The organism is Loktanella sp. 3ANDIMAR09 (assembly GCF_001420005.1).
In the GTDB taxonomy this organism is placed as follows: Bacteria; Pseudomonadota; Alphaproteobacteria; order Rhodobacterales; family Rhodobacteraceae; genus Loktanella.
In genome coordinates, this window is sequence record NZ_LJAK01000002.1 from 336,253 (window position 1) to 391,629 (window position 55,377).

The 55,377-nt window shown below is 62.7% G+C and carries 58 protein-coding genes and 1 pseudogene (1 of these 59 only partly in view); 34 read left to right on the plus strand and 25 right to left on the minus strand.

The genetic code is table 11. The features are described 5' to 3' along the window. Nucleotides 1-84 precede the first annotated feature (84 nt). The 3 genes from AN189_RS04525 to pgk form a co-directional block, all read right to left on the minus strand. Complete coding sequence (locus AN189_RS04525; RefSeq protein ID WP_056032145.1) at nucleotides 85-384, minus strand: septum formation initiator family protein; 300 nt, start codon at nucleotides 382-384, stop codon at nucleotides 85-87. Between the two features lie 108 nt (nucleotides 385-492). Next, nucleotides 493-1,383, minus strand: a complete 891-nt coding sequence (locus AN189_RS04530) for a fructose bisphosphate aldolase (protein ID WP_056031683.1) — start codon at nucleotides 1,381-1,383, stop codon at nucleotides 493-495. A gap of 94 nt (nucleotides 1,384-1,477) precedes the next feature. Beyond that, the gene (gene pgk / locus AN189_RS04535; RefSeq protein WP_056031686.1) at nucleotides 1,478-2,656 is read right to left on the minus strand and encodes a phosphoglycerate kinase; all 1,179 of its coding nucleotides are present in this window, start codon (nucleotides 2,654-2,656) and stop codon (nucleotides 1,478-1,480) included. Between the two features lie 125 nt (nucleotides 2,657-2,781). Between pgk and AN189_RS04540 the strand changes: the two genes are divergently transcribed. Then, a complete protein-coding gene (locus tag AN189_RS04540; RefSeq protein WP_056031689.1) occupies nucleotides 2,782-3,288 on the plus strand; it encodes a peptidylprolyl isomerase in 507 nt (168 codons plus the stop codon). After that, on the plus strand, nucleotides 3,281-3,829 hold the full coding sequence (locus AN189_RS04545) for a peptidylprolyl isomerase (RefSeq protein ID WP_056031692.1): 549 nt from the start codon (nucleotides 3,281-3,283) through the stop codon (nucleotides 3,827-3,829). The genes AN189_RS04540 and AN189_RS04545 overlap by 8 nt, the downstream gene beginning before the upstream one ends. 117 nt (nucleotides 3,830-3,946) lie before the next feature. Here AN189_RS04545 and AN189_RS04550 read toward each other — a convergent pair whose 3' ends face one another. From AN189_RS04550 to AN189_RS04560, 3 genes are read right to left on the minus strand one after another with little or no spacing between them, the layout of a single operon-like run. Beyond that, on the minus strand, nucleotides 3,947-5,353 hold the full coding sequence (locus AN189_RS04550; RefSeq protein ID WP_056031696.1) for a YdiU family protein: 1,407 nt from the start codon (nucleotides 5,351-5,353) through the stop codon (nucleotides 3,947-3,949). Beyond that, entirely contained in the window at nucleotides 5,350-5,799 is a 450-nt protein-coding gene (locus tag AN189_RS04555) for a GNAT family N-acetyltransferase (RefSeq protein WP_056031700.1), read from the minus strand. The genes AN189_RS04550 and AN189_RS04555 overlap by 4 nt, the downstream gene beginning before the upstream one ends. After that, a complete protein-coding gene (locus tag AN189_RS04560) occupies nucleotides 5,796-6,731 on the minus strand; it encodes a nucleoside hydrolase (RefSeq protein ID WP_056031703.1) in 936 nt (311 codons plus the stop codon). The genes AN189_RS04555 and AN189_RS04560 overlap by 4 nt, the downstream gene beginning before the upstream one ends. Before the next feature lie 148 nt (nucleotides 6,732-6,879). Between AN189_RS04560 and AN189_RS04565 the strand changes: the two genes are divergently transcribed. Continuing rightward, nucleotides 6,880-7,146 (plus strand): hypothetical protein, encoded by a 267-nt coding sequence (locus tag AN189_RS04565; protein ID WP_056031706.1) that lies wholly within the window; start codon nucleotides 6,880-6,882, stop codon nucleotides 7,144-7,146. A 41-nt stretch (nucleotides 7,147-7,187) separates the two neighbouring features. Here the strand turns inward: AN189_RS04565 and ilvN are convergent, their stop codons facing one another. From ilvN to AN189_RS04605, 8 genes are all read right to left on the minus strand, one after another. Beyond that, nucleotides 7,188-7,760, minus strand: coding sequence for an acetolactate synthase small subunit (gene ilvN / locus AN189_RS04570; protein WP_056031709.1), 573 nt, complete (start codon nucleotides 7,758-7,760; stop codon nucleotides 7,188-7,190). Between the two features lie 33 nt (nucleotides 7,761-7,793). Further along, complete coding sequence (locus tag AN189_RS04575) at nucleotides 7,794-9,545, minus strand: acetolactate synthase 3 large subunit (protein ID WP_056031712.1); 1,752 nt, start codon at nucleotides 9,543-9,545, stop codon at nucleotides 7,794-7,796. Nucleotides 9,546-9,802: 257 nt separating this feature from the next. Continuing rightward, nucleotides 9,803-10,735 carry a YihY/virulence factor BrkB family protein gene (locus tag AN189_RS04580; protein WP_083484259.1) on the minus strand — a complete coding sequence of 311 codons (933 nt, stop codon included), beginning with the start codon at nucleotides 10,733-10,735 and terminating at the stop codon, nucleotides 9,803-9,805. Nucleotides 10,736-10,786: 51 nt separating this feature from the next. After that, nucleotides 10,787-11,641: a glutathione-dependent disulfide-bond oxidoreductase gene (gene yghU / locus AN189_RS04585; protein ID WP_056032147.1), complete on the minus strand. Its 855-nt coding sequence runs from the start codon at nucleotides 11,639-11,641 to the stop codon at nucleotides 10,787-10,789. Between the two features lie 63 nt (nucleotides 11,642-11,704). Next, complete coding sequence (locus AN189_RS04590) at nucleotides 11,705-12,532, minus strand: arginyltransferase (protein WP_056031715.1); 828 nt, start codon at nucleotides 12,530-12,532, stop codon at nucleotides 11,705-11,707. Nucleotides 12,533-12,603: 71 nt separating this feature from the next. Beyond that, entirely contained in the window at nucleotides 12,604-13,044 is a 441-nt protein-coding gene (locus AN189_RS04595; RefSeq protein ID WP_367379429.1) for an RDD family protein, read from the minus strand. A 63-nt stretch (nucleotides 13,045-13,107) separates the two neighbouring features. Beyond that, the gene (locus AN189_RS04600; RefSeq protein ID WP_056031719.1) at nucleotides 13,108-13,524 is read right to left on the minus strand and encodes a DUF2852 domain-containing protein; all 417 of its coding nucleotides are present in this window, start codon (nucleotides 13,522-13,524) and stop codon (nucleotides 13,108-13,110) included. A 120-nt stretch (nucleotides 13,525-13,644) separates the two neighbouring features. After that, nucleotides 13,645-14,133: a YbaK/EbsC family protein gene (locus AN189_RS04605; RefSeq protein ID WP_056031721.1), complete on the minus strand. Its 489-nt coding sequence runs from the start codon at nucleotides 14,131-14,133 to the stop codon at nucleotides 13,645-13,647. A 52-nt stretch (nucleotides 14,134-14,185) separates the two neighbouring features. On the opposite strand from AN189_RS04605, the gene AN189_RS04610 reads away from it, so the two are divergent. Both AN189_RS04610 and AN189_RS04615 read left to right on the plus strand, forming a co-directional pair. After that, the gene (locus tag AN189_RS04610; protein WP_056031723.1) at nucleotides 14,186-16,978 is read left to right on the plus strand and encodes a [glutamate--ammonia-ligase] adenylyltransferase; all 2,793 of its coding nucleotides are present in this window, start codon (nucleotides 14,186-14,188) and stop codon (nucleotides 16,976-16,978) included. Then, nucleotides 16,975-17,241: a hypothetical protein gene (locus AN189_RS04615; protein ID WP_056031727.1), complete on the plus strand. Its 267-nt coding sequence runs from the start codon at nucleotides 16,975-16,977 to the stop codon at nucleotides 17,239-17,241. The genes AN189_RS04610 and AN189_RS04615 overlap by 4 nt, the downstream gene beginning before the upstream one ends. On the opposite strand, the gene eda is transcribed toward AN189_RS04615, so the two are convergent. Together eda and edd are read right to left on the minus strand one after the other, a co-directional pair. Then, entirely contained in the window at nucleotides 17,238-17,879 is a 642-nt protein-coding gene (gene eda / locus AN189_RS04620) for a bifunctional 4-hydroxy-2-oxoglutarate aldolase/2-dehydro-3-deoxy-phosphogluconate aldolase (RefSeq protein WP_056031730.1), read from the minus strand. The genes AN189_RS04615 and eda overlap by 4 nt on opposite strands. Nucleotides 17,880-17,906: 27 nt before the next feature. Next, the gene (gene edd / locus AN189_RS04625; protein WP_056031733.1) at nucleotides 17,907-19,712 is read right to left on the minus strand and encodes a phosphogluconate dehydratase; all 1,806 of its coding nucleotides are present in this window, start codon (nucleotides 19,710-19,712) and stop codon (nucleotides 17,907-17,909) included. Between the two features lie 218 nt (nucleotides 19,713-19,930). Here edd and AN189_RS04630 point away from each other — a divergent pair, with 218 nt between their 5' ends. Genes AN189_RS04630 through AN189_RS04640 form a run of 3 tightly spaced genes read left to right on the plus strand, consistent with a single transcriptional unit; the run spans nucleotide 19,931 to nucleotide 22,325 of the window. After that, on the plus strand, nucleotides 19,931-20,548 hold the full coding sequence (locus tag AN189_RS04630) for a DUF6778 family protein (protein WP_056031736.1): 618 nt from the start codon (nucleotides 19,931-19,933) through the stop codon (nucleotides 20,546-20,548). A 41-nt stretch (nucleotides 20,549-20,589) separates the two neighbouring features. Continuing rightward, nucleotides 20,590-21,786 carry an RSP_2647 family RNA methyltransferase gene (locus AN189_RS04635; RefSeq protein WP_172794855.1) on the plus strand — a complete coding sequence of 399 codons (1,197 nt, stop codon included), beginning with the start codon at nucleotides 20,590-20,592 and terminating at the stop codon, nucleotides 21,784-21,786. Further along, on the plus strand, nucleotides 21,783-22,325 hold the full coding sequence (locus AN189_RS04640) for an RSP_2648 family PIN domain-containing protein (protein WP_056031742.1): 543 nt from the start codon (nucleotides 21,783-21,785) through the stop codon (nucleotides 22,323-22,325). Before AN189_RS04635 ends, AN189_RS04640 begins: the two co-directional genes overlap by 4 nt. On the opposite strand, the gene AN189_RS04645 is transcribed toward AN189_RS04640, so the two are convergent. The 3 genes from AN189_RS04645 to ccmI are packed head-to-tail and all read right to left on the minus strand — an operon-like array spanning nucleotide 22,322 to nucleotide 24,212. Then, nucleotides 22,322-22,549, minus strand: a complete 228-nt coding sequence (locus AN189_RS04645) for a DUF1289 domain-containing protein (protein ID WP_056031744.1) — start codon at nucleotides 22,547-22,549, stop codon at nucleotides 22,322-22,324. The genes AN189_RS04640 and AN189_RS04645 overlap by 4 nt on opposite strands. Next, a complete protein-coding gene (ruvX, locus tag AN189_RS04650; RefSeq protein ID WP_056031747.1) occupies nucleotides 22,546-23,022 on the minus strand; it encodes a Holliday junction resolvase RuvX in 477 nt (158 codons plus the stop codon). Before ruvX ends, AN189_RS04645 begins: the two co-directional genes overlap by 4 nt. Further along, nucleotides 23,019-24,212, minus strand: a complete 1,194-nt coding sequence (gene ccmI, locus AN189_RS04655; protein WP_056031749.1) for a c-type cytochrome biogenesis protein CcmI — start codon at nucleotides 24,210-24,212, stop codon at nucleotides 23,019-23,021. Before ccmI ends, ruvX begins: the two co-directional genes overlap by 4 nt. Nucleotides 24,213-24,380: 168 nt before the next feature. Between ccmI and AN189_RS04660 the strand changes: the two genes are divergently transcribed. From AN189_RS04660 to rarD, 9 genes and pseudogenes are all read left to right on the plus strand, one after another. Beyond that, nucleotides 24,381-25,625 carry a sarcosine oxidase subunit beta family protein gene (locus AN189_RS04660; RefSeq protein WP_056032150.1) on the plus strand — a complete coding sequence of 415 codons (1,245 nt, stop codon included), beginning with the start codon at nucleotides 24,381-24,383 and terminating at the stop codon, nucleotides 25,623-25,625. Nucleotides 25,626-25,639: 14 nt separating this feature from the next. Next, nucleotides 25,640-25,945 carry a sarcosine oxidase subunit delta gene (locus AN189_RS04665; protein WP_056031752.1) on the plus strand — a complete coding sequence of 102 codons (306 nt, stop codon included), beginning with the start codon at nucleotides 25,640-25,642 and terminating at the stop codon, nucleotides 25,943-25,945. Beyond that, the gene (locus AN189_RS04670; protein WP_056031755.1) at nucleotides 25,942-28,947 is read left to right on the plus strand and encodes a sarcosine oxidase subunit alpha family protein; all 3,006 of its coding nucleotides are present in this window, start codon (nucleotides 25,942-25,944) and stop codon (nucleotides 28,945-28,947) included. The genes AN189_RS04665 and AN189_RS04670 overlap by 4 nt, the downstream gene beginning before the upstream one ends. Then, nucleotides 28,940-29,515, plus strand: coding sequence for a sarcosine oxidase subunit gamma (locus AN189_RS04675; RefSeq protein WP_056031758.1), 576 nt, complete (start codon nucleotides 28,940-28,942; stop codon nucleotides 29,513-29,515). The genes AN189_RS04670 and AN189_RS04675 overlap by 8 nt, the downstream gene beginning before the upstream one ends. Before the next feature lie 81 nt (nucleotides 29,516-29,596). Further along, nucleotides 29,597-30,196, plus strand: coding sequence for a superoxide dismutase (locus AN189_RS04680; RefSeq protein WP_056031762.1), 600 nt, complete (start codon nucleotides 29,597-29,599; stop codon nucleotides 30,194-30,196). 56 nt (nucleotides 30,197-30,252) lie between these two features. Beyond that, the gene (locus AN189_RS04685) at nucleotides 30,253-31,233 is read left to right on the plus strand and encodes a threonine/serine dehydratase (protein WP_253279548.1); all 981 of its coding nucleotides are present in this window, start codon (nucleotides 30,253-30,255) and stop codon (nucleotides 31,231-31,233) included. 63 nt (nucleotides 31,234-31,296) lie between these two features. Beyond that, nucleotides 31,297-31,518, plus strand: a complete 222-nt coding sequence (locus tag AN189_RS04690) for a hypothetical protein (RefSeq protein ID WP_056031765.1) — start codon at nucleotides 31,297-31,299, stop codon at nucleotides 31,516-31,518. Beyond that, on the plus strand, nucleotides 31,511-31,963 hold the full coding sequence (locus AN189_RS04695; RefSeq protein ID WP_056031768.1) for a host attachment family protein: 453 nt from the start codon (nucleotides 31,511-31,513) through the stop codon (nucleotides 31,961-31,963). Before AN189_RS04690 ends, AN189_RS04695 begins: the two co-directional genes overlap by 8 nt. A gap of 107 nt (nucleotides 31,964-32,070) precedes the next feature. Next, nucleotides 32,071-32,769 (plus strand): annotated as a pseudogene (gene rarD, locus AN189_RS04700) (EamA family transporter RarD); the annotation flags it as partial. Between the two features lie 73 nt (nucleotides 32,770-32,842). On the opposite strand, the gene AN189_RS18700 reads toward rarD, so the two are convergent. Then, nucleotides 32,843-33,472 (minus strand): TIGR00730 family Rossman fold protein, encoded by a 630-nt coding sequence (locus AN189_RS18700; protein WP_083484260.1) that lies wholly within the window; start codon nucleotides 33,470-33,472, stop codon nucleotides 32,843-32,845. Nucleotides 33,473-33,568: 96 nt separating this feature from the next. Between AN189_RS18700 and AN189_RS04705 the strand changes: the two genes are divergently transcribed. The 7 genes from AN189_RS04705 to der all read left to right on the plus strand — a co-directional run bounded on the left by AN189_RS04705 (nucleotide 33,569) and on the right by der (nucleotide 41,879). Next, the gene (locus tag AN189_RS04705) at nucleotides 33,569-34,666 is read left to right on the plus strand and encodes a LysM peptidoglycan-binding domain-containing protein (RefSeq protein ID WP_157057377.1); all 1,098 of its coding nucleotides are present in this window, start codon (nucleotides 33,569-33,571) and stop codon (nucleotides 34,664-34,666) included. A gap of 57 nt (nucleotides 34,667-34,723) precedes the next feature. After that, a complete protein-coding gene (locus tag AN189_RS04710) occupies nucleotides 34,724-36,550 on the plus strand; it encodes an ABC transporter ATP-binding protein/permease (protein ID WP_056031774.1) in 1,827 nt (608 codons plus the stop codon). Next, the gene (locus tag AN189_RS04715) at nucleotides 36,547-36,885 is read left to right on the plus strand and encodes a hypothetical protein (protein ID WP_056031776.1); all 339 of its coding nucleotides are present in this window, start codon (nucleotides 36,547-36,549) and stop codon (nucleotides 36,883-36,885) included. The genes AN189_RS04710 and AN189_RS04715 overlap by 4 nt, the downstream gene beginning before the upstream one ends. Before the next feature lie 100 nt (nucleotides 36,886-36,985). Then, a complete protein-coding gene (locus AN189_RS04720; RefSeq protein ID WP_056031779.1) occupies nucleotides 36,986-38,191 on the plus strand; it encodes a multidrug effflux MFS transporter in 1,206 nt (401 codons plus the stop codon). Between the two features lie 187 nt (nucleotides 38,192-38,378). Then, nucleotides 38,379-39,041: a hypothetical protein gene (locus AN189_RS04725; RefSeq protein WP_056032157.1), complete on the plus strand. Its 663-nt coding sequence runs from the start codon at nucleotides 38,379-38,381 to the stop codon at nucleotides 39,039-39,041. Between the two features lie 20 nt (nucleotides 39,042-39,061). Further along, nucleotides 39,062-40,363, plus strand: coding sequence for a PQQ-like beta-propeller repeat protein (locus tag AN189_RS04730; RefSeq protein ID WP_253279550.1), 1,302 nt, complete (start codon nucleotides 39,062-39,064; stop codon nucleotides 40,361-40,363). A 49-nt stretch (nucleotides 40,364-40,412) separates the two neighbouring features. Then, a complete protein-coding gene (gene der / locus AN189_RS04735) occupies nucleotides 40,413-41,879 on the plus strand; it encodes a ribosome biogenesis GTPase Der (RefSeq protein WP_056031785.1) in 1,467 nt (488 codons plus the stop codon). A gap of 3 nt (nucleotides 41,880-41,882) precedes the next feature. Here der and AN189_RS04740 read toward each other — a convergent pair whose 3' ends face one another. Both AN189_RS04740 and serS read right to left on the minus strand, forming a co-directional pair. Then, a complete protein-coding gene (locus AN189_RS04740; protein ID WP_056032160.1) occupies nucleotides 41,883-42,593 on the minus strand; it encodes a hypothetical protein in 711 nt (236 codons plus the stop codon). A 40-nt stretch (nucleotides 42,594-42,633) separates the two neighbouring features. After that, on the minus strand, nucleotides 42,634-43,926 hold the full coding sequence (gene serS, locus AN189_RS04745; RefSeq protein WP_056031788.1) for a serine--tRNA ligase: 1,293 nt from the start codon (nucleotides 43,924-43,926) through the stop codon (nucleotides 42,634-42,636). 258 nt (nucleotides 43,927-44,184) lie between these two features. On the opposite strand from serS, the gene yajC reads away from it, so the two are divergent. Genes yajC through AN189_RS04790 form a run of 9 tightly spaced genes read left to right on the plus strand, consistent with a single transcriptional unit; the run spans nucleotide 44,185 to nucleotide 50,166 of the window. Further along, a complete protein-coding gene (gene yajC, locus AN189_RS04750) occupies nucleotides 44,185-44,466 on the plus strand; it encodes a preprotein translocase subunit YajC (RefSeq protein WP_056031791.1) in 282 nt (93 codons plus the stop codon). 33 nt (nucleotides 44,467-44,499) lie between these two features. Then, nucleotides 44,500-46,128: a protein translocase subunit SecD gene (gene secD, locus AN189_RS04755; RefSeq protein ID WP_056031794.1), complete on the plus strand. Its 1,629-nt coding sequence runs from the start codon at nucleotides 44,500-44,502 to the stop codon at nucleotides 46,126-46,128. 4 nt (nucleotides 46,129-46,132) lie between these two features. Beyond that, entirely contained in the window at nucleotides 46,133-47,104 is a 972-nt protein-coding gene (gene secF, locus AN189_RS04760) for a protein translocase subunit SecF (protein ID WP_056031798.1), read from the plus strand. Further along, on the plus strand, nucleotides 47,104-47,457 hold the full coding sequence (locus AN189_RS04765; RefSeq protein WP_056031800.1) for an Mth938-like domain-containing protein: 354 nt from the start codon (nucleotides 47,104-47,106) through the stop codon (nucleotides 47,455-47,457). Before secF ends, AN189_RS04765 begins: the two co-directional genes overlap by 1 nt. 5 nt (nucleotides 47,458-47,462) lie before the next feature. After that, on the plus strand, nucleotides 47,463-48,077 hold the full coding sequence (ccmA, locus tag AN189_RS04770) for a heme ABC exporter ATP-binding protein CcmA (RefSeq protein ID WP_056031803.1): 615 nt from the start codon (nucleotides 47,463-47,465) through the stop codon (nucleotides 48,075-48,077). Then, the gene (gene ccmB / locus AN189_RS04775) at nucleotides 48,074-48,730 is read left to right on the plus strand and encodes a heme exporter protein CcmB (RefSeq protein WP_056031806.1); all 657 of its coding nucleotides are present in this window, start codon (nucleotides 48,074-48,076) and stop codon (nucleotides 48,728-48,730) included. The genes ccmA and ccmB overlap by 4 nt, the downstream gene beginning before the upstream one ends. A 42-nt stretch (nucleotides 48,731-48,772) precedes the next feature. Further along, the gene (locus AN189_RS04780) at nucleotides 48,773-49,504 is read left to right on the plus strand and encodes a heme ABC transporter permease (RefSeq protein WP_056031810.1); all 732 of its coding nucleotides are present in this window, start codon (nucleotides 48,773-48,775) and stop codon (nucleotides 49,502-49,504) included. After that, a complete protein-coding gene (ccmD, locus tag AN189_RS04785; RefSeq protein WP_056031813.1) occupies nucleotides 49,497-49,637 on the plus strand; it encodes a heme exporter protein CcmD in 141 nt (46 codons plus the stop codon). The genes AN189_RS04780 and ccmD overlap by 8 nt, the downstream gene beginning before the upstream one ends. After that, entirely contained in the window at nucleotides 49,630-50,166 is a 537-nt protein-coding gene (locus tag AN189_RS04790) for a DsbE family thiol:disulfide interchange protein (protein ID WP_056031816.1), read from the plus strand. Before ccmD ends, AN189_RS04790 begins: the two co-directional genes overlap by 8 nt. A 152-nt stretch (nucleotides 50,167-50,318) precedes the next feature. Here AN189_RS04790 and acnA read toward each other — a convergent pair whose 3' ends face one another. Beyond that, nucleotides 50,319-53,096: an aconitate hydratase AcnA gene (gene acnA / locus AN189_RS04795; RefSeq protein WP_056031819.1), complete on the minus strand. Its 2,778-nt coding sequence runs from the start codon at nucleotides 53,094-53,096 to the stop codon at nucleotides 50,319-50,321. Between the two features lie 225 nt (nucleotides 53,097-53,321). Between acnA and AN189_RS04800 the strand changes: the two genes are divergently transcribed. Beyond that, on the plus strand, nucleotides 53,322-54,017 hold the full coding sequence (locus AN189_RS04800; protein ID WP_056031822.1) for a thioredoxin family protein: 696 nt from the start codon (nucleotides 53,322-53,324) through the stop codon (nucleotides 54,015-54,017). On the opposite strand, the gene AN189_RS04805 is transcribed toward AN189_RS04800, so the two are convergent. Further along, entirely contained in the window at nucleotides 54,014-54,868 is an 855-nt protein-coding gene (locus AN189_RS04805) for a lysophospholipid acyltransferase family protein (RefSeq protein ID WP_253279551.1), read from the minus strand. The two genes, AN189_RS04800 and AN189_RS04805, sit on opposite strands and share 4 nt — an antisense overlap. A gap of 66 nt (nucleotides 54,869-54,934) precedes the next feature. Next, on the minus strand, nucleotides 54,935-55,377 hold the 3' portion of the coding sequence (locus AN189_RS04810) for a FliG C-terminal domain-containing protein (RefSeq protein WP_056031827.1). Its footprint extends 607 nt past the window's final position; only the last 443 of its 1,050 coding nucleotides appear in the window; the start codon falls outside the window, past its right edge — the gene reads right to left on this strand; the stop codon is at nucleotides 54,935-54,937.

Genomic DNA, 55,377 nt, shown 5'->3' on the forward strand with positions numbered 1-55,377 from the left:
GAGAATTGTTTAGTGTTAAACTATTCCCCGAACATAGAACGGGACGCAGGGTAACGCAACGCGATCGCCGCAAAAAGCTGTGGGTCAGCGGATCACCATCTCGTCCGTGCGGATCAGGCCCAGCACGTCGCGGGCCTGTTCGTCCAGCAGATCAAGGTCGAGGTATTTGTCCGACAGCCGCATGGTCAGGTTTTCCATGCGGGCGACCTCGGCGCGCAGCTGTTGCAGCTCGACCTCCAGCGCACGGCCTTCGGCGGCGATGCCACTGCGTTTCAGAACGCCGTAGTCGCCCTGGATCGCGGCAAAGGTGAAATAGAACCCCAAGGCCAAAGCGCCCAGAAAATAGATCAAGGTCCCGATTGCGGGTCTTTTTTGTCGTGTCATGCTCGCCTCTTGGGTCGCGTTGTTGACCGCGATTGACATGACATTAACACGGCAGCCGGGAATGTGAATCCCCGGCGTGGAAAAACCCTGCTGCGTGGCGTGTTGGACTCAGCCCGTGACGGATGCTGCGTAAATCGACGCGATGTTGCGTCCGATGACGGCGTTGAATGCCGTGTCCTCCTGGCGGGCAGACAAACCTTCGGTCAGGGCACGCGAAAAACTGGCGATGATCCCGGGATTGCGCGCCAGACGGGCGGTTGCCTCGTTCAGGTCATAGCCGCCTGACAGGGCAACGACGCGCATCACCTTGGGGTGGTTGACCAGCGCATCGTATTGTCCGGGTGTTTCGGGCAAGGTCAGTTTGATCATGACCTCGGTGCCATCGGGCAGCATGTCCAGATGACGCAGAATCGCATCCAGCAGCAATGCTTCGGCCGCTGCCTTGTCCGGGATCGAAATGGTGATTTCAGGTTCCAGGATCGGCATCATCTTGTGCGACAGGACCTGCCGGCCAATGTCGAATTGCTGTGCGACGATCGCCTCGATCCCCGCAGGACTTGCGGCATGGATGACCGACCGTTCCTTGGTCCCGAACACGCCCAGCATGTAGGCGCGTTGCAGCGTGTGATCCAACCCGCCAATTGGTTTCATCAGCTGCACGCCGTCTGCCGTTTCCTCCAGCCCGTGGTCGATTTTCAGGAATGGCACGACCTGCTGGTCTTCCCACAGGTGACGGGGCGCGGGCTTGCCTTCGAATGCGCGGTCCATCGTCTGCTCGAACAGGATCGCACCCAGCACCTTGCTGCCGCTGAAATCCGGGGCTGCGACGATGCGGGCCCGCATGGCGTGGATCAGGTCGAACATCTCGTCGTCATTCGACCAGTCCTTTTCGGACAGGCCGTAGGCGGCCAAGGCCTTGGGGGTTGACCCTCCACTTTGATCCAGCGCGGCAATGAATCCCTTTGCCGTGCGCATCTGGTTTGCCATGTCCTGATTCATCGTCGGGGCCTCCTGTGATCCATTGCCCTACGGTTAGGCAAGACCCCGACGATAGACAATTCTGATAGCGCAAACCGTAATTTAGTTAACGCTATCAGTCGCTCAGTGCGGCCACACCGGGCAGGGTCTTGCCTTCCATCCATTCCAGAAACGCGCCGCCCGCGGTCGAAACATAGGAAAAGTCATCGGCCACACCTGCCTTGTTCAGCGCCGCGACGGTGTCGCCACCACCGGCCACCGAAATCAACGTGCCTGCCTTTGTCAGACGTGCCGCGGATTGCGCTGCGGCGTTTGTCGCCGCATCAAAGGGCGCAATTTCAAACGCACCCAGCGGGCCGTTCCAGACCAGCGTTTTCGACCGTTCCAGCACCTGTTCGATATGGGCCACCGAATCCGGGCCTGCGTCCAGAATCATCGCATCCGCTGGACAATCTTCGGTCTTGACGGTTTCGTTGTCGGCACCCGCCTTGAATTCGCGGGCGACGACGACGTCACGGGGCAGCAGGATTTCACAGCCCCTGTCGGCGGCCTTTTGCGCGATGGCGCGGGCGGTGTCGGCCAGATCGTGTTCACACAGCGATTTGCCCACGTCGATTCCCGACGCCGCAAGAAAGGTGTTCGCCATGCCGCCGCCGATGATCAGCGTGTCGACCTTTTCCACGAGGTTCGACAGCAGGTCCAGTTTGGTCGATACCTTGGCACCGCCGACGACGGCGACCACGGGGCGGTCGGGCTGGCCTAGGGCACGGTCCAGCGCGCCCAGTTCCTCGGCCATCAGGCGACCTGCGCAGGCCGGCAATTTGCGGGCCAGCGCCTCGGTGCTGGCATGGGCACGATGGGCTGCGGAAAACGCATCGTTGACAAAGACGTCGCCCAGGCTGGCCAGACGGGTCGCGAAACCGTCGTCATTGGATTCCTCGCCGGGGTTGAACCGCAGGTTTTCCAGCAGCGCCACGTCGCCCTGACCCAGCGCCGCGACACCCGCGCCGTAATTGCCGTCCAGGAATGTCACCTTGCACCCCAGTGCTTTTTCCAGTGCCGGGACAATCTGGCCCAGCGACATTTCCGGGACGACCTTGCCCTTGGGCCTGTCGAAATGTGCCAGCAGGATGGGGGTGCCGCCCGCGGCCCTGATGTCGCGCACCGTCGGCACGATCCGGTCGATCCGCGTGGTATCCGTGACCTGTCCATCGGCCACGGGGACATTGATATCCACCCGCACCAGCACGCGTTTGCCGTCCAGATCCATATCGTCGAGTGTTTTCCAGCCCATCGTGGCCTCCTGTCATTGGTTTCGTCATACCTGTGCCAACCGCCGCCTAGCGTCAACGGTGCCCGGTTGGCAATCACGCCGCTGCACCATATGTCAGTGCCAGAAATAAACAGGAGTGCGCCCACATGGCCGATTACGACGATCCCGAAAACACGATCATCATGACACTCAAGGACGGCGATGTCGTCATCAAGCTGTTGCCCGACGTGGCACCCAAGCATGTCGAGCGGATGAAGGAACTGGCCCGCGCCGGCAAATACGACAATGTCGCATTCCACCGCGTGATCGACGGCTTCATGGCGCAGACAGGCGACGTGCAGCACGCCAACATGGAAAACAACTATGCCCCCGGCCGCGCTGGCACGGGTGGATCCGATCTGCCCGATCTGCCTGCGGAATTTTCCAAGGTTCCCCATGCGCGTGGCAGCCTGGGTGCCGCACGGTCCGCGAACCCGAACTCGGCCAACAGCCAGTTTTTCATCAACTTCAAGGACAACGATTTCCTGAACGGTCAATACACCGTCTACGGTCAGGTGATTTCGGGCATGGCCCATGTCGACAACATCGCCAAGGGCGAGCCGCCCGCGAACCCCGACCGCATGATCAAGGTCGTGGTGGCTGCCGATGCTTAAATTCGCCATTCCCCTCGCTCTGATGGCCAGCCCCGCGCTGGCCACCGGTCTGGACATCGAAATTGCAGGCCAGGCAAACGGCACCGTCAGCATCAACCTGTTCGAGGACGTGGCCCCGCTGCATGTCGCACAGATCACGTCCATTGCGGCCGCCGGCGGCTATGACGGCGTGGTGTTTCACCGTGTGATCGACGAATTCATGGCGCAGACCGGCGACGTGCAATTCGGCGTGGCCGGGTCCGATCTGTCCCGTGCCGGCACCGGTGGGTCCGATCTGCCCGACATTCCTGCCGAATTCAGCGACAGCCTGTCGTTCGAACGCGGCGTTGTCGGCATGGCGCGCAGCCAGAACCCGAACTCGGCCAACAGCCAGTTTTTCATCATGTTCGAACCGGGCCCGTTTCTGGACGGGCAATACACCATCGTGGGCGAGGTCACATCCGGCATGGATGTCGTCGACCAGATCAAACGCGGTGATGGTCCCAACGGGTCGGTCACCTCTGATCCCGACGTGATGACGACTGTCACGGTCACCGAATAAACCAACGGCCCCTTCATCGCAGGGTGAGGGGGCCATTCAGTATCCCCTGCAGCGGACCAGAGGTCGTGCGGCTAGGCGGATCGCATGGCGCAAGGCGCCAGATGCCAGTTCAACCCGTCAGGTGCCGCAGAACGTGGCACGGACCTCCTCGGACGGTTCAGGCGGCAGCGCATAGGGGGCGCGCGCCGCGTCCAGTGGCGCATAGGGGGCTGTGACGACCTTCAACATGCGGTGGAACGGCGCGAAATCACCGTCGGTTGCGGCTGTAATGACCTCTTCGACGCGGTGATTGCGCGGAATGACCAACGGATTGGCCTGCGCCATGATCGCACGGTGGTCCTCTGCGCGCCTTCCTGTCCAGCGGGTGACCCAATCCTGCCAGCCGGGCATATCGTCCGGATCATCCCCCTGCGTCATCCGCGCAAAGGTTGCAGTGAAATCGGCACCCGATTGCGCCATCAGCGTCAGCAGATCCTGAATCAGTGCTGCATCCTCGGCGACGGGGTTGTCCAACCCCAGCTTGGCCCCGAATACCCGCACCCAGCCCTGTTGATAGATGTCCGAGAACCGATTGATCCGCGTGGTAAAATCTGCGACCGCTGCATCCTGATCCGGCATCAGCGGGATCAGCGCGGTTGCCAGCTGTGCGAGGTTCCAGACCGCGATTCCGGGCTGATTGGCATAGGCATAGCGCCCCATCCGGTCGATGCTGGAAAACACCTTTTGCGGATCATAGGCATCCATGAAGGCGCAGGGACCATAGTCGATGGTTTCCCCCGCAAGGCTGCAATTGTCGGTGTTCATCACTCCGTGGATGAACCCCAGTCCCATCCATTTGGCGACCAGTTCCGCCTGTGCTGCAACCACGGCATCCAGCAGGCCCGCCGGGCCATCCGCATCCCGGTAGTGGCGCTGGATCGTATAGTCGGTCAGCTGTCGCAGTGCATCCGTGTCCTGCCGTGCAGCGTGGATCTGGAATGTGCCGACGCGGATATGGCTGCTTGCGACGCGGGTCAGGACAGCACCGGGCAGCATCGTCTGACGGTAGACCTGTTCCCCGGTCGTGACGGCCGCCAGCGCGCGGGTGGTCGGCACGCCCATGGCGTGCATCGCCTCTGAAACCAGATATTCGCGTAGAACCGGACCCAGCCACGACCGGCCATCGCCGCCCCGAGAATACGGCGTAGGGCCTGACCCCTTGAGCTGGATATCGCGCCGGATGCCGTCGGTGCCGATCACCTCGCCCAGCAGGATCGCGCGACCATCGCCCAATTGTCCCGACCAATTGCCGAACTGATGCCCACCATAGAGCTGCGCCAGAGGGGACGCCGCGTCCGGCAGTGTATTGCCTGCGAACACAGCCGTCGCGTCGGTCGTATGCAGCCATGCGCGGTCAATTCTCAGCAGCTCCGCCAGATCGTCATTCACGGCAATGGCACCCGGTGCCACGACCGGCGTGGGTGCGATCGTTGTATAGAACGTACCCGGCAGGGCCGCGAAACTGTTGTCGAACGGTATCGTCATAGCGGGTCAGTCATCATCCTGGGGCTGGGAACGGGCCGAAACCCGGTGCGTGTGCAGAACCGGGCCAGTCCTGCATCATCGTTAGGCAGGATGACATGCATCGCCTGCAATTGCGCCCGTTGCAGGTTGACGGTCACCGCGTGCAGCACCTCTGTCCCGATCCCGCGCCCCCGGACCGAGGGGCGGATGAACACCTCTTCCAGCCAGCCGACCAGACCGCCATGCGGGACAGACCAGCCGAATGTCACCGTGACATAGCCCAGCGGCGCACGCGCGGGGCCGATCAGCCAGATCGCGCCAAGCGGCGAGCCGTCCAGCAGGGGACCCGCAACCATCGCGCGATGCGCATCATCGAAGGGCAGGCCGGATTCTTCGTGGTAGCGGGCCATCAACGCCAGAACGCGGTCTGCCGCGTCAGGTCCGGCCAGGGTGATGGCGGTGCTCATAGCCGGGCCAGACGGTCGGTCAGCAACGCAAAAAACCCGTCGGCATCCACATCGCCGATAAACAACGCGTTGGGGATCCGGTCGGTGACGCGCCACCAATCCGCGACCGTCATGCCCAGCGTCAGGTCCGATGCAGTTTCGATTTCAACGTTGATGTGGCGTCCGCTGAACAGGTCGGGTTGCAAGAGGTAGGCAATGACACAAGGGTCATGCAGCGGCGCACCGGCCGATCCGTATTTTTCCTTGTCGAACCGTTCAAAGAACCCCGTCCAGTCCGCGACCGCCTGACCCACGGGCGTGCCGAGGTTGCGGAACGCATCCACGCGGGGCTGTGTCGTCAGCGCCTTGTGGGTGACGTCGAGTGGCAGAACGACCAGCGGCACACCGGCGGCAAAGACCGCCTTGGCGGCCTCTGGGTCGACATAGATGTTGAATTCGGCTGCGGGTGTGATGTTGCCGACCTCGAAATAGGCGCCACCCATCAGCACGATTTCCTGCACGCGGTCCACGATATCCGGCGCGCGGTCAAAGGCTGTCGCGATATTCGTCAGGGGTCCCAGCGGGCACAGCGTCACGGTGCCGGCAGGTTCGGTGCGCAGGGTGTCGATAATGAAATCAACCGCATGTTGGTCCTGCACCGGCATGACGGGGTCGGGCAGGGTCGGGCCGTCCAATCCCGTCTTGCCGTGGACATGTTCCGCCGTGACCAGTTTGCGGGCGATGGGCGCATCGCAGCCTGCGTAGACGGGCACGTCGGTCCGGTTGGCGAGTTCGCAGATGATGCGCGCGTTTTTCGCCGTCAGCGCCAGTGGCACGTTGCCCGCGACACAGGTCAGGCCCAACAGGTCCAATTCGGGCGATGCCAGCGCCAGCAGGATGGCGACGGCGTCGTCCTGACCGGGGTCTGTGTCGATGATGATCTTGCGTGCCATGGTCTGTCCTTTTCTTTGTCCCTATGTGGCCCGCCAGTGCCAGCGGGGCAAGGAGGGACCGCCGGGACGGCGGACCTTTGCAAGGTGTGGAACACTTGCGCGGCTCTGGCGGTTGGGATGGCAACATCACACCTTGAAAGGACATGCCATGAAATTTGCCCTATTGATCCCCGCCGCGGTTCTGACGCTGGCCGGATGCGATGCCGCCCAGCAAAACGGCGGGCCGGGTCTGACCGAAACATACGAGTCGATTCAGGACCAATACCCCGACATCACGCCAGAGCTGTTTGCACGGTTCGATCGTGATGGCGACGGCCTGCTGAGTGGTTTCGAACAGCAGCAATTGTTCAGTCAGGCCCAGAACCCCAACGGGATTACCGGCACATTAGGACGTCTCGACGACGACGAGATCTGAAACGACAATGGCCCGCCCTGATCGGACGGGCCACCCATGGCTCACACGATGCTGTCGCCACCCCGTGCTAGTGCGGCCACACCCGTGCGTGCGACCTCTTGCAGGCCAAGAGGGCGCATCAGCTCGGCAAAGGCGTCGATCTTTTCCGGGGTTCCGGTGATCTCGAACACAAAGCTTTCGAGCGTGCTGTCCACGACGCTGGCGCGAAAGATATCGGCCAGACGCAGTGCCTCGACGCGGGCATCGCCCTTGCCACGGACCTTGAGCAGGGCCAGTTCGCGTTCCACGCTTGGACCTTCGACGGTCAGGTCGTGCACCTCGTGGACCGGAATGATCCGGCCCAGCTGCGCCTTGATCTGGACGATCACCTGCGGCGTCCCGGAGGTGACGACGGTGATGCGGCTGCGGTGACCCGTATGGTCGATTTCCGCGACTGTCAGGCTTTCTATGTTGTAGCCGCGACCGGAAAACAGGCCGATGACCCGCGCCAGAACGCCCGGTTCGTTTTCCACGATGACCGCCAGCGTGTGCCGTTCGATCACGTCGGAAAAATGCGACCGCAGGTCATAGGCGGAATGGCTGGAAGAGCCTTTTTTGATCTTGAGTGCTGACATTTTGTAATCTTTCCAAGTCCTTGGGCTGCGGTCCTAGACCATCACCGCGCCAGTGGCCGTGATCGCGCCTTGCGTTTTCGCGTTCCGCAGCAACATTTCGTTGTGACCCTTGCCCGACGGGATCATGGGGAAACAGTTTTCGTGTTTCTCGACCAGACAATCCAGAATCACCGGACCGTCGTAATCGATCATTTCCTGAATGGCGTCGTCCAGATCGGCCGCATCATCGACCTTGATGCCCTTGGCACCAAATGCTTCGGCCAGTTTGACGAAATCGGGCAGGGCCTCTGACCAGCTGGACGAATACCGTTCGCCGTGCAGCAGCTCTTGCCACTGACGCACCATGCCAAGGCGTTCGTTGTTCAGGATGAATTGTTTGACCGGCAGGCGATACTGCATGGCCGTGCCCATTTCCTGCATGTTCATCAGCCACGATGCCTCGCCTGCGACGTTGATGACCAGCGCGTCGCGGTGCGCCATCTGCACACCGATGGACGCGGGCGTGCCATACCCCATGGTGCCAAGGCCACCGGACGTCATCCAGCGGTTCGGATCCTCGAACCCCATGTATTGCGCGGCCCACATCTGATGCTGGCCGACCTCGGTCGTGATGTAGCGGTCATAGCCCTTTGTCAGCGCCTCGAGGCGGGAAATGGCGTGCTGCGGGCGGATGATCGTCCCGGTCTGTTCATACCCAAGGCAGTCAATCGCGCGCCACTCGTCGATCTGTTTCCACCACTTGGCAAGGCCCTCGGTATTGGTCTTGCGCCCGTTGGCCTTCCAGACTTTCAAAAGGTCCTCCAGCACATGGGCCACGTCGCCCAGGATCGGCATGTCGACGCGGATGACCTTGTTGATGGAGGATGCATCAATGTCGATATGCGCCTTTTTCGATTTCGGGCTGAAGGCATCGACGCGCCCCGTGATCCGGTCGTCGAACCGTGCGCCGATGTTGATCATCAGGTCGCAGTCGTGCATCGTCATGTTGGCTTCATAGGTGCCGTGCATGCCCAGCATACCCAGCCATTTGTCACCTGATGCGGGATAGCAGCCCAGGCCCATCAGCGTGGATGTGATCGGAAAGCCGGTCGCCTCGACCAGTTCGCGCAACAATTGGCTGGCCGCGGGACCAGAATTGATGACGCCGCCACCGGTATAGAAGACCGGGCGTTTCGCCGTTTCCATCGCACGCGCCAGTTCGGTGATCGTGTCGATGTCGCCCTTCATCTGCGGGTTGTAGTGAGAGGTGCGTTTCGATTTTTCGGTATATTGGCCAGTGGCGAACTGCACGTCCTTGGGGATGTCGATCAGCACGGGGCCGGGACGACCGGCGGTCGCGATGTGAAACGCCTCGTGAAGGGTGCCCGCCAGCTTGTCCGTTTCCTTGACCAGCCAGTTGTGTTTCGTGCAGGGGCGCGTGATGCCGACGGTGTCGGCCTCCTGGAACGCGTCAGAGCCGATCATGAATGTCGGCACCTGCCCGGTCAGGACGATGATCGGGATACTGTCCATCAGCGCATCCGTCAGGCCGGTGACCGCGTTTGTGGCACCCGGGCCCGATGTGACCAGCGCCACACCGGGTTTGCCGGTGGACCGTGCATAGCCTTCGGCGGCGTGAACGGCACCTTGTTCATGGCGTACCAGCACGTGCTGGATCTTGTTTTGCTGAAAAATCTCGTCGTAGATCGGCAGCACGGCCCCGCCGGGGTAGCCGAACACGACCTCGACCCCCTGATCGATCAGGGCCTGAACCACAATTTTTGCGCCGGTCATCGTTTTTGTCATTGTCTCGTCCGTTCAATGCTGTCGTCTGGCATAAAAAAACCCCCGGCGTGACACGAGGGCGCATGGGAACCTGATGGGTCAACCGTTACCGGCCCATGCGCGTCTTTCCTACAATTAGTACGACAGTGTTCATGCGAATTTCCTTGGTATGTGGGGACACTATGCGCAGGGTTTCACAGGGTCAACAGGCCTGCTGGATAAAATGTCGCCAAACGGGTGGTTTTGGTAACTTTCTTTCAGTGGGCGATGTGGCGGGATCATTCCGCACGGGTTGCATCGGGCAGATCGTCGCTGTCAGCCGTGCTGCGACCGCCCTTGGTGGGTGCAGGATTCTGTTTTGCCTGCGCCTCGAGCTCGGCATCGATTTCGGCGCCAAACAACACGATGAACGACGACAGCCACAGCCACATCAGCAGGATAATCACGCCACCCAGCGCCCCAAAGGTTTCGTTGTAGCTGGCGAAATTCTGCACGTAAAAGGCAAACCCGGCCGATCCGGCCAACCACAGCACACAAGCCACCAGCGCACCGGGGGTGATCCAGCGCCACTTGCGCGGTTTGCGGGCAGGACCGTAGCGATACAGGATTGCCAGGCCCGCCGCGACCAATAGCAGCACGATCGGCCAGCGCACCAGAATGATGATCCATTCCGCATTCGGATCAAGCCGGATGAAATTCAACACCACCGGCAGCAGCACGAGTGCTGCCACGATGACGAAAAACCCGATCACCATGGCAAGCGTCAGCACGATACGCGCGATCAGGTTGCGCAGGAAACTGCGCGCCTCCTCGACACGAAAGGCCACGTTCAGTCCCTCGATCAGCGCCGACATGCCGGCGGATGCCGAATAGAATGCCGTCAGCACACCGATGATCGCGGCCAGCCCCAAGCCACCGCTGTCAGAGCCTGCCACCGATTTGGCCTGATCCAGCACAATCTGCGCCGCCTCTTGCGGCATGAATGCCGATAGCGTCTGCATCTGGTTCACCAGCATCGACGGGTCGGTGAAATACCCGGCCAGCGCCATTGCTGCGACGATCCCCGGAAAAACAGCAAGCAGGCCGTAAAACGCGCAACCCGCCGCGATCAACGTCAGATGATCGCGGCCGATGTTTGCAAAGATGCGTTTGACGACCGCGATCCAGCCTTTGGCCGTCAGCGATCCGGGGTGCGCGGTGCTATCTGTCATCCTGTCCCTTTCGGATTGCGTGCGGGCCACGCGGTGCCGAACGGAGATCGGTCATTTCCGACCGATCTTGTCCTGCGTTTTGGTGTCAAAGTCCGACGCGCTGTGACGTTCGTGCAGCTGTTCGGACGGATCACCAAAGGGACGGTTCACCATGCGGCCGCGTTTGTATGCGGGGCGGTCCATGATTTCCGCGCTCCAGCGCTGGACGTTCTTGTAGCTGTCGGCCTGCAGAAATTCCTTGGCGTCGTAGACCGACCCGTTTGCCACGGCACCATACCAGGGCGCGATGGCGATATCTGCAATGGTATAGCTGTCGCCGGCGATGAAGGGACGATCAGCAAGGGTGCGGTCCAGCACGTCCAGCTGACGCTTGGCCTCCATCGTGAAACGGTTGATGGGGTATTCCATCGGCTCTGGCGCATAGGCATAGAAATGGCCAAAGCCACCGCCCAGATAGGGCGCGCTGCCCATTTGCCAGAACAGCCAGTTCAGTGTTTCAGACCGCATCGCCGGATCGTGCGGCAAAAAGGCGTCGTATTCCTGTGCCAGTTGCAGCAGGATTGACCCGCTTTCGAACAGGCGGATGCCGGTTTTCGTGTCCAGCAGGGCCGGGATCTTGGAATTGGGGTTCACGGCGACAAAACCGCTGCCGAACTGGTCGCCCTTGCCGATGTCGATCAGCCAGGCGTCGTATTCCGCGTCATGCCCGGCCTCGAGCAGTTCTTCGAACATCACGGTGACCTTGACCCCGTTCGGCGTGGCAAGGCTGTGCAACTGCCAGCGGTGTTCACCCTGAGGCAGCGGTGCATCATGCGTGGGGCCTGCAATGGGGCGGTTCGTGCTGGCAAATTTGCCGCCGTTCTCGGCGTCCCATTCCCAGACCTTGGGGGGGGTGTAATCGGACATGGTCAGACCTTTGATCAATGCGTTTCCACCGACCATTTAGCCCTACGGGCTACGGATCAAGGGTCAGCGTCCGACGGGGCGCCCGCCGGGTAACGAAATCCGCGCGACCTGTTCGGCAATCGGGTCGGTGGACAGTGGATGCAGCGCACTGTCATAGCCATTCGGATCGCCAATCGGCTGCCATGACCCGTCGCGAAAAATCTCGAGCGCGTCGAAATTCGCCTTGTAGCCCATCTTGGGGCTGCCGGGCACCCAATAGCCCAGATAGACATAGGGCAGGTTCAATTCGCGGGCCACGTTGACGTGGTCAAGGATCAGGAACGTGCCGGGGCTGTTGCGCGTCAGCGAAGGCGCAAAGAACGAATAGACCATCGACAAACCATCATCGAGGATATCGGTCAGGCAGGCCGCCACGGGACCATCATCGGGGGCGTTGCGGTCGGAATATTCGATCAGGCGGGATCTGACGGGCGTTTCCTCGATCATGGCGGCGAATTCGAACATGTCCATGTCCGCCATTCCGCCGTCGGCATGCCGTGTATCAAGGTATTCGCGGAACAGATCGTACTGTGCCTCGGTCGCCCAGGGCGAGGTCGGGCGGCGTTCCAGATGCGCGTTGCGTTTGAGCACCCGTTTCTGGCTGCGCGTCGGTTCGAAATCCGCAACCCGGATACGCGCCGACATGCAGGCGGCACATTCCGAACAGGACGGACGATACAACACGTTCTGCGACCGGCGGAACCCCTGCTTGGACAGGGCATCATTCAGTTCGGCCGCCTGTTCACCCTGTAGTGCGGTGAACAGCTTGCGTTCCATCCGCCCCTCCAGATAGGGGCAGGGCTGTGGCGCAGTCACATAGAACTGCGGGGCGATTTGTAGATCGTGGCGCATGATCAAAGATTGGTGCGCATCGGCGTGTCTGACAACCCCCGCCGATGCAACTTGTGCCGGGTCACGCGTATTTATGCCGGACGATTGATGGCGGTCGTGCCCATGAACATGTCGGTCAATCCCTGCCTTTTGGCTGTGACGGCCATCATGGCCACCGAAATCAGTTGCAGCGGGAATGTCACGACACTGATGGCGTAGCCTGCGGTATGCACCAGCGCCCCTGCCGATGTCAGCGCCGCGCCCTGTGTATCGCGCAACGCGATGTTGAACAGGCGCATCCCCCAGGTGGCCGACTGGTTGGCGATGGTGAACCACCGGTACAGAAAACCAACGACCATCATCAGCACCGGAAAAAAGAACAGCGCGATGAACAACGTCAGCGGCAGCAGGATCAGTGACATCAGGAAAACCACGGTCACATCCACCAGCCAGGCCAACAGCCTGCGGCTGCGGACACCGTCGTAGAATTCCGGCATCAGGTCCGGATCGGGCAGGGCGGTCAGCGTCGTCATGGTCATCCTATCATGTCATTCAGATTGGGGCCGACCCCCGTTGTCGGGGGCCGGAGGTTTGGTTCAGGCGGTCTTGTCGGACGGCTCTTCGTCCTTGGTCTGACCACGGTCGGCCATGAACTGGTCGAATTCCGCCTTGTCCTTGGCTTCGCGCAGGCGGCCCAGGAATGCTGTGAATTCGTCCTGTTCCTCTTGCAGGCGGCGCAGCGTATCTGCCTTGTAGGCGTCGAATGCCTGGTTCCCAGAGGACGCCATGACATTGACGCGGCGCGGGGCGCATGTCTTGGCACCGCGTGCGAATTTACCGGCAAAGACCATGTAGGCCAGCAGTGCCAGACCAACCGGCCAGACAAAGATAAAGGCCGCGACGGTCGCAGCGATCCATGCGCCGCGTCCGCGGGCGTCAAGCCAGGATTCCGCGCGTTGCAGCCAGGCGATGGGACCGGTCGTGGTGACGGGGTAGGTATTGGTTGCAGTCATGATGTCTCTCCGTTCGGGTTTATGTAAATGCCTTTCACATTACCCATATCGGTGTGGGACCTTTCCTGTGCAAGTCTTGATGTGAATGTTTTTTACATAAATCGAAAGCGGGCTTCAGGATCAGTGGCTTAGGTCGTTCTTCGCGGTGAATGGCGCGGGGTGTGCGCCGGATATCCGCAACAGGTCGGCGGGAGCCACCGCAAAGATATGGTGGGGTGTTCCGGCCGCCGCATAGACGACATCGAACGTCATCAGGCGCGGGTCCATGAAGGCCCGTGGCGGTGTCAGATGCCCCACGGGTGACACGCCACCGATTGCAAACCCCGTCACCTTGCGCACCACGACCGGATCGGCGCGGGTCAGCGGCTCGCCTGTCAGGGCGGCGGCTGCCGCGGGATCGACGGTCTGACCGCCTGCTGTGATGAACAGCACCAGATTACCTGTATCGCTTCCCTGAAAGATGATGGATTTCGCGATCTGATCGACCGCGCAGCCCTGCGCATCGGCTGCTGCCTGTGCGGTCCTTGTCCCTTCGGCCAGCGCGACAGGCGTGATATCCAGCCCCGCCTGTGTCAGGGCCTGTGTGACGCGTTTCAGACTCTTGCTCATCGGGGTGGCTCCTGACACGGTTGGGCTGCAATCGACAAAGGGTATCTGCGCCATGACAGCTGATCCAGTCCCGTCAACAGGCCGTCTGGGGGATCGTATCATCCGGGTGCCACGCGCCCATGATGCGGCACGCGGCGCCGATGCGCTGGAACGCCTGCCGGACGCAACGGGTCCGTTTCGCGACCTGATCGCGGGCACTGCGGGATGCAGCCCGTATCTTGCGGGCCTGATCGCGCGCGAGGCCGACTGGTTGCCAGGGGCAGAGGCGGCCCCCGAACAGGCGTTGGCCGATACCCTGACTGCGGTGGCGTCGCTGTCGCTGTCCGATCTGCCCGACGGTCTGCGACAGGCCAAGCGGCGTGTGGCGCTGTTGACGGCGCTGGCCGATCTGGGTGGCGTCTGGTCATTGGGGCAGGTCACGCAGGCGCTGACCGATCTGGCCGCCACCGCCACACATGCGGCACTTGTTGCGCTGACCGAGGCCGAGATCGCGCGCGGCAAGCTGCCGGGGCTGACGGCGGATGATGCGGCCACGGCAGGCGGAATGACCGCGCTGGCCATGGGCAAGATGGGTGCCGGAGAGCTGAACTATTCCTCCGATATCGACCTGATCTGCCTGTTTGACGAAACCCGGTTCGCCCCCGAGGATGTGGCCGAGGCGCGTGCCGGTTTCGTGCGGGTCACGCGGCGCATGTGCGCGATGATGTCGGATGTGACCGCGGGCGGCTATGTGTTCCGCACCGACCTGCGCCTGCGGCCCGATGCCAGTGTCACACCTGTCTGCATCGCGATGGATACCGCCGAGCGGTATTACGAAAGCGTCGGACGCACCTGGGAACGTGCGGCCTATATCAAGGCGCACCCCTGCGCCGGGGACATCGCAGCGGGCCACCGGTTCCTGCAAACGCTGCGCCCGTTTGTCTGGCGGCGGCACCTTGATTTCGCGGCGATCCAGGATGCTCATGACATGCGTCTGCGCATCCGCGACCACAAGGGTTTGCACGGGCCGCTGACCCTGCCGGGGCACAACATGAAACTGGGGCGCGGCGGCATCCGCGAGATCGAGTTCTTTACCCAGACACGGCAGTTGATCGCGGGCGGGCGGGATCCCGGCCTGCGGGTGCGTGGCACGCTGGCGGGGCTTGCAGCCCTCGCGGATGCCGGATGGATTCCCGACGACGTGCGTGACCAGCTGTCCGATCATTACACGTTCCACCGCACGGTCGAACATCGTCTGCAAATGGTGCAGGACGCCCAGACCCATGCGTTGCCCAACGATGGCGACGGCTTTGCCCGGCTGGCCGCCATGATGGACCGGGACGTGGACGACCTGCGACGCGACCTGACGGAACGACTGGAATCCGTGCATGATCTGACCGAAGGATTCTTTGCCCCCGACACCCCCGAACCGGCCCCGGAATGGGGGGATCAGCTGACAGCGCGCTGGCTGGATTATCCCGCCTTGCGGTCCGCACGCGCGGTCGAGATTTTCCGCCGGGTGCGTCCTGTCATCCTCAGACGGCTTCAGGATGCGGCACGCCCCGAAGAGGCGCTGGCGCAGTTCGATACCTTTCTGGCGGGGCTGCCGGCGGGCGTGCAGCTGTTTTCGCTGTTCGATGCCAATCCCCAGCTGACCCAGCTGATCGTTGATATCTGCGCGACGGCACCGGCGCTTGCGCAATATCTGTCGCGCAACGCAGGCGTGCTGGATGCGGTGATCGGCGGCGATTTCTTTGCGCCCTGGCCCGGTCAGGACGCGTTGACGCAGGGCCTGAGCGATGATCTGGCGCAGGCGCAGGATTATGAGGCGGCCTTGTCCCGCGCGCGCCTGTGGACGCGGGAACGTCATTTCCGCATCGGTGTGCATCATCTGCGCGGATTGATCGACGCCCCCACCAGCGGGGCGCAATATGCCGACCTTGCAGGCGCTGTCGTGACAGCACTCTGGCCGGTGGTTTGTGCCGAATTCGCGCGCAAACACGGCACGGTTGCGGGGCGCGGTGCTGTGGTCGTGGCGATGGGATCACTCGGGGCGGGGCGGCTGAACGCGCAGTCCGACCTGGACCTGATCGTGATCTACGATGCGGACGGCGATGCGATGTCAGACGGCAAACGGCCTTTGCCCGCGCGGACCTATTATGCCCGGCTGACACAGGCGCTGGTCACGGCCTTGTCCGCACCGATGGGCGACGGTCGGCTGTACGAGGTTGACATGCGCCTGCGGCCCTCGGGCCGCAAGGGGCCGGTGGCCACATCCTGGACCGCTTTTCAGGCCTATCAGACGCAAGATGCCTGGACATGGGAACATCTTGCCCTGACGCGCGCGCGGGTCATCGCGGGACCGGCGGATCTGGCCCATGGGGTCGAGACCTTTCGCCGTGATCTGTTGCGGACCAAGGGGCAGGGCAAAACCGTTCTGGTGGACGTGGCAGACATGCGGCGCAGACTGGAAGAGGCCAAGCCGACGGGGGCTGTCTGGGATGCCAAGAACGGTGCGGGTCGCCTGATGGACAGCGATCTGGCGGCGCAGACCATCGCGCTCTTGGCGGGGGCACCGGCGCGCGCGGCACCTGACCAGATTGATGCAGGACGGTCGCTGGCTGGCGTTTCGGATGCGACCATCACCGATCTGTGTGCGGCGCAGGATCTGTTCTGGTCGTTGCAGGCGGCGGCCCGGCTGTTGACTGGCGCGATTCTGGACCCAGATGCACTGGGTGAGGGCGGCCGCCGGTTCGTTCTGCGCGAGGTGGGATGTGACGACCTTGACGCGCTGGCCGATCGCATCGCAACGGTATCGCGGGCCGCGGATGCGGCATTCGCTAGATTATTGGAGGGTCCCCGATGAAGGGCGACACACGCGACCCCAGCGGCCTGATCGCCGAATCCTTTCGGATCGAAGGCATCACGCAGGCGGAATGTCGGAATATCTTTCTGGACTGGGCCCTGAAACTGCCCGTGCAGCAGGACAGTCAGTCGGTCATCCCCGAACTGCTGGAACGCCACGCGGATCAGCCGGACAACCACCCGATGATCCAGACCCTGCGTGAGGGGCTGGCCCGCGCGCCCCGGCCCGGCAGGCGGGGCGGACGCGCGGGCCGCATGTCCTAGCGGGCCAGTTGGGCTGCCTCGCGGGCCAAGGCCTCAATCCCGGCCCAGTCGCCGCTGGCGACCATATCCGCCGGTGCGACCCAGCTGCCGCCGACACACAGCGTGTTCGACAGCGCCAGATAGTCAGGCGCGTTTTTCAGGCTGACGCCGCCGGTGGGGCAGAATTTGACCTGCGGGATCGGCGCGCCGATCGCCTTGAGAGCAGGCACGCCGCCGTTTGCCTCTGCCGGAAAGAATTTCTGCACGGTGTAGCCGCGTTCGAGCAGGGCCATCGCCTCTGATGCCGTGGCAGCACCGGGCAGCAGTGGCAGTTCGTTTGCCTCGCAGGCGTCCAGCAGCAGGTCCGTCGCACCCGGCGACACACCGAATTGCGCGCCTGCCGCCTTGGCGTTTTCCACGTCCTTGGGGGTCAGCAGCGTGCCTGCACCGACCACACCACCCGGCACGGTTGCCATTTCGCGGATGGCGTCCAGTGCCGCGGGGGTGCGCAATGTCACCTCCAGCGCGGGCAGGCCACCTGCGATCAGCGCGCGGGCCAGATCGGCGGCCTTGGCCGCGTCATGCAGCACCAGCACGGGGACGACGGGTGCCAGTTCGCACAGTTTGCGATTCAGCTCAGAGGCTTGTTCAGGGGTCATGTCTTTTGTTCCTATTCTAGAGCCGGATCAGAGGATGGCAGCAGCGCCGTCAGTGGCAAGGCCGACGTTCCTGCGAAAGGTTTCAAACAGCTCTCGTCCCACACCCGTGCCGTTGCCGGACAGATCGGCCACCGCCAGATCGCGTGTGTCGAGGTCCACGCCAACGGCGTCGATGGTGCCGTTTACGGCGTCCAACCGCACCACGTCGCCGTCGCGCAGTCGCGCAATCGGGCCACCGGCCGCCGCCTCTGGACACACATGAATGGCGGACGGCACCTTGCCCGATGCACCCGACATGCGCCCGTCGGTGACCAGTGCCACCTTTAGCCCGCGATCCTGCAACACCGCCAGCACAGGTGTCAGGCCATGCAGTTCCGGCATGCCGTTGGATTTCGGTCCCTGAAACCGGACGACGATGATCGTGTCGGATGTGAATTCACCCGCCTTGAACGCCGCCTTGACGCTGTCCTGATCGTGAAAGATGCGGCAAGGGGCCTCGACGATGTGACGCTCCCTGGCCACGGCCGAGGTTTTCATCACACCACGGCCCAGATTGCCGGCCAGCTGTTGCAGGCCGCCTGTGGGCTGGAATGGATCGCTGGCGGGGCGCAGGATCTTGTCGTTCTGCGTCTTGCCCTCGCCCTTGACGTAGGTGATGCGGCCATTGTCCAGCTTGGGTTCCTGCGTGTACAAATCCAGCCCGTCGCCTGCCACGGTGCGCACGTCGTCGTGCAGCAGACCTGCGTTCAGCAACTCTCCGATCATGTAGCCCAGACCGCCCGCCGCGTGGAAATGGTTCACATCGGCCAGACCGTTGGGATAGACCTTGGCCATCAGCGGCGTCACGTCCGAGAGATCCGAAAAATCCTCAAGATCAAGGATCACGCCAGCCGCACGCGCCATGGCCGGCAGATGCAGCACAAGGTTGGTCGATCCCCCCGTGGCCATCAGACCCACCAGACCGTTTACAAAGGCGCGTTCGTCCAGAATGTCGCTGACCGGCGTGAAATCATTGCCAAGCGCCGTGATCTGGGCCGCCCGTTCGGTGCCTGCAACCGTCAAGGCATCGCGCAATGGTGTGTTGGGGTTCACGAATGACGCACCCGGCAGATGCAGACCCATGAATTCCATCAGCATCTGGTTGGAATTGGCCGTCCCGTAAAAGGTGCAGGTGCCTGGCCCGTGATAGCTGGCCATTTCGGCCTTCATCAGTTCCTCGCGGCCGACTTCGCCCGTGGCGAATTGCTGGCGGACCTTGGCCTTTTCATCGTTCGGCAGACCGCTGACCATCGGGCCTGCGGGCAGGAAAATCGACGGGATGTAGCCAAAGGTCGCGGCGGCCATCACGAGGCCGGGCACGATCTTGTCGCAGACACCCAGATAGATCGCGCTGTCAAAGGTGTTGTGCGAGAGGCCGACGGCGGCCGCCAGCGCGATCACATCGCGGCTGAACAACGACAGTTCCATGCCGGTCTGGCCCTGCGTGACACCATCGCACATGGCAGGCACACCGCCCGCCACCTGTGCTGTCGCACCGACCGCATTGGCCGCCTGCTTGATAAAGTTCGGATAGGTTTCAAAGGGCTGATGCGCCGACAACATGTCGTTGTAGGCCGTGATGATACCGATGTTGGGGGCCACATCACCGACCAGCGCGTCCTTTTGCCCGGCCATCGCGGCATAGGCATGGGCCTGGTTGCCGCAGGTCAGGTGCGACCGGCGCGGACCTTCGGCGGCGGCGCGTGCCATTGTGTCGAGGTATGTCTTGCGCGGTCCTTCGGATCGGGCGCGGATACGGTCGGTTACTTCTGCGATTTTGGGATGCAGGGCCATTGGAACCTCTGGTTTTACGAGTTACCGGTCTTCTAGCATGTCTAGTTAGCGCTAACAACTCATCCAGTGTGAAATCGGCAACAGAGACGCAAGTGTTCGTTGACGTGGCGTCGCAACCATCAGGCGACCACATTCTGACCCCATTTCATGATTAATCATCCCGTCAGACGAAATCGACGACAGTGGCCAGGTGTCACGCAAGCGTTTGGAGTAAGACGATGGGATTTGTAAAGTTTATTGCGCTCGGTGCGGTTTGCGCCATTCTGACGGCCTGCGGCACCCCTGATCAGGTGGCGATGCGGAACGCACCGCTGGACCTGGGCCCGGGCATCGAGGCCGGGCAGACGATCCAGCAGCGTGACTACCAGATCGTGGACCTGAATTTCGTGGCCCCTGCGGAATTGTCGGTGTCCGAACGCAACGGTTACTACCCGATGGCTGACATTGTCTGGCGCGGCGACCGGATCGGTGATCGCAAGGCGCAGATCGCAGAGCTGTTCCGCACCGCGGCGACGCGGAACATGGATGCAGACGGGTTGGGCCGTCCGGTGGTCGTCGATGTGCAGTTGCGCCGGTTCCACGGCGTGACCGAACGGGTGCGCTATTCGGTCGGTGGTGTTTACAACATCGTGTTTGACATGACGGTGCGTGATGCAACAACCGGCGCGGTGATCGAACCCGCCCGCAAGGTCGTGGCCAATCTGCCGGCCCCCGGTGGCACCGCCGCGATCATTGCCGAACAATCGGGGCAAACCGAAAAGGTGCGCGTGACCGATTTCCTGACGCTGGTTCTGTCTGACGAATTGTCCGGTTCGGTTCAGACCGCAAGCCGCTAAACCCACTGGCGGCGGACCCGCCGCCGGGGTAGGGGATGTGCATGACAGATGCACCATACCCCACCGTGAGAATGCTGCCCAAGGGCGATGCCCGTGCCGTCCGGCACGGGTTTCCTTGGGTTTACGCCAATGAACTGGTCACCGACCGTCGCACCCGCGGGCTGGCCCCCGGATCGCTGGCCGTGCTCGAGGATGCGAACCGCGTGCCGCTGGGCCTTGTTGCGGTCAATCCCAATTCCAAGATCATCTGCCGGATGCTGGACCGCGACCCGGACGCCGTGATCGACGTTGACTGGTTTGCCGCCCGCCTGACCCGCGCATTGGCCCACCGTGCGCGGCTGTTCGATCAGCCGTTCTACCGGCTGATCCACGCCGAGGCGGATGGCCTGCCCGGTGTCGTCATCGATCGCTTTGGTGATCATGCGGTGATCCAGCCAAACGCCGCCTGGGCCGACACGCTGATCGCCCCGCTGGCAGAGGCCCTGGCGCGCGTGACGGGCGTGACCACGATCCTGATGAACGCATCCGGCCGCGCCCGCACGCTGGAGGGTCTGGAGGACCGGTCAGGCACCCTGCTGGGCGAAACCCCGACTGCTGCCGTGCCGGTGCAGATGAACGGGGCTACCTATATGGCCGACCTGACAGGCGGTCAGAAAACCGGGTTGTTCTACGATCAGCGCCCGAACCACGCCTTTGTCGCCGGATTGGCGCGGGATGCGCGCGTGCTGGATGTGTTTGCGCATGTGGGTGGTTTCGGGCTGGCGGCGTTGGCGCAGGGTGCAGCATCGGCACTGGCGGTGGACGGGTCCGATCCTGCGTTGAGCCTCGCACGGCAGGGCGCTGACGCGATGGGCGTGGCTGACAGGTTTGAAACCCGCAAGGGGGATGCCTTTGACGTGATGGCTGCCCTGGCCGAAGAGGGCGCGCAGTTCGATGTGGTCATCTGCGACCCGCCCGCCTTTGCGCCGTCGAAATCCGCATTGGAACCGGGCTTGCGCGCCTATGAACGTGTGGCAAAGCTGGCCGCGCCACTGGTCGCTGATGGCGGGTATTTGACGCTGTGTTCGTGCAGTCACGCAGCCGATCTGACAAAATTCCGCAACGCATCCGCGCGCGGCATTGGCCGGGCCGGACGGCGCGGGCAGATCGTGCACACGGGCTTTGCCGGGCCGGATCATCCGTTGCTGCCGCATCTGGCAGAAAGCGGCTACCTCAAGGCTGTCACGTTTCGTTTATGAGGCTGCTGCTGGACGCCTGCGTTCTGTATCCGACCGTCATGCGCGCCATGCTGATGGGCTGTGCGGACGCGGGCCTGTTCCAGCCGCGCTGGTCCGACCGCATCCTCGAGGAATGGGCGCGCGCCACGCTGAAACTGGGGCCAGAGGCCGAGGTCTTTGCCCGGAGCGAGATCGCCATGCTGCGCGCGCGCCATCCAGCGGCAGAGGTCCGTTACCCGGCCGAGATGCTGCGACAGCTGTGGCTGCCGGACCCTGACGATATCCATGTCCTTGCCGCGGCCGTGGCGGGCCATTGCGACGGAATCGTGACGGTCAACGCCAAGGATTTTCCCGGCAACCTCTTGGCCGAAGAAGGGCTGTTCCGGTCAGACCCCGACGGGCTGCTGTTGCGTCTGCACGATGAACATCCTGACATTGTCGCAGGCGTCGGGGGCAGGGTGCTGACAGAGGCGAACCGCCTGTCGCCCGACCCGTGGACCATCCGCGCCCTGATGAAAAAGGCGCGTCTGCCACGCATTGGCAAACGACTGATGGGTTAGCGCAGACGTCCAGCGCGCCCGCCACGGCGCTGGGTCAATTGCCCACGGCGGCCGGGCAATTCATCCATGATGACGCGGCGCACCTCTGGCGTCATCGACGACCAGCTGCCGATTTCGTCGATGCTGCGCAGACACCCCGTGCACAGGCGGCTCTTGGGTTCGATCACACAGACCTTGGTGCAGGGGCTGTCGATCTCGTCGCGTTTCCAGATGCGATCACTCATGCTTGGTGCCTCACATGGGTCATACGGTCCAGCACGCCTTGCAGGATATAGGCTGCCGCCACGTGGTCGATGACCTGCGCGCGTTTTGCCCGCGATGTGTCCGCCTCGATCAGCGCGCGTTCGGCGGCAACCGTGGACAGACGTTCGTCCCAGAACGTGATTGGCAGATCGGTCAGACGTTCCAGATTGCGGGCAAAGGCGCGGGTGGCCTGACAGCGCGGCCCCTCGCTGCCGTCCATGTTCAGCGGCAGGCCCAGCACCATCCCGCCGATCTGGCGTTTTTCACAAAATTCCAACAGCTTGGCGGCATCCAGTCCGAATTTCTTGCGCCTGATCGTCTCGACCGGGGTGGCCACGCCGCGCAGCACGTCAGAGGCCGCAAGCCCGATTGTCACGGTCCCCAGATCCAGACCCGCAAGCGCCCCCATCGGCGGCACCGCAGCGGTGAAATCAGCGATATCGGCGCAGATCATTCCGCGACACCCGCGCCTTGTGCGGCGGCGCGCAGCGTTTCGATCGCCTCGGGGTTATTTGCGAATGCACGCTGTGCTTCGGCCCAGACTTCTGCGGCGGCGGTGGTTTCACCCAACACACCATAGGCTGAAATCAGGCGCGCCCAGTCGGTCGCCGGCCCACCCTGAGAGCCAAGCCGTTCTGCCAACTGGTTGACCATGCCGCCGATCATGGCGTTCCGGTCCTCTTCAGACATGTCATCGGCGGCGGCGATATCGGCGGGGCTGGGGCCGGGGCGTTCGGGCAGGCTGTATTCGACACCCGCACGCCGGGCCGCGTCTTCGATCTGGCTGCGTGCCATGTCGGCGTGAAACCCGGTTTCACCGCTTTCGACCAGCGGCCGCCAGATGCGGAACGCGGTGTCCGCACGCCCGATCTGGTAATACAGCGCACCCATGAAATAGCGGCCCGGCACATTGGCCGGGTCACGGGCAAGGATGGCCTCGGTCACGGCCTCTGCCTCGGGTGAGATGATGCCGTCGGCGGCAATCACCAGCAGATCGGCCTGCCGTTCCAGATCGGCCAATGGGACATCTTCGCCTTGAAGGGCGACAACGCGCGCCTGCGCACGGGCTGCGGCCCCGAAATTGCCCAGCTGCGATTCGTGATAGGCGAGCAGAGTCCAGCCTTGCAGGTCGTCGGGACGGGTGGGCACGATGATGCGCAGTTGTTCGATCTGTTCGATATAATCGGTGGGGGCATCCACGGGCGCACGCGGCGGTGTCGCCGCCTCGAGCGCTGCCTGATCGGGGCGGTTCGCGCGCACTTCGTCAGCCATGGCCAGCCGCGCCGAGAGCGGTTGGTCCGGCAGTCCCGGCGCGCCGATGGATGTGTAGATCCACGCGCCAAGGCCGGCCAGCATCGCCAGAGTCGCAATTGCAACGCCGCGGTTCACAGTCACCGAGGCGTTTCCGGTTTTGCGGATCGCGCGTGACGCAAGCAGCAAACGGCGCGAAATCTCGGTACGGGCGCGGTCCGCCTCTTCGGGAATCAGCACGCCGCGGGCCACGTCGCGGTCGACCTCTTCCAGTTGTCCCTTGTAGATCGCAAGGTCTTGCGATTCCTCGGGCAGGGGATCGGAACGCATCAATGGGACCGCAACATAGGCGGCCACACACAGGGTCATCAGGATACAGATCAGCCAAAACATGCAGCCTATCTAGCGATGCCACCACAGACTTGCCAGAGGGACCCGCGCCCTGCGGCGCTGGCGCGCAGGGGAATGTCGCAAACTTGGCCTCACTTGCCGCTGTTGATGACGTAAGTTAAGCCGCTTGGGTCCAAACCCCAGATGGACACCAGCGCAAAGAGGTCCCTGTTGAAACGCTATTCTGCCTTTGCCGTGGCCCGAGAGGCCTTTCGCCAGCATACCGGATGGACGCGCGCCTGGGGTCAGGCCGAGCCAAAGTCGCAATATGACGTGATCGTCGTGGGCGCAGGTGGGCATGGTCTGGCGACCGCCTACTACCTGGGCAAGAATTTCGGAATCACCAATGTCGCCGTGCTGGAAAAGGGCTGGCTGGGTGGCGGCAACACGGGCCGCAACACCACGATCATCCGGTCGAACTACCTGCAGGACCCGTCTGCCGCGATCTATGAAAAATCGCGCAGCCTGTACGAAACCATGAGCCAGGACCTGAACTACAACGTGATGTTCAGTCCGCGCGGCGTGATGATGCTGGCGCAGACACAGCACGAAATCCGTGGGTATCAGCGCACGGCCCATGCCAACAGCCTGCAGGGTGTCACGACCGAATGGATCAGCCCGGAGCGGGTCAAGGAATTGTGCCCCATCATGAATATCGACGGGCCGCGCTATCCGGTGCTGGGTGCCTTGTGGCAGGCCCGTGGCGGCACGGCGCGCCATGATGCGGTCGCCTGGGGCTATGCCCGCGCCTGCGCCGACATGGGCATGGATATCATCCAGCAATGCGAGGTGACGGGTGTGCAGACAAATGGTGGCAAGGTCACCGGGGTCAGCACCACGCGCGGCGACATCAAGTGCAACAAGCTTGCCATGGTGGTCGCAGGCCACGCCTCGGTGCTGGCACAAAAGGCCGGTTTCCAGCTGCCCATCGAATCCGTCGCCCTTCAGGCGCTGGTGTCAGAGCCGATCAAACCCTGCATGGACGTGGTCGTGATGGCCAACACGGTGCACGGCTACCTGTCGCAATCGGACAAGGGCGAGATGGTCATCGGGGGCGGCACGGATGGCTACAACAACTACACCCAGCGCGGGTCTTTTCATCATATCGAGGAAACCGTGCGCGCGCTGGTCGAGACTTTTCCAATCCTGGGGCGGTTGAAAATGCTGCGCCAATGGGGTGGCATCGTGGATGTGACGGGCGACCGGTCCCCCATTTTGTCGGCCACACCCGTCGAAGGCGTGTTTGTCAATTGCGGCTGGGGCACGGGCGGGTTCAAGGCGATCCCGGGGTCCGGCTGGGCCATGGCCGAACTGGTGGCCAAGGGGCATTCGCCGCTGACCGAGGAATTCACCATGCACCGTTTCCGGCACGGCAAATTCATCGACGAAAGCGTCGCCGCCGGTGTGGCGCATTAAGAGGGCATTGTAACATGTTGATTTTGAACTGCCCTTATTGTGGTCGCGACGTGGACGAAACCGATCTGCACGCCGGTGGCGAGGCGCATCTGAAACGCTTTGGCCCCGGATCATCGGACGACGAATTCGAACATTACCTGTTCATGCGCGAAAACCCCAAGGGGGTCCATTTTGAACGGTGGCGGCATGTCTATGGCTGCGGCAAGTGGTTTCTGGCCGCCCGCAACACCGCGACGTTGCAGGTTTACGGGACCTATTCCGCACAGACCACCGAACCCCCACAGCACATTCTGGACGCGATCAAAGAGGCGCAGGCATGAGACTGACCAACCACGGCCGCCTGATCGCCAAGAACCGGCCGGTGCATTTCACCTTCAACGGCAAGCGGATGCGCGGCTATCGCGGCGATACGCTGGCATCCGCGCTCTTGGCCAACGACCAGATCCTGCTGGGCCGGTCGTTCAAATATCACCGCCCGCGCGGGCTGGTCGCCTCTGGCGCAGAGGAACCCAACGCGCTGGTCGAACTGGGGCGGGGCGACCGGCAGGAACCCAACCACCGGGTGACACAGGTCGAACTGATCGACGGGCTGGTGGCGCGGTCGCAAAACCACTGGCCCAGCCTGGAATTCGACGTGGGCGTCATCAATTCCAAACTGTCGCGTTTCTTGCCCGCCGGGTTTTATTACAAGACCTTCATCCAGCCGCGCGCCTTCTGGAAACACGTCTATGAGCCGATCATCCGCAAATCCGCCGGGCTTGGTGCGGCACCGGAAACAGCGGATGACCATAGCTACGAACACTTTAACATCACCGTGGATGTGCTTGTTATTGGTGGTGGAATTTCAGGTCTGGCTGCGACCTTGGCTGCGGCGCGCGCAGGTGCACGGGTGCTGTTGGTTGAACAGACCGCCGCCTGGGGCGGCCGCGCCACGGTGGATCAGCCACGTATCGACGGCCAGGACGCGCAGGACTGGATCGACGACACGTTGGCCGCGCTTGCGACCATGCCCAACGTGACGCTGCGCAATCGCACGCAGGGTGCGGGCGTCTATGACCACGGCTATGCGCTGTGCAACGAACAATTGACCGACCACCTGACGCAATCCGACGGGCCGCGGCAGCGCCTGTGGCGCGTGCGTGCGGGCCAGATCATCACAGCCACGGGCGCGATCGAGCGGCCTTTGTCCTTTGCTTACAATGACGTGCCGGGCGTTTTGATGGCGTCGGCACTGCGGGACTACGTGGTGAACTACGGCGTGGCCGTGGGCGAACGCACGGTGCTGGTAACCAACAACGACGACGCCTATCGCACCGCCATTGCGCTGGTCGATGCGGGGCTAAGCGTGCCGGCCGTGCTGGATGCCCGCGCCGTTGCAGGTGGAGAGCTGGTCGAGCGTGCCCGCGCGCGCGGCATCCGGGTCGAGACAGGCAAGGCGATTGCGGCTGTTCAGGGTGGCAAGCGTGTCACGGGTGTCAGGGTCTGCGATCAGGTCGGTGACGGCACCGTGACCGAGGAAATCGCCTGCGATTGCGTGGCCATGTCGGGTGGTTGGTCGCCGGTGGTCCACCTGTGGTCGCACTGCGGCGGCAAGCTGATCTGGGACGACACGCAAGCCATGTTCCGCCCCGACCCAAATCGCCCGCCGCTGGGTGCGGACGGGGCGGGTTTCGTGCGCGCTGCGGGCACTGCGAATGGGCACCTTTATACAGCTGAATCCGTGGCGGACGGGTTCGCCGCCGGCAAACAGGCCGCCCGCGCCCTGGGCTTTGACAAAAAGGTCGGTGCCGTCCCGCAGGGCGATTGCGCCGTCGAAGACCCGATGGAACCCGTCTGGCTGATGCCGGCCAACGCATCCTATGACAAACGCGCCAAGATGTGGCTGGACTATCAGAACGACGTTAAGGTCACGGATGTGCAACTTGCCGCGCAAGAAGGCTTTGAAAGCGTCGAACACGCCAAGCGATACACCACGCTGGGAATGGCGACGGATCAGGGTAAGCTGAGCAATATCAATGGCCTTGCGACCCTTGCTGCGTCACTCGACAAGGCAATCCCGGAGGTCGGCACCACGACATTCAGGCCGCCCTATACGCCGCTGCCGCTGGCGGCGATCACGGGGGTTGCGCGCGATCATCTGTTCCAACCGGTGCGCAAGACGCCGATCTATGACTGGCACGACGACAACGGTGCCGATTTCGAACCCGTTGGCCAATGGCGCAGGCCCTACGCCTATCCGCGCGGGTCCGAGACGGTCCATGACGCCGTGATGCGCGAGGTGACGAACACCCGTGAGAACGTGGGTCTGCTGGACGCCAGCACATTGGGCAAGCTGATCGTCAAGGGTCCGGATGCGGGCAAATTCCTCGACATGATGTACACCAACATGATGTCGAACCTCGCTGTGGGCAAATGCCGTTACGGGCTGATGTGCAGCGAAAACGGTTTTCTGATCGACGACGGTGTCGTGGCGCGAATCGACGATGACACATGGCTGTGCCACACGACCACCGGCGGTGCGGACCGCATCCATGCCCATATGGAGGACTGGTTGCAGTGCGAATGGTGGGACTGGCAGGTCTATGTCGCCAATGTGACCGAGCAATACGCCCAGTTCGCGGTTGTCGGACCCAAGGCGCGGCGTCTGTTGCAGACCATCGGCGGCATGACCCTGACCAAGGACGCCTTGCCGTTCATGCAGTGGACCGAAGGCCGCCTGGGCGATTTCGACGCCCGTGTGTTCCGCATCAGTTTCAGTGGCGAACTCTCCTACGAGGTCGCCGTGCCGGCATCGCAGGGGCCTGCATTCTGGGATGCCTTGCTGGCGGCCGGAGAGCCGCTTGGCGTCATGCCCTATGGAACCGAGGCGCTGCACATCATGCGCGCCGAAAAGGGTTTCATCATGATCGGCGATGAAACCGACGGCACGGTCATCCCGCAGGACCTGAACCTGCACTGGGCCATCAGCAAGAAAAAGACCGACTTTCTGGGCAAACGCGGCCAGTTGCGCGACCACATGCAGGACCCGGGCCGCTGGAAACTGGTGGGGCTGGAAACGCTTGACGGGTCGGTCCTGGCCGATGGGGCCTATGCGCCCGAGGATGGCGCCAACGCCAACGGCCAACGCCGCGTGCAGGGGCGGGTGACGTCCACCTATCATTCGCCGACGCTGGGGCGGGGGATCGCCATGGGGCTGGTGCGCAACGGTCCCAACCGCATGGGCGAGGTCATCACCTTTACCAAAGAAGGCGGCGGCACGCAGGACGCGCGGATCGTTGATCCGGTGTTTTACGACAAGGACGGGGAAAAGCAGAATGTCTGAACGTGTCAGCGCCTTGCGCAACCGCGAAACGGGTGGGTCGGTGCAGGTCCGCGATGCTGGCCTGCGCGGCATGATCACCCTGCGCGGTGATCTGTCGAACGGCAAACTTGCCTCTGTCGTGAAATCGGTGACAGGGTTGAAGCTGCCCGCCTGCAACGGCGTCGTGCAGGACGGCGACACGGGCATCGCCTGGATGTCCCCCGACGAACTGCTGGTCATGGTCGCATATGACGATGTCCCAGAGGCGCTGGACAAGATCGCCAAGGCCCTGTCGGGCCAGCACCATCTGGCGGTGAACGTGTCTGACGCGCGCAGCGTGATGCTGCTGCAGGGGTCTTTTGTTCGCGAGGTTGTCGCCAAACTGGCCCCTGTCGATCTGCATCCTGATGTCTGGCAGCCCGGCCAGATCATCCGGTCCCGGCTGGGGCAGGTCGCGGCGGCCTTTTGGCTGGTGGATGAGGCGACGGTGCAGGTCATCTGTTTCAGGTCGGTTGCGGATTATGCCTTTGATCTGTTGGCCGCCTCGGCCAAGGCGGGGCCGGTCGGGCATTTTGCGCGTGGAACTTAACCCCCGCGCATGGGTTGACCCCGCAGCGAAACGCGCTCTTATCTGACGCGTCAAAGACCAAGAGAATAAAGGGGACCACCCATGGCTTTCGAACTTCCTGATCTGCCCTATGCCCACGACGCACTGGCGTCCAAGGGGATGTCTGCGGAAACGCTGGAATACCACCACGACAAGCACCACAATGCCTATGCGACCAAGACCACCGATCTGGTCAAGGGCAGCGCATGGGAAGGCAAGTCGATCGACGAGATCGTCAAGGGCACATTCGATGCCAGCTCTGTCACGCAGTCCGGCCTGTTCGACAATGCGTCGCAGTACTGGAACCACTGCCAGTTCTGGGAAATGATGTCGCCCGGCGACAGCAAGATGCCCGGCGAGCTGGAAAAGGCGATCACCGAAAGCTTTGGTTCCACCGACAAGTTCATGGACGAATTCAAGGCCAAGGGTGCCGGTCAGTTCGGGTCCGGCTGGGTCTGGCTGGTCAAGGATACCGACGGCAGCCTGAAGGTCACGAACACCGCCAACGGCATCAATCCGCTGTGCTACAACCAGACCGCGCTGCTGGGCTGTGATGTGTGGGAACACGCCTATTACATCGACCACCGCAACGCGCGCCCGGCCTATCTGGACAACTTCCTGAACGAGCTGGTGAACTGGGAAAACGTCGCAAGCCGGATGTAATCCGGACTTGTGTTGATCTATCAGGGGCCTGTGTAGACCGCACGGGCCCCTTTTTCATGGAAGATGCAATGCACGGACCGACCCGAGACCAGATTTCAGACGCGCGTGACGTGACAAGGGACGCGCTGATCCGCACCCCCGTTCTGGCGCTGCGTTCTGCCCGGTGGGACGCGATCCTGCCACAGGCGGCCAGTGTCACGGTCAAACTGGAATTGTTTCAGCAGGCTGGCAGTTTCAAATCGCGCGGGGTCTATCTGGGGATCCGTCAACTGACCCCAGATCAGCGTGCGGCAGGTGTCGTGGCCGCATCGGGCGGCAATCATGCGCTGGCCGTCAGTTGGGCGGCACAGGCCGCGGGCGTGGCTGCACGTATCGCCATGCCGCGCACGGTTGACCCGCTGCGGATCGACGGTTGCCGGGCCCTGGGGGCAGAGGTGTCGTTGCACGAGGACATGCCAGCCGCATTCGCCGAAATGGACCGCGTCGTGACCGAAGAAGGGCGCGCGATCATGCATCCCTTCGAAGGCGCACATATGACACTGGGTGCGGCAGTCTGCGGGGACGAGTATCTGGATCAGGCACCGCAAATCGACACGCTGGTCGTGCCGGTGGGGGGTGGCGGCCTGATCAGCGGCATGGCCACGGCAGCGAAACGGCGCAATCCAGCAATCCAGGTGATCGGCGTGGAACCTGTGGGTGCCGACAGCATGACCCGTTCGCTGGCCGCGGGGCATCCGGTCCGGCTGGACCGGATCGACACGATCGCCGACAGTCTGAGCGCGCCGATGGCGATGCCTCTGTCCTTTGCCGCGACGCAGGCGCATGTCGACCGCATGGTGCATGTGACCGACGATCAGATGCGTGCGGCGATGGGGCACTACATGGATGTGTTGCGGATACTGGCGGAACCCGCCTGTGCGGCCTCGCTCGCCGCGATTTGCGGTCCGTTGCGCGACGATCTGGCGGGGCGGCATGTGGGAATCATCGCCTGCGGGTCGAACATTTCGCTAGAGCGCTATCAGCAGATTCTGTCCTGATTTCGGAACTTTGTCTGCGTCCCCTCGTTGACCTTGTGAAAACAAGAAAGCGAGGAATTTCAAATGGCAGAACGTCAGAAATCCAGCGATGGTCGCTCTGAAACGTCCGAACTGATCGGTGAACCCGGTGATGCCCCCACGGCGTCCGGAACCGATGGCGGCGCACTGGCCCGCCGGGTCGGCAAGCGCGACGAAGAAGAGCGCGTCACCAAGAGCCCCGACACGCATACCGATGCGCAGAAGTCAGACAAGATCGCAACAGGAACGGATACGCGCAATGACTAAGATCAAGAATGGCACATGGGTCGTCGTGGCCGACGGTGAAAAAGCATTGTTCCTGCGCAACATCACGGACGGCGAGAACCCCAACCTCGAGGTGATCCGTAAGGAAGAACAGGACAACCCCAAGGACATCGACCAATCCGCCAACCGACCCGGTCGTGTCGGCCAGAGTGCGAACCCCGGCAAGAGCGCCTATGACGACACCGACTGGCACGAACTGGCCAAGGATCGTTTCGCCGCCGATCTGGCCGACATGCTCTATGCGCGGGCGCACAAGGGCCAGTTCGACAGTATCGTGCTGGTGGCGTCACCGCATATCCTGGGCGAGCTGCGCGACCAGCTTCATCAGGAGGTCACGCAAAAGGTCATCGGCGAGATCGACAAGACGCTGACCAATCATACCGTCGGCGACATTGAAAAGATCGTGAAATCAGACCTCGCGGCCTGAACGATCGGGTTGCAGAAACAGGGCCGTCCTAGCCGGGGCGGCCTTTTGCTTGCGCAGGTCCATGATTGTCGTCAGTCATGGCGGCATCAGCAAAGGGAACCCGTGTCATGGTCAAGGGAATATCCGCATTGGTGCTGGCCTGCACGGTCTGGGGCCTGTCGCCGCTTTTCTACTGGCTGTTGTCGGACATTCCCCCGCTGGAGGTGCTGAGTTATCGCACGCTTTGGTCACTGGTCTTTTTTGCCGGGTTGCTGGCGGTGCAGGGTCGGTTGCACCGGGTGGGGCAGGCGTTGCGTGATCCGCGCACGCAGATGATCCTGATCGCGGCCAGCGTGATGATTTCCGTTAACTGGTTTGGTTTCATCTGGTCGATCTCGCAGGGCAACGGGCTCGAGGCGTCGCTGGGTTACTACATCTTTCCGCTGGTGTCCGTGGTGCTGGGGGCCGTCTTTTTCGGAGAACGGCTGGGGCGTGCCCAGTTGGCCGCGGTGGTGCTGGCCGCTGTTGCGGTCAGCGTTCTGACATTGGGGCTGGGTGTGCCGCCCTGGATCGCATTGTTGCTGGCGGGCACCTTTGGCGCCTATGGCGTGCTGAAAAAGCGGCTGTCGCTGGGGGCCGTCACATCCGTTACCGCAGAGGTCGCGATCATCGCGCCGCTGGCGATCGGCTGGCTGGCACTGCGCGGCACGACATGGCCGGGGCAGGGTGCGGATCTGGGGACACATGCCCTGCTGATGCTGTCGGGTCCGCTGACCGGGCTGCCGCTGATCCTGTTTTCATACGCAACACAGCACGTGCGACTGTCCACGGTGGGGATTGTGCAATACCTCAACCCGTCGCTGCAATTTGCCTGTGCCGTCCTGTTTTTCGGAAACCTGATCACGCCATGGCACGGGATTGCGTTTCCGCTGATCTGGGCTGCGCTGGTGATCTATTCGGTCGCCGCATACCGTCAGGACAGGGCGCGGCGCAGGGCGCCTCGGCGGCGGCGGTGCTGTCGACGACGGTCACGTAATCGCGGGTGTCCTGACCTGCAAAGCCCTGTGCCACGACGTGATCCAGCAAATGCACCAGCGCATCCCAGTAGCCGGCCACGTTCACGACGATGATGGGTTTGTCGTGCAGGCCCAATTGCCGCCAGGTCAGTACCTCGAAAAATTCGTCCAGTGATCCCGCACCGCCCGGCAGCACGATCACGGCGTTGGCGTTCATCAGCATGACCTTTTTGCGTTCATGCATGGTTTCGGTCACGACAAAGGTATCCAGATCCCGTTTGCCGACCTCCCAGTCCAGCAGATGCTGCGGGATGACCCCCATGGTGGCACCGCCCGCCGTTTGTGCTGACCGCGCGACGCGCCCCATCAAGCCTACATCACCCGCCCCGTAGACCAGACGCCATCCGTTCGCGGCGAGCATCTGGCCGGTTGCCTCGGCTGCGGTGGCAAAGGCCGGGTCATGGCCGTCCCGGCTGCCGCAATAGACACAGATGGAATGGGTGACTGATGCCATTTGACGCCTCTTGGTGTTGCAGGCTTTGACGTGGGCCAAACCCTTGTTAATGTGCCACAGCCTGCGCGGATGGCGCATATTTGGCAAGGGATGCAGATGGCCAGCAACAATGCGAAACTCTTTGGCGGTGCCGCAGGTGCCGTGGTGCTCGCTCTGGTTGTGGTGTGGATGTTTCCCTCTGCCCCAGTGGACGTGGCAACGGTGTCTGACGCTCCGCAGGTGGCGGTGTCTGACAATGTTGCGCCAGTCGCGCCGGCAAAACCTGCGCAGGTGACAAGCGTCGATACATTCCTGCTGGGCCCTGACGGTGTTGCGGTGGTGGCCGGACGGGCCAAACCCAACGCAGAGGTCACGCTGATGCTGGACGGCGTCGCGGTTGGTCAGGCGCGTTCCGATGCCAGCGGCGCATTTGCCGGCACGGCCGAAATTGCGTCAGCCGATCAGACCCGCGCGCTGACGTTCGAGGTTGATGGTGCTGCGGCAGGCGGGGATACGATTCTGGTGCAGGCCGGGACGGGCGGTCCTGCGGCTGTTGTGGACGTTGACACACAAACGGCACAGGTCGCAGAACCTGCGATGCCGCCCGTGGAGCAGGACCCCGTGGCCCAAGAAACCTTGACCCAGGAAACCTTGGCCCAAGACAGCGGCGTGCAGGCGGACCCACCGGCCGCGAACATCATCGTGACGGCAGATGGCGCGCGTGTGGCACCCAACGCAGCCCCCAGCGCGCAGGTCGCGCTGGATGCCATCACCTATGACGACAGCGGCGAGGTCCAGCTTGCGGGGCGTGCGCCGCAGGACGGCAACCTGCGGGTCTATCTGGACAATGCGCCGGTCAGCGATGCGCCGGTCAGTGGTGCTGGTGATTTCCGGATCGCGCTGCCCGATGTCGCGGCGGGCACCTATACGCTGCGCATCGACGAAATCGCGGCAGATGGCACCGTCGCCAGCCGGGTCGAAACCCCGTTCCAAAAGGAAGATCCCGCCGCGATCCGCGCGCTGCGTGATGACGCACAGACGGTGCAGCAGATTGCCACCAGCACCGTGCAACCGGGGGCGAGCCTGTGGGCGATTGCGACCGACCGTTTCGGGGACGGGCGGATGTACGTCGCCGTATTCGAGGCCAACCGCGACCAGATCCGCGATCCCGATCTGATCTATCCCGGACAGGTGTTTGTCATTCCCGACATGTAGCCCCTGACATTCCGGGGGCGGGCGGCTACGAATGGGGTTCACTGATACGGGATCCCCATGCGCAGACTGACCAAAACCGACAGCAATTTCGATCCCGACGCCCGCATTCAGGGCATGGCCGTCATCCGCCGGGTCATTCCCTACCTGTGGCCCGCAGGCGAGGCCGGGATCAAACGGCGCGTCGTCGCTGCCATCACCGTGCTGTTGCTGGCCAAGGTCATCGCGGTCGGTACACCGTTTTTCTACAAGGCCGCAGTCGATACCCTGTCCGGCGAGGTGCGCGATGACGCGCTGCTGATCGGCTTTGGTGCGGTCGCACTGACGGTCATCTATGGCGTCTCGCGTCTGGGGAACGTCGGGCTGCAACAGCTGCGCGACGTGATCTTTACCCCCGTGGGACAACGGGCGCTGCGTGCGCTGGCGCTGGAAACCTTTACCCACATTCACCGGCTGTCGATGCGGTATCACATCACGCGCAAGACGGGCGGTCTGTCCCGCGTGATGGAACGCGGGGTCAAGGGCGTCGATTTCCTGCTGCGGTTCCTGCTGTTCAGTATCGGTCCGCTGCTGCTGGAACTGCTGATGATTTCGGTCGTGCTCTTTTTCCTGTTCGACGTGTGGTATCTGGTCGTCGTGGTCGGCACGATCGTGCTGTATGTCGCCTTTACGTTTCGGGTGACGGAATGGCGGGTCAAGATCCGCAAGGTGATGAACGAACAGGACACCGACGCCAACCAAAAGGCGATCGACAGCCTGCTGAATTTCGAGACGGTCAAATACTTTGGTGCCGAACGCTGGGAGGCGGGGCGTTACGACAACGCGATGCGCCAATACGAGGCGGCGGCGGTCAAGACGAACTATTCGCTGGCGTTTCTGAATTTCGGCCAGTCGCTGATCATCACCACGGGGCTGGTTCTGGTCATGGTCATGGCCGCCATCGGTGCGGCCAATGGCACCCTGACCGTTGGCGATTTCGTCATGGTCAATGCCTATATGATCCAGATCACCATGCCGCTGAATTTCCTTGGCACGGTTTACCGTGAAATCCGGCAGGCGCTGATCGACATGGGTGACATGTTCGACCTGCTGGAACAGCCCGCCGAGGTGACGGACAAACCCGGTGCCGCGGCCCTGCGCGTGCAGGGCGGGCACGTGGAACTGCGCGACGTGCATTTTGGCTACGATGCCGCGCGTCCGATCCTCAAGGGGGTGAACCTCGATATCGCGCCGGGCCAGACGGTGGCCATCGTGGGCTCGTCGGGGTCGGGCAAATCGACCATCGGGCGGCTGCTGTTCCGGTTCTATGATGTGACCGGTGGTGCCGTGCTGATCGACGGTCAGGACGTGCGCGACGTGACACAGGACAGTCTGCACGCGCAGATCGGTGTCGTCCCGCAGGACACGGTGCTGTTCAACGACACGATCCACTACAACATCGCCTACGGGCGTCCCGGCGCGACCGAGGCCGAAATCCGGGAGGCCGCCCGCGCAGCCAAGATCCATGATTTCATCATGGACCTGCCCAATGGATATGAAACGACCGTGGGCGAACGGGGCCTGAAGCTGTCGGGGGGTGAAAAACAGCGGGTCGGCATCGCGCGGACCTTGTTGAAAAACCCCCCGATCCTGCTGCTGGACGAGGCGACGAGCGCGCTGGACACCGACACCGAGCGAGAGATCCAGTCGGAACTGCGGGCCATGGGGCAGGGGCGCACCGTGCTGACCATCGCGCACCGGCTGTCCACGATTCAGGACGCAGACCGGATCGTGGTGCTTGAAAACTGGGAAATCGTCGAACAGGGCGATCATGATGCGCTGCTGGCACAGGCAGGGCGCTATGCGCAGCTGTGGAACAGACAGTCCGAAGAAGACGACGCCGCGTGACAGGTCGCGATTACCCCACGACCCCGGACGGGCGGTATTTCGTGGCAAAGGGGCGATTGTGGCGCAAGACGAACCCGGCACTGGACGACACCACGCGCCGCGCCGCGATCAAACGGCTGATGCAGGCGCGCCGCGCCGTGGGTCAGGCCGCCACCCCCGAGGCCGTGGCGACCGCCCGCGCCGCTGTCGATGCGGCAAAGCGTGATCTGGGCGAACGCGGTCCGGTCTGGTGGGACGACGGGGCCCCCGACCAGGGCGGCAAACACCCTCGCAACACGTCCTATGCCGCATGGTGGTCCGGGCTGAGCGATGCGGCGCGTGACGCGGCCCAATAGCTGTGCGCAAATGTGGGGGGACGTTGCGCGGTCACTGCGGATTGTCCATACGGCGGCCCGGGGCTAGGTCCTCGGCCAAATAAAACGAAAGACTGACACCATGACCTTGTTTCGCGCCGCCCTCGTGCTGGGCCTATTGTCTGCGGTCGGCCCGTTTGCCATCGACCTCTATCTGCCCGCGATGCCGCAACTGGCCGCGTCGCTGGGCATCGACGAGGCGGGCGCGCAGCTGACACTGACCGCCTATTTCGTGACATTCGGTCTGGCGCAGTTGTTCTACGGTCCCTGGTCGGATCAGTCGGGGCGCAAGATGCCGCTCTATGCAGGTCTGACCCTGTTCATCATCGGCAGCGTCGGTTGTGCGGTGGCCCCCGACATCGGCTGGTTGCTGGCCGCGCGGGCGCTTCAGGGTGTCGGGGCGGCAGTGCTGATGGTGGTGCCCCGCGCCATCATCCGCGACATGCACACCGGCACGCAGGCGACCAAGCTGATGGCGCTGGTGATGCTGGTCATTTCCGTCTCGCCGATGCTGGCACCGCTGGTCGGTACGGCCCTGGTGCAATTGGGCGACTGGCGCCTGTTGTTCTGGGCGCTCAGCGGTGTGGCGATCCTGTCGCTGGTGCTGACGGGCACGGCGCTGCCGGAAACGCTGGCACGCGCTGACCGTCAACCGATCAATCTGCGCTCGCTCTGGGCCGGGTCCAAGGTGCTGTTGTCTGACCCCGCCTTTATGGGGCTGACGCTGATCGGCGGCTTTGGCATGGCCAGTTTCTTTGTCTTTATCGCCAATGCATCCTTTGTCTATCAGGGGCAGTTCGGCCTGACATCGACCGGGTTTTCGCTGGCCTTTGCCATCAACGCGCTGGGGTTCTTTGGTGCCAGTCAGGTCGCGGGACCACTGGGCGCCCGTGTCGGTATCGTGCGGCTGATGGGGTTCGGCGTGTTCGGGTTTGCGGGTTTCACGGTGGCGCTGATGCTGCTGGCCCTGTCGGGTGCGGCCAGCCTCTATGTGATTGTCGGCATGTTGTTCTGTGCCAACGCCTGTCTGGGCGTCGTCATTCCGACCTCGATGGTGGTCGCACTGGAGGCGCATGGTCGCATCGCGGGGCTGGCGTCGTCCTTGGGCGGCACGTTGCAGATGCTGACCGGCGGCGTGATGATCGCGATCACCTCGTTGTTCGTGGACGGCACGGCCTTGCCGATGATCGTGGCAATCGCGATGTGCGGTGTCGCGGCGCTGGTGCTCGCGCTTTTGACCCTGCGGCGCATCACCCTGGACCCCGCGACCCCGCCTGCGGTCAGCTGACCGCGCGGTAACAGCCTGATTGAAAACGGCGGGCGCATGGTCGGCCGTTTTCACGTTTGCGCCACGCGCTGCCACTTGCGGCGTCTGAACGGCGGGTTGGCCTTGGCAATGCGGTCTGCTTCACGTTATGTAGCCCGCAAATGTCGGTCTGGTGGAACAGGCCAGCCGATCTGCGGGGGAAGACAAGATGAGCGATACTGACAGCTTTATCAACGAGGTGACCGAAGAGGTCCGCCGCGACCGGCTGTATGGCCTGATGAAGCGTTATGGCTGGATTGCCATCCTGGGTGTCGTGCTGCTGGTCGGGGGTGCCGCCTGGATCGAATACACCAAGGCACGCGACATGGCAGCGGCACAGGCCAAGGGCGATGCCGTGCTGGCCGCATTGGAAGAGGACGATCCCGCCGCCCGCGCGACAGCACTTGCGCAGGTCGAGGGGCAGGGCCCCGCCAGTGCCGTTGTCGACCTGCTGGAGGCCGCCACCCAACTGGAAAACGATGAGGCCGTCACTGCGACGCAAACCCTTCAGGCGCTGGCGCTGAATGGCGATGTGCCGCAGGTTTACCGCGATCTTGCGTCGTTCAAGGCGGCCGTGATCGGTGGCGAACTGGACATGGCGACCCGTCGTCAGACACTGGAAAACCTTGCGTCTCCCGGCCAACCGTTCAGCCTGCTGGCGCAGGAACAACTTGCGTTGATGGATCTGGCCGACGGTGACAGTGACGCCGCCGTGGCCAAGCTGACCGCGCTGATCGAGGACGCCGGTGCCACGCGAGGGTTGCGTGACCGCGCCCAAACATTAATGGTTGCGCTGGGGGCACCGCTGCCCGACACGATCCAGAGCGAATAAGAGCCAAAGGGGCAGATGCCGTGACAGCCAAGATTATCTGCGCCGGCCTTTTGGCCGTCATGACCCTGACAGCCTGCGGCGAGGACGACATCATTCTGCCCGGCGTGCGCGAACCGATCCGGCCCGGCAATGCCGAGGTGAATCAGGCGCTTCCGATCTCTTTTGCGGCCCCGCAGCTGAATAGCAGCTGGACCCATCGCAACGGCGACGCGGACCATATGTTCCCGCAGCCCGTGTTCTCGACCTCTCCGACACTTGCCTTTGGGGTGGATATCGGCGCGGGTGACAGCAAATCCGCACGGATCACCGCTGATCCGGTTGTGGCAGGCGGGATCGTCTACACGCTGGACGCGCTGTCGCGGGTGACGGCGACGACAACGGGGGGCGCAGCCGTCTGGTCCGTGGAACTGACGCCGCCGACCGACAGCCGCACGGATGCCTCCGGCGGTGGTCTGGCCTTTGGCGGCGGGCGGTTGTTCGTGACTACCGGTTTTGGTCGTCTGACCGCACTTGATCCGGCGACGGGCGGCACATTCTGGACGCAGGACCTGGATGCGCCCGGCACCTCTGCGCCGACTGTTTTTGGTGACCTGGTCTATGTCGTCAGCCGCGACAGCACGGGCTGGGCCATCGACACGGCCGATGGGCGCATCCGCTACCAGTTGGGCGGTATCCCGTCGGTGTCGTCCTTTTCCGGCGGCGCCGGGCCTGCGGTGACGTCCGATCTGGCTGTTTTCCCGTTCCCGTCCGGCGAGGTGGTCGGGGTGTTCCCGCAAGGCGGCATTCAGCGCTGGTCGCAGGTCATCTCTGGTGACCGCGTGGGCGAGGCCGTGGCCGCGATTTCGGATATTTCGGGCGATCCCGTGATTGACGGCGACCGTGTTTACGTGGGCAATTTCTCGGGCCGCACTGTGGCGCTGGACAAGGCGACCGGCGATCGGATCTGGACCGCAGAAGAAGGGGCCACCGGCCCGGTCTGGCCTGCGGGTGGGTCGCTGTTCATGGTCAATGACCTGAACCAGCTGATCCGTCTGGATGCTGACACGGGCACACCGATCTGGCGCGTGGCCCTGCCTGACTTTGTCGACAACGGCGGTTGGTTGCGCAGCAAGCGGACGGTTTTTGCCCATTACGGGCCGATCATGGCGGGTAACCGGCTGGTCGTTGCATCCTCTGACGGCCAGTTGCGGTCGTTCGATCCGCGTTCCGGTGCGCTGATGTCGTCCATCGCCATTCCCGGCGGTGCCGCATCGACCCCGGCGATTGCCAATGGTGTTTTGTACGTGGTCAACAAGGATGGTCAACTGCTGGCTTTCCGTTGACGCAAGTCCGGTGTAAGACCCGGCACTTGATCTATCCGGAGTCGTCGCAATGACCTTTACACTTGCCCTTGTGGGCCGACCCAACGTGGGGAAATCCACGCTGTTCAACCGGCTGGTCGGCAAGAAGCTGGCACTGGTTGACGACCAACCCGGTGTGACGCGCGATCTGCGCGAGGGGCCGGGTCGCATTGCCGACATCAAGTTCACGGTGATCGACACCGCCGGTCTGGAAGAGGCGACGGACGAATCCCTTCAGGGTCGGATGCGTCGCCTGACGGAACGCGCCGTGGAAATGGCCGACGTCTGCCTGTTCATGATCGACGCGCGTGCCGGGGTGCTGCCCGCGGACGAGGTTTTCGCCGATATCCTGCGGCGCAAGAATGCGAACGTGATCCTTGCGGCCAACAAAGGCGAGGGCAAGGCCGCGGATGCGACCATCCTCGAGGCCTATGCACTGGGGTTGGGCGAGCCGATCCGCCTGTCCGCCGAACACGGCGAGGGCATGGGCGAGCTGATGGATGCGCTACGCCCCCTGTCCGAAGCATTTGCCGAACGGGACAAGCGTGACGCCCCTGAAACCGACATCGACATCGACGCGGATTCCGAGGATGACGACGACGCCGTGCGGGTGCCGACGCGGACGCGCCCGCTTCAGATTGCGGTTGTGGGACGGCCCAACGCCGGTAAATCCACCCTGATCAACAAGATCATCGGAGAGGACCGTCTGCTGACCGGCCCAGAGGCAGGCATCACGCGCGACGCCATTTCGGTCCAGACCGATTGGGGCGGTGTCCCGATGCGGATATTCGACACCGCCGGCATGCGCAAAAAGGCGCGTATCAACGAAAAACTGGAAAAACTGTCGGTCAGTGACGGCCTGCGTGCGGTGAAATTTGCCGAGGTCGTGATCGTGTTGCTGGACGTGGATATCCCCTTTGAACAGCAGGACCTGCGGATCGCAGACCTTGCCGAACGCGAGGGGCGTGCCGTTGTCATCGGTGTCAACAAATGGGACGTCGAAGAGGACAAGCAGGACAAACTGCGCGAACTCAAAGAGGAATTCACCCGTCTGCTGCCGCAGCTGCGCGGTGCGCCGCTGGTGACGGTTTCGGCCAAGACGGGCAAGGGGCTGGACCGGCTGCAACAGGCCGTGATGCGGGTCTACGAAACCTGGAACCGCCGTGTGACCACGGCGCAGCTGAACCGCTGGCTGACAGGTATGCTTGAACAGCACCCGCCACCCGCACCGGGTGGCAAGCGGATCAAGATGCGCTATGCCACGCAGGTGAAAACGCGCCCGCCGGGGTTCGTTGTGATGACGTCGCATCCCGACCTCGTGCCGGCCAGCTACAACCGGTATCTGGTCAATGGCCTGCGCGAGGATTTCGACATGCCCGGCACGCCGATCCGGCTGACGCTGCGCGATCAGGGTGACAAGAACCCCTACAAGGATCGCAAGTCGTCCCAGCCGTCACGTCTGTCAAAGCACAAGAAAAAGCCGGGCAGCGACCGCTGACCGTCAGGTTGCCGGGGCGCGGGGAAACCAGACAGCCATCACGCAGATCAGAACAACGATCCCGGTGATGGCTGTTGCCGTGATCAGGAACCGATCAAAACCGTTGTTCACGCAGACACCGATCAGCGCCCAGATGATTGCCAGCAGATAGACCGGCGCAGGCTGCCTGCGATAGACGAACATGGCCACGACCAGCGCGCCGATGATGCCGACAAAGGCCCAGCCGTAGGCACCAAACCCGATGCCATAGCCCGCCAGCACGGTGGCCAGCGACACGAAACTCGCCGCCGTCAACCACCCTGCATAAAGCGCGACAGGCCCGCGAAAGGTCCAGCGCGTCAGCGGGGGGCTGCTGATGAGTGCGGCAATCGCAAAGCCCAGCATGATCCAGATCATGACCGTGGCCCAAACCGCGCTTTGGTTCGCAACCCACAGCCATGGCACACCCACGGCGAGGCTGGCGCACAGCGGCTTGCGGGCTGTGTCCCACGTCGGATCATTGCGCGTTTTCCACAGGCCGTAGATCGCGGATGCGGTCAACCACAGATAGATCGGCCCCCAGATCGCAAAGGCATAACCCGCAGGCTGAACCGGCGGGTTGATCTGCGGGATGGGCAGCTGGTCGGACTGGAACCCGCTGAACGAGGAAAAGAGCGGCGACAGCGCAAAGGCCAGCGTCAGGATCAGCGTCAGGGGGGCGAGTGATTTGTTCATGCTATCCAACGCGGCGCGGACTGCAAAGGTTGCAGTCAAACTAGACCAGAACGCCGTTCTCGCTAATCTGTGATTTCCCGCCCAGATAGCCGTGCAGCACTGCCGGCAGATGCACCGAACCGTCGGCCTGCTGCCCGTTTTCCAAAACGGCGATCAGTGTGCGGCCGACGGCCAGACCGGACCCGTTGAGCGTGTGAACAAACGCAGGCTTGCCGCCGTCGGTGGGTTTGAACCGCGCGTTCATGCGCCGGGCCTGATAGTCGCCACAGGTCGAGATGCTCGAAATTTCGCGATAGGCGTTCTGACCGGGCAGCCACACTTCGATGTCATGGGTGCGCCGTGCGCCGGCGCCCATGTCACCTGCACACAGCACGACCGTCCGGTAGGGCAGTTCGAGTTTGTCCAGGATGGTTTCCGCACAGCGGGTCATGCGCGCATGTTCCGCGTCGCTTTCGTCCGGATGGGTGATGGACACCATTTCGACCTTTTCGAACTGGTGCTGGCGCAACATGCCGCTGGTATCGCGACCGGCGCTTCCGGCCTCGGACCGGAAACAGGGGGTATGCGCGACATAGCGCAGGGGCAGGGTCGCGCCGTCTACGGTGTCACCGTTCACCGTATTGGTCAGCGGCACCTCGGCAGTCGGGATCAGCCACCAGCCGTTTGTGGTCTGATAGCTGTCTTCGCCGAACTTCGGCAGCTGACCGGTGCCCACCATCATGTCCTCACGGACCATGACGGGGACATTGGCCTCGGTCAGGCCGTGTTCGTCGACATGTGTATCCAGCATGAACTGGGCCAGCGCGCGGTGAACACGGGCCACGGCCCCGGTCAGCATGACAAAACGGCTGCCGGACAGTTTCGCTGCGGTTTCAAAATCCATACCGCCTGCGACAGCGGGGATTTCGTAATGTTCGACCGGGGTGAAATCGAAATTGCGCGGCGCACCGCGGCGGTGAAGCTCGACGTTGTCGGCTTCGTCCACGCCGTCGGGAATATCGGCATAGGGCAGGTTGGGCAGACCCAGCAGGTGCGCGTTCAACTGCGCGTCCAGCTCCTTAGCCTTGGCGTTGAGGTCGGCAATTTGTGCCTTGCTGTCGGCCATCAGGGTGCGCAGACGCTGGAATTCGTCCTCGTCACCCTTGGCCTTGGCGGCACCGACCTGTTTGGCCGCCTGATTTGCGGCGGCCTGTGCGACCTCGGCCGCCTTGATGGCGGCGCGGCGGTCGGAATCGATTTGCAAGATGGCCTCGGACTGTGGCGCGACACCGCGCCGGGACAGGGCCGCGTCGAATCCGGCGGGGTCGTCACGGATCAGGCGAATATCATGCATGTCGGGTCCTCACTTGTGCTGCGCGCGGTATGCCCGATCACGCGACGATGGTGAAGGGGCTAGCGTGCAGCACCTGTCAGACCCGGGCAATATCGCGGTTTTCATCAAATTCGGGTCGCCACCCGGTTGGCGCATCCGGTCATCCTTACTATATCGCGGCGAGGCACAAGCGAGCCTGTTGCCATTGCGGCACCTCGCTTCTAGTGTGCCGCGACTTTGACCCCCGGTGCTTTGCGCCGCCAACCCTGAGGAGCCGCCATGGAAGGCATCGCATCCATCGTCCCGCTGTTTTTGATCTTTGGTATCATGTATTTCCTGCTGATCCGTCCGCAGCAGAAAAAGCTGAAGGAACATGCCGCCATGGTCAGCGCGCTGCGCCGCGGCGATCAGGTCATCACGCAGGGCGGTATCGTCGGCAAGGTGACGGCCGTGCGCGAGGCGGAAAAGGAACTGGAAGTCGAAATCGCCGCTGGCGTGAAAGTGCGCGTGATCCAGTCCACCATCGCGACCGTGATCAACAAGACCGAACCTGCCAAGTAAGCGACCGCGCTTGATGGCCAAGGGGGCCTGTCCATGCTGAATATCTCGCCGTTCCGGCAAGCGTTGATCTGGCTCACGGTGACGGTGGGGCTGCTACTGGCCCTGCCGAACCTGTTCTACGACCGGGTTGAAACCTACAACGACGCGGTTGCGACCGGCGAAGACGCGACAGGCTGGCCATCGTTCCTGCCATCCAATCTGGTGAACCTTGGCCTTGACCTGCGGGGCGGTGCGCATCTGCTGGCAGAGGTGAACACCCCCGATGTCTACGCGTCCATCATGGACGCCACATGGCCCGAGGTGCGTGACGCATTGGCCGCCGAACGCGATACGGTCGGTTTCGTCACCCGCGAGGACAGCCCTGACGATATCCTTGTCGTGCGGATTTCCGAACCCGCCGGCGCGGCACGTGCCGCAGAAATCGTGCGCGGTCTGGCCCGCCCGATCCAGACCCTGACCGGTGCAGGATCAACCGACATCGAGGTCAGCACCAGCGGCCCCGTGCTGACGATCCAACTGTCGGACGCCGAAAAACAGGCGGTTGACGACCGCACGATGCAGCAAAGCCTCGAGATCATTCGCCGCCGCATCGACGAGGTCGGCACACGCGAACCCACGATCCAGCGTCAGGGCACCGACCGGATCCTGATCCAGGTGCCCGGTGTCGGGTCCAGCGCCGAGATCATCGAACTGATCGGAACAACGGCACAGCTGACATTCCAGCAGGTGATCGGCCCGGCAGGCGCAGACGCGACCCCCGGCGTGGGTCAGGAAATCCTGCCGTCCATCGACGAACCGGGGGTGTTCTATATCCTTGATTCCGTGCCGGTCGTCACCGGCGAGGAACTGGTCGATGCACAGCCCGCGTTCGACCAGAACGGTCGTCCGGCCGTCAATTTCCGGTTCAACGTATCCGGTGCACGCAAATTCGGTGATTATACGCTGGATCATATCGGCACGCAGTTCGCCATCGTCCTCGATTCCGAGGTCATCAGCGCCCCGGTGATCCAGTCCCATATTCCGGGCGGGTCCGGTATCATCACGGGTAATTTCACGGTCGAGGAATCGACCAACCTTGCCGTGTTGTTGCGTGCCGGTGCGCTTCCGGCCTCGCTTGAATTTCTGGAAGAACGCACGATTGGCCCCCAGCTGGGTCAGGACAGCATCGACGCAGGCCAACGGGCCGCGATGGTGGGCGGTCTGCTGGTCATCGTGTTCATGGGCATGACCTACGGCCTGTTCGGTATTTTCGCCAATATCGCGCTGATCGTGAACCTGGGCCTGATCTTTGGCGTATTGTCGCTGATCGGGGCGACCCTGACATTGCCGGGCATTGCGGGCATCGTGCTGACCGTCGGCATGGCCGTGGATGCCAACGTGCTGGTGTTCGAACGCATCCGCGAGGAGTTGAAAACTGCCAAGGGTCCCGCCCGTGCCATCGAGCTGGGATATGAACGCGCACTGTCTGCGATCATTGACGCCAACATCACGACGCTGATTACGGCAGGCATTCTGTATTGGCTGGGGTCTGGTCCCGTGCGCGGCTTTGCCGTCACGCTGGGGCTGGGCATCATCACGTCGGTGTTCACCGCCATTTTCGTCACGCGCGCGTTGATCGTGCTGTGGTTCTCGCGCAAGCGTCCCAAGACAATCGAGGTCTGATCCCATGCGTATGCGCCTGATCCCCGACGACACGAATATCAATTTCTTCAAATTCGCCAGCGTCACCTTTGGCGGCAGCATGGTGCTGCTGGTGCTGTCGATCGTGGCCTTCATGACCTTTGGCCTGAACTACGGGATCGATTTCCGTGGCGGCACGACGATCCGAACGGAAAGCACGCAGCCCGTCGATGTCAGCGCCTATCGGACTGCATTGGAGGCGTTGGAGCTGGGCGATGTCAGCATCACCGAGGTGTTTGACCCGACATTCCGCGCGGATCAATTCGTCGCATCCGTGCGTATTCAGGCGCAGGACGATGCGGAAAGCGTCGCGCAAAGCACCATTGACAGTGTCCGCACAGCCTTGCAGACCGTTGATCCCGAGGTCGACTTTACCTCTGTAGAGAGTGTCGGACCCAAGGTGTCCGGCGAACTCATTCGGTCGGCGGTCTTTGCTGTGATCGGTGCGCTGTCGGCAATCATCATCTACATCTGGCTGCGGTTCGAATGGCAATTTGCCGTCGGTGGCATCGTGGCGCTGGTCCATGATATCGGTCTGACCATCGGGTTGTTTTCGCTGCTGCAAATCCGGTTCGACCTCGCGATCATCGCGGCCCTGCTGACCATCGTCGGCTATTCGATCAACGATACGGTCGTGGTGTTCGACCGCGTGCGGGAAAACCTGCGCAAGTACAAGGTCATGCCGCTGGTCGATGTGCTGAACCTGTCCGCGAACGAAACCCTTGCGCGGACCATGATGACATCGGGCACGACGCTGCTGGCGCTCGTGGCACTGCTGGCGCTAGGTGGTGACGTGATCCGCGGGTTTGTTTTCGCCATTACCTGGGGCATCATTGTCGGCACCTATTCATCGATCTATGTGGCCAAGAACGTGGTGTTGATGCTGGGCGTCAAACGCGACTGGTCGAAAAAGAACCCCGCCACGGGCGGACGTTACGCGGATATCGAGGACAGCTGATGCGCCTGACCGAAATCACCTACGACAAATCCAAACCCGTCGACGGCTATGGCCCGGGGTTTTTCAGGATTGGCGGTCAGGTGATCGAGGGGCCTGTGACAGTTCTGCCGTCGGGCGTGGCCAGTTGGGGCGGTTTCGACGATGTCGCGACGCTGCTGGCCGAGGCGGACACGATCGACGTGCTGTTTGTCGGCACAGGGGCCGAGGTGGCGCATGCCCCCAAGGCCTTTCGCCAACAGCTTGAGGATGCAGGGGTCGGGCTGGACGTGATGGCGTCACCTGCGGCCTGCCGCACATTCAATATTTTGCTAAGCGAGGGGCGCCGCGTCGCCCTTGCGCTGATTCCGGTCTGATCGCCGTGTTGCAGGTCACCGACCTGCGCTGCGCCCGTGGGGGCGTGCCCGTTCTGGAACGGGTGTCGTTCGCGCTGAACCCGGGAGAGGCCCTGATCCTGCGCGGCCCAAACGGTGTCGGCAAGACGACGCTGCTGCGCACGATGGCCGGATTGCAACCGCCCTTGTCCGGGTCGGTGGACTACCCCGAGGGTAGCGGTGCCTATGCCAGTCATGCCGACGGGATCAAATCCGCGCTGACGGTGACGGAAAACCTGACGTTCTGGGCGCAGATTCACGACCGCAGCGTGCCAGAGACGGCCTATGCGGCATTCGACCTGCATGACCTGCGTGACCGGCTGGCGGGCACGTTGTCAGCGGGACAGAAACGCAGGCTGGGTCTGGCCCGTCTTGCCGTGATCGGCCGGTCCGTGCTGTTTTTGGATGAACCGACGGTCAGTCTGGATAATTTTTCGGTCCGGATGTTCGCCGACTGGATGCGTGACGCACATCTGGGGCAGGGCGGTTGTGCGGTGATCGCCACCCATATCGACCTCGGACTCGACGTGCCTGCGCTTGATCTGACGCCTTATATCGCGGCGGCGGATGCTGACGGCGGCGCGGACGCGGCGTTCCTGTGATTGCGCTGTTGCTGCGTGACCTGCGGCTGTCGGTCCGCGCAGGCGGCGGATTCGGCCTTGGACTCGCGTTTTTTCTGATCGTGGTCGTTCTGGTGCCGTTCGGCGTCGGGCCTGACCGGGTCATTCTGACCCCCATCGCGCCCGGAATCCTGTGGGTCGCGGCATTGCTGGCGGCTCTTTTGTCGCTGGACCGGATCTTTGCGCTGGATTTCGAGGATGGTTCGCTGCCATTGCTGGCCACGGCACCGATCCCGCTGGAAGGCGTGGCCCTGTCCAAGGCGGTGTCACACTGGATCACCACCGGGTTGCCGTTGACATGCGTCGCACCCCTGCTGGGGTTTTTCCTGAACATGGCGCCCGGTGCCTATGTCTGGTTGCTGGCGTCGCTGGCGCTTGGCGCGCCGGCCCTGTCGATGATTGGCACATTCGGCGCTGCACTGACGGTCGGTTTGCGGCGCGGTGGTCTGTTGTTGTCGTTGCTGGTCTTGCCGCTGTATATCCCCACGCTGATGTTCGGGGCCGAGGCGGTGCGGCGCGGTGCGGATGGCAGCGGGGTCACGGCCCCCCTGATGTTGGTGGGGGTCATCACGCTGGGCTGTTTTGCGCTGCTACCCTTTGCCACGGCAGCCGCCTTGCGGATCAATCTGCGGTGAATTGGGATTGAGCGGGCCACGTCCCGAGGATAGGTAATCAACATGTCGATGTGGGAATATGCAAATCCGAAACGGTTCATGGAATGGACGGCGCCCGTCGTGCCCTGGGCCTTTGGTCTGTCCGGGGTTCTGGTCGTAGGTGGGTTGTTCTGGGGCTTTTTCCTGACGCCCGAAGCGGACAAGTTCGGATCGACCGTCAAGATCATCTATCTGCATGTTCCGGCAGCGCTCATGGCGATCAATGCCTGGTTCATGATGCTGGTTGCCAGTGTCATCTGGGTCATCCGCAGGCATCATGTCAGCGCGCTTGCTGCGCGGGCGGCCGCACCTGTGGGGATGGTCATGACGGTGATCGCGCTGGTGACAGGGGCGATCTGGGGCATGCCGACCTGGGGCACCTATTGGGTCTGGGATCCGCGGCTGACCAGTTTCATGATCCTGTTCCTGTTCTACCTTGGCTATATGGCCCTGTGGGAGGCCATCGACGATCCCGACACGGCGGCTGATCTGACCGCGGTGCTTTGCATCGTGGGGTCGATCTTTGCGATCCTGTCGCGCTATGCGGTCCGGTTCTGGAACCAGGGATTGCATCAGGGCACATCCGTGCCGGTGGTGACGGGGGGACGCACCATTGCCGATGTCTATTTCATTCCACTGGTGATCTGCATGTTCGGTTTCGGCATCCTGTTCATCGCACTCGTCCTGCTGCGCACCCGGACAGAAATCCGCGCCCGCCGCATGCGCGCACTGACCGCGAGGGCTGCACGTGCCTGAACTGGGGGATTACACGGTCTACGTGATATCGTCCTATGTGGCGACAATCGTTCTGCTGGTCGCCATCATCGGGCTGAGCTGGCGGCGGTCCCGGCGGATCAAACGTGCGCTGGAGGACATCGAACGTGGCTAAGGTATCGCCACTGCTGATCGTGCCGCCGCTGGTGTTTGCCGGTCTTGCCGCGCTGTTTTACGGCGGGTTGATGCGGGACAATGCCGGTGAGATTCCATCGACCTTTATCGGCCAGTCGGCCCCGGCCTTGCCCGACGAGGCGGTGTCCGGCACGACGCTGCTGACGGCGGCAGATCTGGCCTCGGGCGAGGTCACGATCGTGAATTTCTGGGCGAGCTGGTGCCCGCCTTGCCGGGCTGAACACCCGACCTTGCAGGCCTTGTCCGATGCGGGCTACCGCGTGGCGGGTGTGAATTTCCGAGATCAGGCCGACGATGCCGCGCGCTATCTGGCGGATGAAGGCGATCCGTTTTTCGCGACCGGGTTTGACCCGCGTGGACGGCGGGCCATCGATTGGGGCGTGACCGCCCCGCCCGAGACATTCATCGTGGGGCCAGATGGGACCGTGTTGCACCGTTTCATCGGACCGCTGATCGGATCAGATTACGAACAGCGGTTCGTTCCGATGTTGGAGTCTGCGCTGCAATAGCGGTGCAGATCTCCTGGCGATCTGCATGCCTCCGGCGGGGATATTTTAAACCAGAAGAAGTGGGACGGTCGTGATCTGCGCGATGTCCTGCGCCATGAAAAAGGCCCCGTCGGTGTGTTCCGACGGGGCCCTTGTTTTCAGTGGGGTGCGGGTCAGGCCGCCTTGGCCAGGTTGCGCAGGACGTAGTGCAGCACGCCACCGTGTTCGACGTATTCGATCTCGATCGCGGTATCGATGCGGCACTTGATCTGGATGTCCTTGGTCGTGCCGTCGGCATAGGTGATCTGCGCTGTGCACATCTGCTGCGGTTTGACCTCGGACAGGCCGTCGATGGTGACCGTTTCCGCGCCTGTCAGGTTCAGGGTCGTGCGGTTGTCGCCGCCGGTGAATTCGAACGGCACCACACCGAAGCCCACGAGGTTGGAGCGGTGGATCCGTTCGAAGTTCTCGGCGATCACGGCCTTGACGCCCAACAGGGCCGTGCCCTTGGCCGCCCAGTCACGGCTGGATCCGGCACCGTATTGTTCGCCTGCAATCACCACCAGCGGGTTGCCGGCCTCTTGGTAGGCCATGGCGGCATCGAAGATCGACGTCTGCTGCCCGTTGGGGCCCTTGGTATACCCACCCTCGACGCCGTCCAGCATCTCGTTCTTGATGCGGATGTTTGCAAAGGTGCCGCGCATCATCACCTCGTGGTTGCCGCGACGCGAGCCGTAGGAGTTGAATTCGCGCACGGGTACCTGGCGTTCTGTCAGGTACTGACCGGCGGGGCTGCTTTCCTTGAAGGAACCGGCGGGGCTGATGTGGTCGGTGGTGACCATGTCACCCAGCAGTGCGAGGATTTTCGCATCCTTGACGCTGGCAATGCTGCCCGGGTCCTTGGCCATGCCCCGGAAATAGGGCGGGTTCTGGACGTAGGTGGACTGCGGTGGCCAGTTGTAGGTTTCGGAATCGACCACCTCGACCGCCTGCCATTTTTCGTCGCCTTTGAACACATCGGCATATTTCGACATGAAGGCCTCACGCGTGACGGTACGTTCGACCAGGTCGGCGATTTCCTTTTGGGTGGGCCAGATGTCCTTGAGGTAGACATCGTTGCCATCCTTGTCCTTGCCCAGGCTGTCCTTGGTGATGTCGACGTTCATGTCGCCCACCAGCGCATAGGCCACGACCAGCGGCGGTGATGCCAGGTAGTTGGCGCGCACGTCCGGGCTGATCCGGCCTTCGAAGTTGCGGTTGCCGGACAGGACGGACACGCCGATCACGTCGTAGTCGTTGATCGCCTTGCTGATTTCGGGTTCCAGCGGACCGGAGTTGCCGATGCAGGTGGTGCACCCATAGCCGACCAGGTGGAAATCCAGCGCATCCAGATCCTCTTGCAGGCCGGCGGCCTCGAGGTATTCGGACACGACCTGCGATCCGGGCGCGAGGGAGGTTTTCACCCAGGGTTTGCGGGTCAGCCCGAGCGCGCGCGCCTTGCGAGCGACCAGACCGGCCCCGATCATGACGTAAGGGTTCGAGGTATTGGTGCAGGATGTGATCGAGGCGATCACGATGCTGCCGTCATGGATCTGGTAGTTTTCACCGTTGGGGTTGTTGACGTAGCCACGGGCGTGATGGCCCTCGTCACCGGGGATCTGGGCGGGTTCGGGCTGGCCGCCTTCGCCTTCCCAACGGATTTCGGATTTCACCGAGGCGTCCTTGCCTGCGCGGATTCCCTTGACGTATTCGCCAAAGGCCGTTGCGGCGACATCCAGGTTGATGTGGTCCTGCGGGCGTTTCGGACCCGAGATGGCGGGCACGACGGTGCTCATGTCCAGTTCCAGCGTGTCGGTGTAGACGGGTTCGTAATCTGCACCGCGCCAGAATCCGTTTTCCTTGGCGTAGGCTTCGACCAGTGCGATGCGGTCCTCGTCACGGCCAGTCAGGCGCAGGTATTTCAGGGTTTCGTCGTCGATCGGGAAATAACCGCAGGTGGCACCGTATTCGGGGGCCATGTTGCCGATCGTGGCGCGGTCGGCCAAGGGCAGGTTGTCGAGGCCGGGGCCGTAGAATTCGACAAACTTGCTGACAACGCCCTTGGCGCGCAGCATTTCAACGACCTTGAGCACCAGATCGGTTGCGGTCGTGCCTTCGGTCATTTCGCCGGTCAGCTTGAAGCCGACGACCTCGGGGATCAGCATGGAGACAGGCTGGCCCAGCATCGCGGCCTCTGCCTCGATCCCGCCGACACCCCAGCCCAGAACAGCCAGGCCGTTGACCATGGTGGTGTGGCTGTCGGTGCCGACCAGCGTGTCGGGATAGGCCACGGTGACGCCGTTCTGGTCGGTGTCCGTCCAGACGGTCTGCGCCAGGTATTCCAGGTTCACCTGGTGGCAGATGCCCGTGCCGGGCGGCACCACGCGGAAGTTGTTGAACGCCTTCTGGCCCCATTTCAGGAACTGGTAGCGTTCCATGTTCCGCTCGTATTCGCGGTCCACGTTCATCTGGAATGCACGCGGGTTGCCGAATTCGTCGATCATGACAGAGTGGTCGATCACCAGATCGACCGGGTTCAGCGGGTTGATCTGCTGCGCGTCGCCGCCCAGTGCCACGATCCCGTCGCGCATGGCGGCAAGGTCGACCACGGCAGGCACGCCGGTGAAATCCTGCATCAGCACGCGGGCAGGGCGGTAGGCGATTTCGATCGGGTTCCTGCCGCCGTTTTCAGCCCAGGTTGCAAACGCCTTGATGTCGTCGGTGGTGACGGTCTTGCCGTCCTCGAACCGCAGCATGTTTTCCAAAACGACCTTCAGCGCGGCGGGCAGGCGCGAAAAGTCGCCCAGGCCCGCGGCCGTCGCCGCGTCGATGGAATAATAGTCGACCGACTGGTCGCCAACGGTCAGGGTCTTGCGGGTTTTTGCGGTATCGGTGCCGACGGTGACGGTCATGATGTCCCTTTCAGTGTGGGCGTTGATGCAGTTCTCTCGCCTCGTTTTGCCGTAGCTGACGCAAGGGATCAAGGCCTAGAACGCATTTTTGTATACATCTGCATACAAAGTTGATGTGGCCATTGTGGTGCAGTCACGCAGATGTCTGCTTTTGTCGCGATTGCTTGATTGGTCATTTCAGAACGCAGGCTGTACCCCGTGCACCATCATGACAGGAGTTCATTGATGCGTCATCTCATTGCAGCGGTCTCTTGCGCGATTGCGCTGGGTGGCCCGGTCCTTGCCCAACAATCCGGCACTGTGGTCGAACTTTACACCTCGCAAGGGTGTTCCAGCTGCCCGCCTGCGGATCGTTTGCTGGCCCAGATGGCGGACCGGGACGATGTGATCGCGATTGCGCTGCATGTGGACTATTGGGATTATATCGGCTGGACCGACGATCTGGCCCGCCCGGAATACACCCAGCGGCAGCGCGGCTATGCCCAGCGTTGGAACGCCAAGAATGTCTATACCCCCCAGATGGTGATTGCAGGTGCGGTCGGTGTGGTTGGCAGTGATCCGGGTGCGGTGATGAATGCGATGGCCATACATCGCAACACTGCCAGCCCGATCGCACTTGAGGTTGTGCGCCGCAACGACGGTTTGCAGATATCCGCGCGTGCCATTGGGGACGTTCCGGCGCAGGCGCTGGTGCAGGTCGTCAGTCTGACCGATTCCGTGACGCGCAATATCGAACGCGGTGAAAATGCAGGTAAAACAATTGATTATCGCAACGTCGTGACAGGCTGGCAGAACGCCGGCACATGGACGACAGCACAACCCGCCCGCCTGTCGGTGCCGTTGGATCATGCGGGGCCTGTGGTTGTGATCGTGCAGGACGGGACATCCGGTCCGATCCTGGGGGCTGTCAAACTGCCCTAACGGGCCGGTTTCCAGCGGCGATGGATCCAGAACCATTGCGCAGGGTGCCGCGCGATGCGTTCTTCCAATGCGGCGGTGGCGGTCTGCATCATCTCCAGCGGATCACCGTGCGGGATGGGGGCATCCACCTCGACCGCGAAGGACAGGCCATCGCGTTGCCGGATGCCGAAGTAGGGGATCAAGAGCGCGTCGAACCGCAGCGCCATTTCCGCAGCTGATAATGACGTAAACGCATCCTGTCCCAAAAACGGGATGGCTGTCCCTTCGGTGACGTGGACATCGAACAACAGCGTTCCCATGCCACCTGATCGGATGTGGCGCGCGAAACCCATCGTGCCGCGACTGCCCTGCGCAAAGACAGGACCGCCCCAGCTGGTCATGGTTTCGCGGTAATGCGCATCGACATAGCCATTCGACATGGGGCGATACAGCCCGCCGATGGTCAGGCCCGATTGTGTCAAGACATGGCGCGGTGCCTCGAAATTTCCGAAATGACCGGTCACGAATATCACCGGGCGGCCTGTGTCGCGCGCCTCTTGCAGCGCATGCAGTCCGTCACCGGTCGGTGTCGTGTCACGCAGGCGGGCGCCAAATTCCTGATAAGAGTAGTTTTCGATCAATGTGCGCCCGAAATTGTCGCACACCAGATCGGCAATCTTTTGTCTGTCCTGCGGTGTCAAATCGGGCCGCACCCGCGCCAGATTGGCAATCGCCCGTTTCCGGTAGCCTGCCAACGGTCCGAATGCGCGCGCCACGAGCCGCCCCATCAGCGCGACACGCCGGGGGTAGGACAGCCGCATCAACCCGGACAGAATGGCTCGAAGTGCCGTATCCTGAAGTTTCTCGGACATGCTGCCGGTGATTTGATCGCTCTGCATACGTCAGCGTTAGCGACACCGCCGCCGTTTGAAAAGGGGTCAGGGTGCCTCGGTCTGGATGAGGGTGATCCGTCCGGTGTCCGCCTGCGCGCGGACCGCTGCACTGACGATGCTCATGGCGGATTCACCGGCCTCGGCGGATACCTCTCCCAGATCTTCCATGGTGTCGCGGATCTGGCTTGCCATGCGCTGCGACAGACTATCGAGGATGTAGCTGGCGGTTGCAGCGGCATCGCCGCCGGTTGTCGTTGCATGGGCCATTGCCGTGGCAAGATCGTCCGGGGCGATATCGCGCAGGCACATCGGCAAGTCCACGGGTCTGACGCGTGCTGGAATATCCTCGAACGTGAAAATGGATTTGCGCACATCGGCGGCAAATCCCTGATCATCGGCGTCCAGCCCGGTCAGCAGGGTGTCGCGCATGGATGGCTTGGCTGCGTTCAGGATCGCGCCGACCCGTTTGCCCGGTGGGGCGGTGAATG

Excerpts from the sequence above, each read along its gene's own strand:
- AN189_RS04610 (WP_056031723.1), top strand. The coding sequence starts at position 14,186 with ATGACAGCTGATCCAGTCCCGTCAACAGGCCGTCTGGGGGATCGTATC.
- ccmI (WP_056031749.1), bottom strand. The coding sequence starts at position 24,212 with ATGTTTTGGCTGATCTGTATCCTGATGACCCTGTGTGTGGCCGCCTAT.
- der (WP_056031785.1), top strand. The coding sequence starts at position 40,413 with ATGACCTTTACACTTGCCCTTGTGGGCCGACCCAACGTGGGGAAATCC.
- AN189_RS04630 (WP_056031736.1), top strand. The coding sequence starts at position 19,931 with ATGGGATTTGTAAAGTTTATTGCGCTCGGTGCGGTTTGCGCCATTCTG.
- AN189_RS04705 (WP_157057377.1), top strand. The coding sequence starts at position 33,569 with ATGGCCAGCAACAATGCGAAACTCTTTGGCGGTGCCGCAGGTGCCGTG.
- yghU (WP_056032147.1), bottom strand. The coding sequence starts at position 11,641 with ATGTCCGATTACACCCCCCCCAAGGTCTGGGAATGGGACGCCGAGAAC.
- AN189_RS04685 (WP_253279548.1), top strand. The coding sequence starts at position 30,253 with ATGGAAGATGCAATGCACGGACCGACCCGAGACCAGATTTCAGACGCG.
- AN189_RS04805 (WP_253279551.1), bottom strand. The coding sequence starts at position 54,868 with ATGTCCGAGAAACTTCAGGATACGGCACTTCGAGCCATTCTGTCCGGG.
- AN189_RS04800 (WP_056031822.1), top strand. The coding sequence starts at position 53,322 with ATGCGTCATCTCATTGCAGCGGTCTCTTGCGCGATTGCGCTGGGTGGC.
- AN189_RS04780 (WP_056031810.1), top strand. The coding sequence starts at position 48,773 with ATGTCGATGTGGGAATATGCAAATCCGAAACGGTTCATGGAATGGACG.
- AN189_RS04575 (WP_056031712.1), bottom strand. The coding sequence starts at position 9,545 with ATGACAAAAACGATGACCGGCGCAAAAATTGTGGTTCAGGCCCTGATC.
- yajC (WP_056031791.1), top strand. The coding sequence starts at position 44,185 with ATGGAAGGCATCGCATCCATCGTCCCGCTGTTTTTGATCTTTGGTATC.
- ruvX (WP_056031747.1), bottom strand. The coding sequence starts at position 23,022 with ATGATCTGCGCCGATATCGCTGATTTCACCGCTGCGGTGCCGCCGATG.
- AN189_RS04665 (WP_056031752.1), top strand. The coding sequence starts at position 25,640 with ATGTTGATTTTGAACTGCCCTTATTGTGGTCGCGACGTGGACGAAACC.
- AN189_RS04725 (WP_056032157.1), top strand. The coding sequence starts at position 38,379 with ATGAGCGATACTGACAGCTTTATCAACGAGGTGACCGAAGAGGTCCGC.
- AN189_RS04595 (WP_367379429.1), bottom strand. The coding sequence starts at position 13,044 with ATGACGACGCTGACCGCCCTGCCCGATCCGGACCTGATGCCGGAATTC.
- AN189_RS04580 (WP_083484259.1), bottom strand. The coding sequence starts at position 10,735 with ATGACAGATAGCACCGCGCACCCCGGATCGCTGACGGCCAAAGGCTGG.
- AN189_RS04600 (WP_056031719.1), bottom strand. The coding sequence starts at position 13,524 with ATGACTGCAACCAATACCTACCCCGTCACCACGACCGGTCCCATCGCC.
- AN189_RS04720 (WP_056031779.1), top strand. The coding sequence starts at position 36,986 with ATGACCTTGTTTCGCGCCGCCCTCGTGCTGGGCCTATTGTCTGCGGTC.
- AN189_RS04565 (WP_056031706.1), top strand. The coding sequence starts at position 6,880 with ATGAAATTTGCCCTATTGATCCCCGCCGCGGTTCTGACGCTGGCCGGA.
- AN189_RS04550 (WP_056031696.1), bottom strand. The coding sequence starts at position 5,353 with ATGACGATACCGTTCGACAACAGTTTCGCGGCCCTGCCGGGTACGTTC.
- AN189_RS04675 (WP_056031758.1), top strand. The coding sequence starts at position 28,940 with ATGTCTGAACGTGTCAGCGCCTTGCGCAACCGCGAAACGGGTGGGTCG.
- serS (WP_056031788.1), bottom strand. The coding sequence starts at position 43,926 with ATGCATGATATTCGCCTGATCCGTGACGACCCCGCCGGATTCGACGCG.
- AN189_RS04690 (WP_056031765.1), top strand. The coding sequence starts at position 31,297 with ATGGCAGAACGTCAGAAATCCAGCGATGGTCGCTCTGAAACGTCCGAA.
- AN189_RS04615 (WP_056031727.1), top strand. The coding sequence starts at position 16,975 with ATGAAGGGCGACACACGCGACCCCAGCGGCCTGATCGCCGAATCCTTT.
- AN189_RS04605 (WP_056031721.1), bottom strand. The coding sequence starts at position 14,133 with ATGAGCAAGAGTCTGAAACGCGTCACACAGGCCCTGACACAGGCGGGG.
- AN189_RS04670 (WP_056031755.1), top strand. The coding sequence starts at position 25,942 with ATGAGACTGACCAACCACGGCCGCCTGATCGCCAAGAACCGGCCGGTG.
- AN189_RS04555 (WP_056031700.1), bottom strand. The coding sequence starts at position 5,799 with ATGAGCACCGCCATCACCCTGGCCGGACCTGACGCGGCAGACCGCGTT.
- edd (WP_056031733.1), bottom strand. The coding sequence starts at position 19,712 with ATGGCCCTGCATCCCAAAATCGCAGAAGTAACCGACCGTATCCGCGCC.
- AN189_RS04540 (WP_056031689.1), top strand. The coding sequence starts at position 2,782 with ATGGCCGATTACGACGATCCCGAAAACACGATCATCATGACACTCAAG.
- AN189_RS04710 (WP_056031774.1), top strand. The coding sequence starts at position 34,724 with ATGCGCAGACTGACCAAAACCGACAGCAATTTCGATCCCGACGCCCGC.
- AN189_RS04545 (WP_056031692.1), top strand. The coding sequence starts at position 3,281 with ATGCTTAAATTCGCCATTCCCCTCGCTCTGATGGCCAGCCCCGCGCTG.
- AN189_RS04635 (WP_172794855.1), top strand. The coding sequence starts at position 20,590 with ATGACAGATGCACCATACCCCACCGTGAGAATGCTGCCCAAGGGCGAT.
- ilvN (WP_056031709.1), bottom strand. The coding sequence starts at position 7,760 with ATGTCAGCACTCAAGATCAAAAAAGGCTCTTCCAGCCATTCCGCCTAT.
- AN189_RS04765 (WP_056031800.1), top strand. The coding sequence starts at position 47,104 with ATGCGCCTGACCGAAATCACCTACGACAAATCCAAACCCGTCGACGGC.
- AN189_RS04640 (WP_056031742.1), top strand. The coding sequence starts at position 21,783 with ATGAGGCTGCTGCTGGACGCCTGCGTTCTGTATCCGACCGTCATGCGC.
- AN189_RS04645 (WP_056031744.1), bottom strand. The coding sequence starts at position 22,549 with ATGAGTGATCGCATCTGGAAACGCGACGAGATCGACAGCCCCTGCACC.
- AN189_RS04680 (WP_056031762.1), top strand. The coding sequence starts at position 29,597 with ATGGCTTTCGAACTTCCTGATCTGCCCTATGCCCACGACGCACTGGCG.
- secD (WP_056031794.1), top strand. The coding sequence starts at position 44,500 with ATGCTGAATATCTCGCCGTTCCGGCAAGCGTTGATCTGGCTCACGGTG.
- eda (WP_056031730.1), bottom strand. The coding sequence starts at position 17,879 with ATGACCCCTGAACAAGCCTCTGAGCTGAATCGCAAACTGTGCGAACTG.
- AN189_RS04560 (WP_056031703.1), bottom strand. The coding sequence starts at position 6,731 with ATGGCACGCAAGATCATCATCGACACAGACCCCGGTCAGGACGACGCC.
- pgk (WP_056031686.1), bottom strand. The coding sequence starts at position 2,656 with ATGGGCTGGAAAACACTCGACGATATGGATCTGGACGGCAAACGCGTG.
- AN189_RS04590 (WP_056031715.1), bottom strand. The coding sequence starts at position 12,532 with ATGCGCCACGATCTACAAATCGCCCCGCAGTTCTATGTGACTGCGCCA.
- AN189_RS18700 (WP_083484260.1), bottom strand. The coding sequence starts at position 33,472 with ATGGCATCAGTCACCCATTCCATCTGTGTCTATTGCGGCAGCCGGGAC.
- AN189_RS04695 (WP_056031768.1), top strand. The coding sequence starts at position 31,511 with ATGACTAAGATCAAGAATGGCACATGGGTCGTCGTGGCCGACGGTGAA.
- AN189_RS04530 (WP_056031683.1), bottom strand. The coding sequence starts at position 1,383 with ATGAATCAGGACATGGCAAACCAGATGCGCACGGCAAAGGGATTCATT.
- AN189_RS04740 (WP_056032160.1), bottom strand. The coding sequence starts at position 42,593 with ATGAACAAATCACTCGCCCCCCTGACGCTGATCCTGACGCTGGCCTTT.
- secF (WP_056031798.1), top strand. The coding sequence starts at position 46,133 with ATGCGTATGCGCCTGATCCCCGACGACACGAATATCAATTTCTTCAAA.
- AN189_RS04525 (WP_056032145.1), bottom strand. The coding sequence starts at position 384 with ATGACACGACAAAAAAGACCCGCAATCGGGACCTTGATCTATTTTCTG.
- acnA (WP_056031819.1), bottom strand. The coding sequence starts at position 53,096 with ATGACCGTCACCGTCGGCACCGATACCGCAAAAACCCGCAAGACCCTG.